The organism is Pseudomonas sp. 2024-210 (genome assembly GCF_045062345.1).
Lineage (GTDB): Bacteria > Pseudomonadota > Gammaproteobacteria > Pseudomonadales > Pseudomonadaceae > Aquipseudomonas.
The window spans coordinates 1-55741 of sequence record NZ_JBJGEJ010000010.1; the positions used below are offsets into that span (position 1 = coordinate 1).

Annotated in this window: 61 protein-coding genes and 4 tRNA genes (1 of these 65 cut by a window edge); 56 read left to right on the plus strand and 9 right to left on the minus strand. The window is 54.2% G+C overall.

Annotated features, from left to right (window positions below):
• Positions 1–298 precede the first annotated feature (298 nt).
• From birA to bfr, 49 genes are all read left to right on the plus strand, one after another.
• Positions 299–1246 carry a bifunctional biotin--[acetyl-CoA-carboxylase] ligase/biotin operon repressor BirA gene (gene birA / locus ACI7MX_RS14905; RefSeq protein ID WP_405589795.1) on the plus strand — a complete coding sequence of 316 codons (948 nt, stop codon included), beginning with the start codon at positions 299–301 and terminating at the stop codon, positions 1244–1246.
• The gene (locus ACI7MX_RS14910) at positions 1236–1979 is read left to right on the plus strand and encodes a pantothenate kinase (RefSeq protein ID WP_314493230.1); all 744 of its coding nucleotides are present in this window, start codon (positions 1236–1238) and stop codon (positions 1977–1979) included. Before birA ends, ACI7MX_RS14910 begins: the two co-directional genes overlap by 11 nt.
• A gap of 7 nt (positions 1980–1986) precedes the next feature.
• Entirely contained in the window at positions 1987–2412 is a 426-nt protein-coding gene (locus tag ACI7MX_RS14915; RefSeq protein ID WP_314493227.1) for a hypothetical protein, read from the plus strand.
• A gap of 161 nt (positions 2413–2573) precedes the next feature.
• Positions 2574–2658 (plus strand) — tRNA-Tyr (locus ACI7MX_RS14920).
• Positions 2659–2682: 24 nt separating this feature from the next.
• Positions 2683–2756, plus strand: a tRNA-Gly gene (locus ACI7MX_RS14925).
• A gap of 26 nt (positions 2757–2782) precedes the next feature.
• Positions 2783–2858 (plus strand) — tRNA-Thr (locus ACI7MX_RS14930).
• 246 nt (positions 2859–3104) lie between these two features.
• Positions 3105–3180 (plus strand) — tRNA-Trp (locus ACI7MX_RS14935).
• Between the two features lie 45 nt (positions 3181–3225).
• Positions 3226–3594 carry a preprotein translocase subunit SecE gene (secE, locus tag ACI7MX_RS14940; protein ID WP_405589798.1) on the plus strand — a complete coding sequence of 123 codons (369 nt, stop codon included), beginning with the start codon at positions 3226–3228 and terminating at the stop codon, positions 3592–3594.
• A 9-nt stretch (positions 3595–3603) separates the two neighbouring features.
• The gene (nusG, locus tag ACI7MX_RS14945; RefSeq protein WP_094992107.1) at positions 3604–4137 is read left to right on the plus strand and encodes a transcription termination/antitermination protein NusG; all 534 of its coding nucleotides are present in this window, start codon (positions 3604–3606) and stop codon (positions 4135–4137) included.
• Positions 4138–4257: 120 nt separating this feature from the next.
• Positions 4258–4689 carry a 50S ribosomal protein L11 gene (gene rplK / locus ACI7MX_RS14950; protein ID WP_003210097.1) on the plus strand — a complete coding sequence of 144 codons (432 nt, stop codon included), beginning with the start codon at positions 4258–4260 and terminating at the stop codon, positions 4687–4689.
• Positions 4689–5384 carry a 50S ribosomal protein L1 gene (gene rplA, locus ACI7MX_RS14955; protein WP_122785688.1) on the plus strand — a complete coding sequence of 232 codons (696 nt, stop codon included), beginning with the start codon at positions 4689–4691 and terminating at the stop codon, positions 5382–5384. Before rplK ends, rplA begins: the two co-directional genes overlap by 1 nt.
• Before the next feature lie 195 nt (positions 5385–5579).
• Entirely contained in the window at positions 5580–6080 is a 501-nt protein-coding gene (rplJ, locus tag ACI7MX_RS14960; protein ID WP_122785687.1) for a 50S ribosomal protein L10, read from the plus strand.
• An 80-nt stretch (positions 6081–6160) separates the two neighbouring features.
• The gene (gene rplL, locus ACI7MX_RS14965; protein ID WP_016779169.1) at positions 6161–6526 is read left to right on the plus strand and encodes a 50S ribosomal protein L7/L12; all 366 of its coding nucleotides are present in this window, start codon (positions 6161–6163) and stop codon (positions 6524–6526) included.
• Between the two features lie 219 nt (positions 6527–6745).
• Positions 6746–10819, plus strand: a complete 4074-nt coding sequence (gene rpoB / locus ACI7MX_RS14970) for a DNA-directed RNA polymerase subunit beta (protein WP_122785686.1) — start codon at positions 6746–6748, stop codon at positions 10817–10819.
• 64 nt (positions 10820–10883) lie between these two features.
• Complete coding sequence (gene rpoC, locus ACI7MX_RS14975; RefSeq protein WP_405589805.1) at positions 10884–15083, plus strand: DNA-directed RNA polymerase subunit beta'; 4200 nt, start codon at positions 10884–10886, stop codon at positions 15081–15083.
• Positions 15084–15299: 216 nt separating this feature from the next.
• A complete protein-coding gene (rpsL, locus tag ACI7MX_RS14980; RefSeq protein ID WP_002555494.1) occupies positions 15300–15671 on the plus strand; it encodes a 30S ribosomal protein S12 in 372 nt (123 codons plus the stop codon).
• Positions 15672–15794: 123 nt separating this feature from the next.
• Positions 15795–16265, plus strand: a complete 471-nt coding sequence (gene rpsG / locus ACI7MX_RS14985) for a 30S ribosomal protein S7 (RefSeq protein WP_019824369.1) — start codon at positions 15795–15797, stop codon at positions 16263–16265.
• Positions 16266–16295: 30 nt separating this feature from the next.
• Positions 16296–18401: an elongation factor G gene (gene fusA / locus ACI7MX_RS14990; protein WP_122785684.1), complete on the plus strand. Its 2106-nt coding sequence runs from the start codon at positions 16296–16298 to the stop codon at positions 18399–18401.
• 35 nt (positions 18402–18436) lie between these two features.
• Entirely contained in the window at positions 18437–19630 is a 1194-nt protein-coding gene (tuf, locus tag ACI7MX_RS14995; protein WP_042561351.1) for an elongation factor Tu, read from the plus strand.
• 141 nt (positions 19631–19771) lie between these two features.
• Positions 19772–20083 carry a 30S ribosomal protein S10 gene (rpsJ, locus tag ACI7MX_RS15000; protein WP_003186070.1) on the plus strand — a complete coding sequence of 104 codons (312 nt, stop codon included), beginning with the start codon at positions 19772–19774 and terminating at the stop codon, positions 20081–20083.
• An 81-nt stretch (positions 20084–20164) separates the two neighbouring features.
• Positions 20165–20800 carry a 50S ribosomal protein L3 gene (gene rplC / locus ACI7MX_RS15005; RefSeq protein WP_003444377.1) on the plus strand — a complete coding sequence of 212 codons (636 nt, stop codon included), beginning with the start codon at positions 20165–20167 and terminating at the stop codon, positions 20798–20800.
• Positions 20801–20812: 12 nt separating this feature from the next.
• Positions 20813–21415 carry a 50S ribosomal protein L4 gene (gene rplD / locus ACI7MX_RS15010; RefSeq protein WP_019409903.1) on the plus strand — a complete coding sequence of 201 codons (603 nt, stop codon included), beginning with the start codon at positions 20813–20815 and terminating at the stop codon, positions 21413–21415.
• Positions 21412–21711 (plus strand): 50S ribosomal protein L23, encoded by a 300-nt coding sequence (gene rplW, locus ACI7MX_RS15015; protein WP_003444375.1) that lies wholly within the window; start codon positions 21412–21414, stop codon positions 21709–21711. Before rplD ends, rplW begins: the two co-directional genes overlap by 4 nt.
• Before the next feature lie 14 nt (positions 21712–21725).
• A complete protein-coding gene (gene rplB / locus ACI7MX_RS15020; protein ID WP_048401541.1) occupies positions 21726–22550 on the plus strand; it encodes a 50S ribosomal protein L2 in 825 nt (274 codons plus the stop codon).
• Positions 22551–22566: 16 nt separating this feature from the next.
• On the plus strand, positions 22567–22842 hold the full coding sequence (gene rpsS / locus ACI7MX_RS15025) for a 30S ribosomal protein S19 (RefSeq protein ID WP_003232420.1): 276 nt from the start codon (positions 22567–22569) through the stop codon (positions 22840–22842).
• Positions 22843–22855: 13 nt separating this feature from the next.
• Complete coding sequence (rplV, locus tag ACI7MX_RS15030) at positions 22856–23188, plus strand: 50S ribosomal protein L22 (protein ID WP_003444373.1); 333 nt, start codon at positions 22856–22858, stop codon at positions 23186–23188.
• Positions 23189–23201: 13 nt separating this feature from the next.
• Entirely contained in the window at positions 23202–23888 is a 687-nt protein-coding gene (gene rpsC, locus ACI7MX_RS15035; RefSeq protein WP_003176422.1) for a 30S ribosomal protein S3, read from the plus strand.
• Positions 23889–23900: 12 nt separating this feature from the next.
• On the plus strand, positions 23901–24314 hold the full coding sequence (gene rplP / locus ACI7MX_RS15040) for a 50S ribosomal protein L16 (protein WP_003444372.1): 414 nt from the start codon (positions 23901–23903) through the stop codon (positions 24312–24314).
• Positions 24314–24505, plus strand: coding sequence for a 50S ribosomal protein L29 (gene rpmC / locus ACI7MX_RS15045; protein WP_003444371.1), 192 nt, complete (start codon positions 24314–24316; stop codon positions 24503–24505). The genes rplP and rpmC overlap by 1 nt, the downstream gene beginning before the upstream one ends.
• A 2-nt stretch (positions 24506–24507) precedes the next feature.
• Complete coding sequence (gene rpsQ / locus ACI7MX_RS15050; RefSeq protein WP_003176419.1) at positions 24508–24774, plus strand: 30S ribosomal protein S17; 267 nt, start codon at positions 24508–24510, stop codon at positions 24772–24774.
• A gap of 23 nt (positions 24775–24797) precedes the next feature.
• Positions 24798–25166: a 50S ribosomal protein L14 gene (gene rplN / locus ACI7MX_RS15055; protein WP_002555479.1), complete on the plus strand. Its 369-nt coding sequence runs from the start codon at positions 24798–24800 to the stop codon at positions 25164–25166.
• Between the two features lie 11 nt (positions 25167–25177).
• On the plus strand, positions 25178–25492 hold the full coding sequence (rplX, locus tag ACI7MX_RS15060; RefSeq protein ID WP_003444369.1) for a 50S ribosomal protein L24: 315 nt from the start codon (positions 25178–25180) through the stop codon (positions 25490–25492).
• A 22-nt stretch (positions 25493–25514) separates the two neighbouring features.
• On the plus strand, positions 25515–26054 hold the full coding sequence (gene rplE, locus ACI7MX_RS15065) for a 50S ribosomal protein L5 (RefSeq protein WP_003444368.1): 540 nt from the start codon (positions 25515–25517) through the stop codon (positions 26052–26054).
• A gap of 13 nt (positions 26055–26067) precedes the next feature.
• Positions 26068–26373, plus strand: coding sequence for a 30S ribosomal protein S14 (rpsN, locus tag ACI7MX_RS15070; RefSeq protein ID WP_019409906.1), 306 nt, complete (start codon positions 26068–26070; stop codon positions 26371–26373).
• 211 nt (positions 26374–26584) lie between these two features.
• A complete protein-coding gene (gene rpsH, locus ACI7MX_RS15075) occupies positions 26585–26977 on the plus strand; it encodes a 30S ribosomal protein S8 (RefSeq protein ID WP_122782089.1) in 393 nt (130 codons plus the stop codon).
• Between the two features lie 12 nt (positions 26978–26989).
• Positions 26990–27523 carry a 50S ribosomal protein L6 gene (rplF, locus tag ACI7MX_RS15080; protein ID WP_016779180.1) on the plus strand — a complete coding sequence of 178 codons (534 nt, stop codon included), beginning with the start codon at positions 26990–26992 and terminating at the stop codon, positions 27521–27523.
• Positions 27524–27533: 10 nt separating this feature from the next.
• Positions 27534–27884 (plus strand): 50S ribosomal protein L18, encoded by a 351-nt coding sequence (gene rplR / locus ACI7MX_RS15085; RefSeq protein WP_003444364.1) that lies wholly within the window; start codon positions 27534–27536, stop codon positions 27882–27884.
• A gap of 3 nt (positions 27885–27887) precedes the next feature.
• Positions 27888–28388: a 30S ribosomal protein S5 gene (gene rpsE, locus ACI7MX_RS15090; protein ID WP_003186035.1), complete on the plus strand. Its 501-nt coding sequence runs from the start codon at positions 27888–27890 to the stop codon at positions 28386–28388.
• A 2-nt stretch (positions 28389–28390) separates the two neighbouring features.
• The gene (rpmD, locus tag ACI7MX_RS15095) at positions 28391–28567 is read left to right on the plus strand and encodes a 50S ribosomal protein L30 (RefSeq protein WP_003444363.1); all 177 of its coding nucleotides are present in this window, start codon (positions 28391–28393) and stop codon (positions 28565–28567) included.
• Positions 28568–28570: 3 nt separating this feature from the next.
• Entirely contained in the window at positions 28571–29008 is a 438-nt protein-coding gene (gene rplO, locus ACI7MX_RS15100) for a 50S ribosomal protein L15 (protein ID WP_003444362.1), read from the plus strand.
• Positions 29009–30337, plus strand: a complete 1329-nt coding sequence (gene secY / locus ACI7MX_RS15105) for a preprotein translocase subunit SecY (RefSeq protein ID WP_003444361.1) — start codon at positions 29009–29011, stop codon at positions 30335–30337. It abuts the gene before it with no gap.
• Positions 30338–30365: 28 nt separating this feature from the next.
• Entirely contained in the window at positions 30366–30482 is a 117-nt protein-coding gene (rpmJ, locus tag ACI7MX_RS15110; protein ID WP_002555468.1) for a 50S ribosomal protein L36, read from the plus strand.
• A gap of 129 nt (positions 30483–30611) precedes the next feature.
• The gene (gene rpsM, locus ACI7MX_RS15115; RefSeq protein ID WP_016779184.1) at positions 30612–30968 is read left to right on the plus strand and encodes a 30S ribosomal protein S13; all 357 of its coding nucleotides are present in this window, start codon (positions 30612–30614) and stop codon (positions 30966–30968) included.
• A 30-nt stretch (positions 30969–30998) separates the two neighbouring features.
• A complete protein-coding gene (gene rpsK, locus ACI7MX_RS15120; protein WP_007924177.1) occupies positions 30999–31388 on the plus strand; it encodes a 30S ribosomal protein S11 in 390 nt (129 codons plus the stop codon).
• 18 nt (positions 31389–31406) lie between these two features.
• Positions 31407–32027, plus strand: coding sequence for a 30S ribosomal protein S4 (gene rpsD, locus ACI7MX_RS15125; protein ID WP_003444359.1), 621 nt, complete (start codon positions 31407–31409; stop codon positions 32025–32027).
• A gap of 22 nt (positions 32028–32049) precedes the next feature.
• On the plus strand, positions 32050–33051 hold the full coding sequence (locus ACI7MX_RS15130) for a DNA-directed RNA polymerase subunit alpha (protein ID WP_003176403.1): 1002 nt from the start codon (positions 32050–32052) through the stop codon (positions 33049–33051).
• A 42-nt stretch (positions 33052–33093) separates the two neighbouring features.
• On the plus strand, positions 33094–33480 hold the full coding sequence (gene rplQ, locus ACI7MX_RS15135) for a 50S ribosomal protein L17 (protein WP_016779185.1): 387 nt from the start codon (positions 33094–33096) through the stop codon (positions 33478–33480).
• A 175-nt stretch (positions 33481–33655) separates the two neighbouring features.
• Entirely contained in the window at positions 33656–35104 is a 1449-nt protein-coding gene (locus tag ACI7MX_RS15140; RefSeq protein ID WP_314490366.1) for a catalase, read from the plus strand.
• Between the two features lie 155 nt (positions 35105–35259).
• On the plus strand, positions 35260–35724 hold the full coding sequence (bfr, locus tag ACI7MX_RS15145; RefSeq protein WP_106116893.1) for a bacterioferritin: 465 nt from the start codon (positions 35260–35262) through the stop codon (positions 35722–35724).
• A gap of 65 nt (positions 35725–35789) precedes the next feature.
• Here the strand turns inward: bfr and uvrA are convergent, their stop codons facing one another.
• Positions 35790–38624, minus strand: a complete 2835-nt coding sequence (uvrA, locus tag ACI7MX_RS15150; protein WP_405589843.1) for an excinuclease ABC subunit UvrA — start codon at positions 38622–38624, stop codon at positions 35790–35792.
• Positions 38625–38821: 197 nt separating this feature from the next.
• Here uvrA and ACI7MX_RS15155 point away from each other — a divergent pair, with 197 nt between their 5' ends.
• On the plus strand, positions 38822–40213 hold the full coding sequence (locus ACI7MX_RS15155) for an MFS transporter (protein WP_405589846.1): 1392 nt from the start codon (positions 38822–38824) through the stop codon (positions 40211–40213).
• A gap of 9 nt (positions 40214–40222) precedes the next feature.
• Positions 40223–40753 carry a single-stranded DNA-binding protein gene (locus ACI7MX_RS15160; protein WP_122782083.1) on the plus strand — a complete coding sequence of 177 codons (531 nt, stop codon included), beginning with the start codon at positions 40223–40225 and terminating at the stop codon, positions 40751–40753.
• Between the two features lie 132 nt (positions 40754–40885).
• Here the strand turns inward: ACI7MX_RS15160 and ACI7MX_RS15165 are convergent, their stop codons facing one another.
• Positions 40886–43324, minus strand: a complete 2439-nt coding sequence (locus ACI7MX_RS15165; protein ID WP_405590041.1) for a membrane-bound PQQ-dependent dehydrogenase, glucose/quinate/shikimate family — start codon at positions 43322–43324, stop codon at positions 40886–40888.
• A gap of 687 nt (positions 43325–44011) precedes the next feature.
• Between ACI7MX_RS15165 and ACI7MX_RS15170 the strand changes: the two genes are divergently transcribed.
• The 4 genes from ACI7MX_RS15170 to ACI7MX_RS15185 all read left to right on the plus strand — a co-directional run bounded on the left by ACI7MX_RS15170 (position 44012) and on the right by ACI7MX_RS15185 (position 49630).
• Complete coding sequence (locus ACI7MX_RS15170) at positions 44012–45304, plus strand: carbohydrate porin (RefSeq protein ID WP_405589850.1); 1293 nt, start codon at positions 44012–44014, stop codon at positions 45302–45304.
• Between the two features lie 261 nt (positions 45305–45565).
• Positions 45566–47689 (plus strand): mechanosensitive ion channel family protein, encoded by a 2124-nt coding sequence (locus ACI7MX_RS15175; protein WP_405589853.1) that lies wholly within the window; start codon positions 45566–45568, stop codon positions 47687–47689.
• Between the two features lie 134 nt (positions 47690–47823).
• Positions 47824–48708, plus strand: a complete 885-nt coding sequence (locus tag ACI7MX_RS15180) for a sugar nucleotide-binding protein (protein WP_314490385.1) — start codon at positions 47824–47826, stop codon at positions 48706–48708.
• A complete protein-coding gene (locus tag ACI7MX_RS15185) occupies positions 48701–49630 on the plus strand; it encodes an NAD-dependent epimerase/dehydratase family protein (protein WP_314490389.1) in 930 nt (309 codons plus the stop codon). Before ACI7MX_RS15180 ends, ACI7MX_RS15185 begins: the two co-directional genes overlap by 8 nt.
• A gap of 58 nt (positions 49631–49688) precedes the next feature.
• On the opposite strand, the gene ACI7MX_RS15190 is transcribed toward ACI7MX_RS15185, so the two are convergent.
• The 5 genes from ACI7MX_RS15190 to ACI7MX_RS15210 all read right to left on the minus strand — a co-directional run bounded on the left by ACI7MX_RS15190 (position 49689) and on the right by ACI7MX_RS15210 (position 53973).
• Entirely contained in the window at positions 49689–50387 is a 699-nt protein-coding gene (locus ACI7MX_RS15190) for an OmpW family outer membrane protein (protein ID WP_314490392.1), read from the minus strand.
• Positions 50388–50818: 431 nt separating this feature from the next.
• Positions 50819–51328, minus strand: a complete 510-nt coding sequence (locus ACI7MX_RS15195; protein ID WP_314490422.1) for a DUF3299 domain-containing protein — start codon at positions 51326–51328, stop codon at positions 50819–50821.
• A gap of 25 nt (positions 51329–51353) precedes the next feature.
• Positions 51354–52619: an ABC transporter permease gene (locus ACI7MX_RS15200; protein ID WP_314490395.1), complete on the minus strand. Its 1266-nt coding sequence runs from the start codon at positions 52617–52619 to the stop codon at positions 51354–51356.
• A gap of 1 nt (position 52620) precedes the next feature.
• Positions 52621–53331, minus strand: coding sequence for an ABC transporter ATP-binding protein (locus ACI7MX_RS15205; RefSeq protein WP_314490399.1), 711 nt, complete (start codon positions 53329–53331; stop codon positions 52621–52623).
• Positions 53332–53409: 78 nt separating this feature from the next.
• On the minus strand, positions 53410–53973 hold the full coding sequence (locus ACI7MX_RS15210; RefSeq protein ID WP_405589860.1) for a DUF2796 domain-containing protein: 564 nt from the start codon (positions 53971–53973) through the stop codon (positions 53410–53412).
• Between the two features lie 133 nt (positions 53974–54106).
• Between ACI7MX_RS15210 and ACI7MX_RS15215 the strand changes: the two genes are divergently transcribed.
• Positions 54107–54466: a hypothetical protein gene (locus tag ACI7MX_RS15215; RefSeq protein ID WP_405589863.1), complete on the plus strand. Its 360-nt coding sequence runs from the start codon at positions 54107–54109 to the stop codon at positions 54464–54466.
• A gap of 156 nt (positions 54467–54622) precedes the next feature.
• On the opposite strand, the gene trxA is transcribed toward ACI7MX_RS15215, so the two are convergent.
• Together trxA and ACI7MX_RS15225 are read right to left on the minus strand one after the other, a co-directional pair.
• Positions 54623–55498 carry a thioredoxin gene (gene trxA, locus ACI7MX_RS15220; RefSeq protein ID WP_405589866.1) on the minus strand — a complete coding sequence of 292 codons (876 nt, stop codon included), beginning with the start codon at positions 55496–55498 and terminating at the stop codon, positions 54623–54625.
• Between the two features lie 60 nt (positions 55499–55558).
• Positions 55559–55741 carry the end of a hypothetical protein gene (locus ACI7MX_RS15225; RefSeq protein ID WP_405589869.1) on the minus strand. 267 nt of this gene lie beyond the right edge of the window, so 183 of the gene's 450 nt are visible here — the last part of the coding sequence; its start codon lies beyond the right edge, outside the window — the gene reads right to left on this strand; the stop codon is at positions 55559–55561.

The following is a 55741-nucleotide window of genomic DNA, read 5'->3' on the forward strand; positions in this document are numbered from 1 at the left end:
TAGTGAAACGATGCATCGCCGATGGTAGTGTGGGGTTTCCCCATGTGAGAGTAGGTCATCGTCAAGATTAAATTCCAAACCCCCTGTCTGCTCACGCAGACAGGGGGTTTGTTTTTGTGCGCGAAAACTTGCCGTGCACAGGAGTCTTCATTTTTTCGCAGAATTTGCGCTGTGTGCTTAATGATGTTTTTGGACTGGCCTGCCAGTATTTGCGATGGAGCAGTTATGCTTTGGAGCTGGGTATGCAATGGTCTAGCTCATGGCTATCATGCCTTCCTCATTGTGAGGTGATACGTGAATGCTGACGTTGTTGAAACTCCTTAAAGATGGTCGATTTCATTCGGGGCAGGCCTTGGGTCAAGCTCTCGGTATAAGCCGAAGTGCTGTATGGAAACAGCTGCAGCACCTGGAGTCAGAATTGAACTTGTCTATTCACAAAGTGCGCGGTCGTGGTTATCAACTGGCTTCCCCGCTAGAGCTGCTTGATTCCGAACAGATCCCCTCTACGCCATGGCCAGCATTCATTCATCAAGCGCTGGACTCAACGAACGCAGAAGCCTTGCGTAGTGTTGGGCGAGGTGAGACAGCGCCCTTTGTTGTGTTGGCAGAGCAGCAAAGTGCGGGTCGAGGTCGTCGAGGTCGTAAGTGGGTCAGTCCGTATGCAGAAAATATCTATTACAGTCTCGTTCTGCGCATTGAGGGGGGCATGCGCCAACTAGATGGTCTGAGTTTAGTCGTTGGTCTGGCAGTGTTAAACGCGTTGCGCGACATCGGTACTGCCAATGCCGGACTTAAGTGGCCAAATGATGTGCTTGTGGGTAGCAAAAAAATCGCTGGCATACTGCTTGAGCTGGTCGGTGATCCAGCGGACGTATGTCATGTGGTATTAGGCATTGGCATCAACGTTAATATGAAAACAGCTGAAGAGGTTGACCAGGCATGGACTTCTATTCGCTTGGAAACAGGTCGCTCTATCAATCGTAATGAGCTTATTGTCATTCTTAATAACAGGCTGCATCAGTATTTGCAGCAGCATGAGAAGCAGGGCTTTGCTGTTATGCAGTCTGAGTGGGAGGAGAATCATCTATGGCAAGGGAGGGAGGTGTCGTTAATCGCCGGTATTCATAAGGTTGATGGTACCGTTCTTGGCATAGATCGACAGGGGGCTTTGCGCATAGATGTGGCCGGCACTGAGAAAATATTTAGTGGTGGCGAATTGAGTTTGAGGTTGCGCCATGATTCTTGAGCTGGACTGCGGCAATAGTTTTATAAAGTGGCGTGTACTTAACGGCAATATCTCGGTCTGTGGAGGTGTTGCAGACACGAATGCCGCACTGGTTAGTGCTGTATTGGCGCACGCGGCATTGAGAGTGCGCCACTGTCGCCTGGTGAGCGTGCGAAGTGATGACGAAACCGCCGCCCTCATTGCCATACTAGAGACCAGCTTTGGTGTGGAAGTGCTCAGCGCCCAGCCCGCTCGAGCTGTGGCAGGGGTCAGAAATGGCTATGAGGACTTCGAGCGTCTGGGGTTGGACCGTTGGCTAGCACTGCTGGGTGGGTTTGAGCTGGCAAAAGGTGCATGTTTAATACTCGATTTCGGGACTGCGGTAACCTCTGATTTTGTTGCGGCTGATGGTGCTCATATAGGTGGGTTCATTTGTCCTGGATTACCCTTGATGCGCAGCCAGCTGCGCACCCATACGCGGCGCATCCGTTACGACAATGTTTTGGCAGAGCAAGCATTACACAGTTGTACGCCAGGTCGGTCTACTGCGGAAGCCGTTGAACGCGGGTGTTTATTGATGCTGCGAGGGTTCGTAATGACCCAGTTGCAATTAGCGCATGAATATTGGGGGGATGACTTAGTGGTGTTCCTTACTGGCGGGGATGCAGGCCTTGTGGCTGATGTGGTGCCAGAAGCCAAGCTTGTTCAGGATCTAGTATTTGTCGGTTTGGCGGTCGCTTGTCCCATTGCTTGAGGTTTCTATGCGTTGGCTGTTTCTGCTCCTTGTCGTGCTGAATTTTTTTTACTATGTATGGCATAAGCAAGAAGCGCCAGTGAAGGTCAAGGAGGTGCGCTCGTTATCAGTGTCTACAGATGGCAGGCGCACTGTTCAGTTGCTCAATGAGATGCGGCCAGTGCCCCCTTTACCTGACGTTCAGAAGTCGTCCAGCTCTAACGAATTCTGTACTTATCTGGCCGGTATTGATGATAGTGAGCAGCTACGGAGCCTTGAGCTGAAGCTTGCAAGCTTGAATATAAAGCTAGTACCAGTCACGTCTCTAACCGCTGAGATGGAAAAATTTCACTATCGTATTGTTCAGGAAGACCAGCTTCAGGCACCTGAAGAGGTATTGCAGAAGCTTGTTAATGAATTCAAAGGCTTAATATACAAAAAAAGCCGATGCTAGGGGTTGCGGCTGTCCCATTCTTTGCATAGAATGGCGCCCGCTCCACAGTGAACATCTTAAGATGTTTGCCAAGGGGAGTGAGTCAATTTCCTAACTTGATGATTTTATTAAGAAAAGTGATTGACAAAGAGTTGGGATGCTGTAGAATCCCGCTCAGCTCAGGAGGGGTTCCCGAGCGGCCAAAGGGATCAGACTGTAAATCTGACGTCTACGACTTCGAAGGTTCGAATCCTTCCCCCTCCACCATATTTTCGCAAATCAGCATGATTTGCGGGTGTAGTTTAGTGGTAGAACCTCAGCCTTCCAAGCTGATGATGCGGGTTCGATTCCCGCCACCCGCTCCATTTATGCTGGCTTGAAGGTAGTTTTTGCTCTTGTAGCTCAGTTGGTAGAGCACACCCTTGGTAAGGGTGAGGTCAGCGGTTCAAATCCGCTCAAGAGCTCCATATAACAAGGCAGATATGAAAATATCTGCCTTTGTTTTAACAGGCTGCAAAGCTTGTCCGGAGTGTTTGCTGGTTGTGCTGGATTTTGGTGCTGCTGCTCTGGTTCGTAATTGCTGTTGTAAGTGGCTTGCATACAGTTGCTTGCGGTATCTGATGGGTCTGTATAGGTCTTTTGGAAAAAGTAATTGCATTGGTTGTTGAAAAGTCTCTCTCGGGTCGGCATAATCGGCGGCTCGATAATGTTTTAGGTCAGTAGCTCAATTGGCAGAGCGACGGTCTCCAAAACCGTAGGTTGGGGGTTCGATTCCCTCCTGACCTGCCAGATTCTCTCATTGCATCTGGCTTTCTTTTCACAGGATCCTCTTTGATGACTCCCAAGGCTGAAGTTCAAGGCTCTCGCTTCGATCTACTCAAGTGGCTAGCAGTGGTTGCCCTTGTTGTGATTGGCGTTGTTGGGAATCAGTATTATTCTGGTTCGCCGATCCTGTATCGCGTCATCGCTCTCCTTGTTATTGCTGCTGTTGCTGCTTACATCGGGTTGCAGACTGCGAAAGGCAAGTCGTTCGCTGTCCTGGTAAAGGAAGCTCGTGCTGAGATTCGTAAAGTCGTATGGCCAACTCGCCAAGAAACTACGCAGACCACGTTGATCGTGGTGGCTGTTGTTCTTGTTATGGCGTTGCTGTTGTGGGGTTTAGATTCCCTGCTCGGTTGGCTCGTTTCCTTGATTGTTGGCTAAGGGTGTCCCGTGGCTAAGCGTTGGTACGTAGTGCATGCTTATTCGGGTTACGAAAAGCATGTTATGCGCTCTTTGATCGAGCGTATTAAGCTGGCAGGCATGGAAGATGGCTTCGGCGAGATTCTGGTTCCCACTGAAGAAGTGGTCGAAATGCGTAATGGCCAGAAGCGCAAAAGCGAGCGGAAATTCTTCCCTGGTTATGTGCTTGTCCAAATGGACATGAACGAAGGAACTTGGCACTTAGTCAAGGATACCCCTCGTGTCATGGGCTTTATTGGTGGCACCGCTGACAAGCCAGCGCCGATTACAGATAAAGAGGCAGAAGCAATTCTGCGTCGTGTTGCTGATGGTAGCGACAAGCCTAAGCCGAAGACGTTGTTCGAGCCGGGTGAAGTTGTTCGAGTCACTGACGGCCCGTTTGCCGATTTCAATGGCACGGTTGAAGAAGTAAACTATGAAAAGAGTCGCATCCAAGTGGCTGTGCTCATTTTCGGACGCTCTACTCCGGTAGAGCTAGAGTTCAGTCAGGTCGAAAAGGTCTAGCTGAGCACGCATCCCAACCCCATGGCTTCGGCTGTGGGGTTTTGTCGTCACTGGGATAAACACGCAAGTAACCGGGGAGCCTTTTAATTTAGGCGTCTGAACCCGTAATTGGAGTGCCTCATGGCCAAGAAGATTACCGCTTACATCAAGCTGCAAGTGAAGGCCGCTCAGGCCAATCCAAGCCCACCTGTTGGTCCAGCACTGGGTCAGCACGGTGTGAACATCATGGAATTCTGCAAAGCTTTCAACGCCCGTACTCAGGGTATTGAGCCAGGCCTGCCGACTCCTGTGATCATCACTGTATACAGCGACCGTAGCTTCACATTCGAAACCAAATCGACTCCGGCTTCGGTTCTGCTGAAGAAGGCTGCCGGTTTGACTAGCGGTTCCGCTCGTCCAAACACCGTTAAAGTTGGCACTGTTACTCGTGCACAGCTGGAAGAAATCGCGAAAACCAAAAACGCGGATCTGACTGCTGCTGACATGGATGCAGCCGTGCGTACCATCGCCGGTTCTGCTCGTAGCATGGGCCTTAACGTGGAGGGTGTGTAATGGCTAAGCTGACTAAGCGCCAAAAGGCTATCGCCGGTAAAATTGAAGCTGGCAAGTCTTACAACTTTGTAGACGCTGCTGCTCTGTTGGCCGAGCTGTCGACTGTCAAGTTCAGCGAGTCTTTTGACATCGCTATCAACTTGGGCGTAGACCCACGTAAATCTGACCAGGTTGTTCGTAGCGCTACCGTGCTGCCACACGGCACTGGCAAGACTGTACGTGTAGCTGTGTTCACTCAGGGTCCAGCTGCTGAAGCTGCTCTGGCAGCCGGCGCAGATCGCGTTGGTATGGACGACCTGGCCGCAGAAATGAAAGGCGGCGACCTGAACTATGACGTAGTTATTGCCTCCCCGGACGCGATGCGTGTTGTAGGTCAGTTGGGTCAGATCCTGGGTCCACGTGGCCTGATGCCTAACCCGAAGGTTGGTACCGTAACTCCAGACGTAGCTACTGCGGTTAAGAACGCAAAAGCTGGTCAGGTTCGTTATCGCACCGACAAAAACGGTATCATCCACACTTCCGTTGGCAAGGTCGGTTTCGACGCTGTCAAGCTGAAGGAAAACGTTGAAGCCTTGGTCGCTGATCTTAAGCGTATCAAGCCAGCTTCCTCGAAAGGTATTTACGTTAAGCGCGTTACCCTGAGCACCACTATGGGCCCAGGCTTGGTCATCGACCAAGGTTCTTTGGACGCGTAAAACAAATTGGCGCAGCATGCTGCGCCAATGAAAGATTGGGGTCCCTGCCTGGCGGGGGCTATCCAAGACCGTAGGCGGTGAAAGCCTTAAACCTCAAGCCTACGCAGATGGTGCTCCCGGTTCCTTACCGAATCAGACACCAAAACGACATCCGACTCAGGTTGGATGAAACGGTAACAAGCAGGAGTTAAACCCGTGGCAATTAAACTCGAAGACAAGAAGGCCATCGTCGCTGAAGTCAACGAGGCTGCCAAAGTTGCCCTGTCCGCTGTTGTGGCTGATGCCCGCGGTGTGACAGTGAGCGCTATGACCGGACTCCGTAAAGAGGCTCGTGAAGCTGGCGTTTACGTACGTGTTGTACGTAACACCCTGCTCAAGCGCGCTGTTGCTGACACTGAATACAGTGTTCTCAACGACGTGTTCACTGGCCCGACCTTGATTGCATTCTCTCAAGAACATCCGGGCGCTGCTGCTCGTATTTTCAAAGAATTCGCAAAAGGTCAGGATAAGTTCGAGATCAAGGCAGCTGCGTTCGAGGGCAAGTTCCTCGCAGCTAATCAGATCGACGTACTGGCAAGTCTGCCGACCCGTGACGAAGCAATTTCTCAGCTGATGAGCGTGATTCAAGGCGCTACCAGCAAATTGGCTCGTACTCTGGCGGCACTTCGCGACCAGAAAGAAGCTGCTGCAGCCTAAGGCTGAGCGACTCCTTTCGGCGTTTATTGTTTATTTCGATGGCCGCTTAGGCCGTCACCCCAATACAGGAATTAATAGTCATGTCTCTGACTAACGACCAAATCATCGAAGCAATCGGCGAAAAATCCGTTCTGGAAATCGTTGAACTGATCAAAGCAATGGAAGAGAAGTTCGGCGTTTCCGCTGCTGCTGCTTCTGCTGGTCCTGCTGCTGCCGCTGCTGTTGTTGAAGAGCAAACTGAATTCAACGTTATGCTGCTGGAAGCTGGCGAGAAGAAAGTTAACGTGATCAAGGCTGTTCGTGAGCTGACTGGTCTGGGCTTGAAAGAAGCCAAGGCAGTAGTTGACGGCGCTCCAGCTATGGTTCTGGAAGCTGTTGCTAAAGAAGCAGCTGACAAAGCCAAGGCTACCTTGGAAGAAGCAGGCGCTAAAGTCGAGCTGAAGTAAGCATCGACCTTGCGTCTCCAGCCCAGGCGTTAAGCTGAGGCTGATGGCTGGTGGCTCTTGCCACCGGCCTTTTTCCGTTATTGGCAACCGACTAGGTTGGTGCCTTTAACGTGCTGTAACCACCCTGTGCGGTGGAGCAAACCAAGGGGTTTGCACGATTTTCTGGCTGCTCCCGTCGGGAGAGGCCAAACAAGCAGGTGACCAAGCTGGGGAACGCTGATGGCTTACTCATATACTGAGAAAAAACGTATCCGCAAGGACTTTAGCAAGTTGCCGGACGTCATGGATGTGCCGTATCTCTTGGCAATCCAGCTGGATTCGTATCGTGAATTCTTGCAGGCGGGAGCGACTAAAGATAAGTTCCGCGACGTGGGCCTGCATGCGGCCTTCAAATCCGTTTTCCCGATCATCAGCTACTCCGGCAATGCTGCGCTGGAGTATGTCGGTTATCGCTTGGGCGAGCCGGCATTTGATGTCAAAGAATGCGTGTTGCGTGGCGTAACGTACGCCGTACCTTTGCGGGTAAAAGTTCGTTTGATCATTTTCGACAAAGAATCGTCGAACAAAGCGATCAAGGACATCAAAGAGCAAGAAGTCTACATGGGTGAAATCCCCCTGATGACTGAAAACGGTACCTTTGTAATCAATGGTACCGAGCGTGTAATTGTTTCCCAGCTGCACCGTTCCCCGGGCGTGTTCTTTGACCACGACCGCGGCAAGACGCACAGCTCCGGTAAGCTGCTTTATTCCGCGCGTATCATTCCTTACCGTGGTTCGTGGTTGGACTTTGAGTTCGACCCGAAAGACTGCGTGTTCGTGCGTATTGACCGTCGTCGCAAGCTGCCTGCATCGGTATTGCTGCGCGCGCTGGGCTATACAACCGAGCAAGTGCTGGACGCGTTCTACACCACCAACGTGTTCCACGTTCAAGGCGAAACTATCAGCCTGGAGCTGGTACCTCAGCGTCTGCGCGGTGAAATTGCGGCTATCGATATTACCGATGACAAAGGCAAGGTTATTGTCGAGCAAGGTCGTCGTATTACTGCTCGTCATATCAACCAGCTGGAAAAAGCCGGTATCAAGCAGCTCGTTATGCCTCTGGACTACGTCCTGGGTCGCACAACGGCCAAAGCTATCGTGCATCCGGCAACCGGCGAAATCATTGCAGAGTGCAACACCGAACTGACAACTGAAATTCTGGCAAAAATTGCCAAGAGCCAAGTTGTTCGTATCGAAACGTTGTACACCAACGATATCGACTGTGGTCCGTTCGTTTCCGACACGCTGAAGATCGACTCCACCAGCAACCAATTGGAAGCGCTGGTCGAAATCTATCGCATGATGCGTCCAGGCGAGCCGCCAACCAAAGACGCTGCCGAGACTCTGTTCAACAACCTGTTCTTCAGCCCTGAGCGCTATGACCTGTCTGCGGTCGGCCGGATGAAGTTCAACCGTCGTATCGGTCGTACCGAGATCGAAGGTTCGGGCGTGTTGTGCAAAGAAGACATCGTCGCGGTACTGAAGACTCTGGTCGACATCCGTAACGGTAAAGGCATCGTCGATGACATCGACCACCTGGGTAACCGTCGTGTTCGCTGTGTAGGCGAAATGGCTGAAAACCAGTTCCGCGTTGGCCTTGTGCGTGTTGAGCGTGCGGTCAAAGAGCGTCTGTCGATGGCTGAAAGCGAAGGCCTGATGCCGCAAGACCTGATCAACGCCAAGCCTGTGGCTGCTGCGGTGAAAGAGTTCTTCGGTTCCAGCCAGCTGTCCCAGTTCATGGACCAAAACAACCCGCTGTCCGAGATCACCCACAAGCGCCGTGTTTCTGCACTTGGCCCGGGCGGTCTGACGCGTGAGCGTGCAGGCTTTGAAGTTCGTGACGTACACCCGACTCACTACGGTCGTGTATGCCCGATTGAAACGCCGGAAGGTCCGAACATCGGTCTGATCAACTCCTTGGCTGCTTATGCTCGCACCAACCAGTACGGCTTCCTTGAGAGCCCGTACCGTGTTGTGAAAGATGCATTGGTGACCGACGAGATCGTTTTCCTGTCCGCTATCGAAGAAGCTGATCACGTGATCGCTCAGGCTTCGGCCACGATGAACGACAAGAAAGTGCTGATCGACGAGTTGGTAGCTGTTCGTCACTTGAACGAATTCACCGTTAAGGCGCCGGAAGACGTCACCTTGATGGACGTTTCTCCGAAGCAGGTAGTTTCGGTTGCAGCGTCGCTGATCCCGTTCCTGGAACACGATGACGCCAACCGTGCGTTGATGGGTTCCAACATGCAGCGTCAAGCTGTACCGACCCTGCGTGCTGACAAGCCGCTGGTAGGTACCGGCATGGAGCGTAACGTAGCTCGTGACTCCGGCGTTTGCGTCGTGGCTCGTCGTGGTGGCGTGATCGACTCTGTAGACGCTAGCCGCATCGTGGTTCGTGTTGCTGATGATGAAGTTGAAACTGGTGAAGCCGGTGTCGACATCTACAACCTGACCAAATACACCCGCTCCAACCAGAACACCTGCATTAACCAGCGCCCGCTGGTTCGCAAAGGTGATCGTGTACAGCGTAGCGACATCATGGCTGACGGCCCGTCCACCGATATGGGTGAACTGGCACTGGGTCAGAACATGCGCATCGCGTTCATGGCCTGGAACGGTTACAACTTCGAAGACTCCATCTGCCTGTCGGAACGAGTTGTTCAAGAAGATCGCTTTACCACGATCCACATTCAGGAATTGACCTGTGTGGCACGTGATACCAAGCTTGGGCCTGAAGAGATCACTGCAGACATCCCGAACGTGGGTGAAGCTGCACTGAACAAGCTGGACGAAGCCGGTATTGTTTACGTAGGTGCTGAAGTTGGCGCTGGCGACATTCTGGTTGGTAAGGTCACTCCGAAAGGTGAGACTCAGCTGACTCCAGAAGAGAAGCTGTTGCGCGCAATCTTTGGTGAAAAAGCCAGCGATGTTAAAGACACTTCCCTGCGTGTACCTACCGGTACCAAAGGTACTGTCATCGACGTGCAGGTCTTCACTCGCGACGGCGTTGAGCGTGATGCTCGTGCCCTGTCGATCGAGAAGACCCAGCTGGATGAGATCCGCAAGGACCTGAACGAAGAGTTCCGCATCGTTGAAGGCGCTACCTTCGAACGTCTGCGCTCTGCTCTGGTTGGCCGTATTGCCGAAGGCGGTGCCGGTCTGAAGAAAGGTCAGGAAATCACTAATGAAATCCTGGATGGTCTTGAGCATGGTCAGTGGTTCAAACTGCGCATGGCTGAAGATGCTCTGAACGAGCAGCTCGAAAAAGCTCAGGCCTACATCATCGATCGCCGTCGTCTGCTGGACGACAAGTTCGAAGACAAGAAGCGCAAACTGCAGCAAGGCGATGACCTGGCTCCGGGCGTGCTGAAAATCGTCAAGGTTTACCTGGCAATCCGTCGTCGCATCCAGCCGGGTGACAAGATGGCTGGTCGTCACGGTAACAAAGGTGTGGTCTCCGTGATCATGCCGGTTGAAGACATGCCGTACGATGCCAATGGCACCCCGGTAGATGTGGTCCTCAACCCGTTGGGCGTACCTTCGCGTATGAACGTTGGTCAGATTCTTGAAACTCACCTGGGCCTCGCAGCCAAAGGTTTGGGCGAGAAGATCAACCTCATGATTGAAGAGCAGCGTAAGGTCGCTGACCTGCGTAAGTTCCTGCATGAGATCTACAACGAAATTGGCGGTCGTCAAGAAAGCCTGGATGACTTCTCGGATCAAGAAATCCTTGATCTGGCGAAGAACCTTCGCGGCGGTGTGCCAATGGCTACCCCGGTGTTCGACGGTGCCAAAGAAAGCGAAATCAAGGCAATGCTTCGTTTGGCAGACCTGCCAGACAGCGGCCAGATGACGCTGACTGACGGTCGTACCGGCAACCAGTTCGAACGTCCGGTTACCGTTGGCTACATGTACATGCTGAAGCTGAACCACTTGGTAGACGACAAGATGCACGCTCGTTCTACTGGTTCTTACAGCCTGGTTACCCAGCAGCCGCTGGGTGGTAAGGCTCAGTTCGGTGGTCAGCGTTTCGGGGAGATGGAGGTCTGGGCGCTGGAAGCTTACGGCGCGGCATACACTCTGCAAGAAATGCTCACAGTGAAGTCGGACGATGTGAACGGCCGTACCAAGATGTACAAAAACATCGTGGATGGCGATCACCGTATGGAGCCGGGCATGCCCGAGTCCTTCAACGTGTTGATCAAAGAAATTCGTTCCCTCGGCATCGATATCGATCTGGAAACCGAATAACACGTGACGCGAATCGAGAGCGGGGCAGTTTTGCCCGCTCTCTGCTCCGCCAGGAGGAAAGGCCTTGAAAGACCTACTGAATTTGCTGAAAAACCAGGGTCAAGTCGAAGAGTTCGACGCCATCCGTATTGGATTGGCATCGCCTGAGATGATCCGTTCGTGGTCGTTCGGTGAAGTTAAAAAACCGGAAACCATCAACTACCGTACGTTCAAGCCTGAGCGTGACGGCCTGTTCTGCGCCAAGATCTTTGGCCCGGTAAAGGATTACGAGTGCCTGTGCGGTAAGTACAAGCGCTTGAAGCACCGCGGTGTGATCTGTGAGAAGTGTGGCGTTGAAGTCGCACTGGCCAAGGTCCGTCGCGAGCGCATGGCTCACATCGAACTGGCTTCGCCAGTGGCCCATATCTGGTTCCTGAAATCGCTGCCGTCCCGTATCGGCTTGCTGATGGACATGACCCTGCGTGATATCGAACGCGTTCTCTACTTCGAGAGCTATGTCGTTATCGATCCGGGCATGACCACTCTTGAAAAAGGTCAGCTGCTGAACGATGAGCAGTATTTCGAAGCGCTGGAAGAATTCGGCGACGACTTCGATGCCCGTATGGGTGCTGAGGCTGTTCGTGAGTTGCTGCACGCTATCGACCTGGAACACGAGATTGGCCGTCTGCGCGAAGAAATTCCGCAAACCAACTCCGAAACCAAAATCAAGAAACTGTCCAAGCGCTTGAAGTTGATGGAGGCCTTCCTGGGCTCTGGCAACCTTCCAGAGTGGATGGTTCTGACCGTTCTGCCGGTTCTGCCGCCAGATCTGCGTCCTTTGGTTCCGTTGGATGGTGGTCGTTTCGCGACTTCCGACCTCAACGATCTGTACCGTCGAGTGATCAACCGTAACAACCGCTTGAAGCGCCTGCTTGATCTGTCCGCTCCGGACATCATCGTGCGTAACGAAAAGCGTATGTTGCAAGAAGCCGTCGACGCACTGCTCGACAACGGCCGTCGCGGTCGCGCTATCACGGGTTCCAACAAGCGTCCTCTGAAATCCCTGGCTGACATGATCAAGGGTAAGCAGGGTCGTTTCCGTCAGAACTTGCTCGGTAAGCGTGTTGACTACTCGGGTCGTTCGGTAATTACCGTAGGTCCGACCCTGCGTCTGCACCAGTGCGGTCTGCCTAAAAAAATGGCGCTCGAGCTGTTCAAGCCTTTCATCTTCGGCAAGCTTGAAATGCGTGGTCTCGCTACCACCATTAAAGCCGCCAAGAAAATGGTTGAGCGCGAACTGCCGGAAGTTTGGGACGTTCTCGCTGAAGTTATCCGCGAACACCCAGTGCTTCTCAACCGTGCACCGACCCTTCACCGTCTGGGTATCCAAGCGTTTGAACCCGTACTGATCGAAGGTAAAGCTATTCAGCTGCACCCGCTGGTCTGTGCTGCGTACAACGCCGACTTCGACGGCGACCAAATGGCCGTGCACGTACCGCTGACACTGGAAGCTCAGTTGGAAGCGCGTGCGTTGATGATGTCGACCAACAACATCCTGTCTCCAGCCAACGGTGAGCCAATCATCGTTCCGTCGCAGGACGTTGTATTGGGTCTGTACTACATGACGCGTGAAGCGATCAACGCCAAAGGCGAAGGTCGTGTATTCGCTGACTTGCAAGAAGTTGACCGTGTGTTCCGTGCCGGCGAAGCCGCACTGCATGCCAAGGTCAAGGTTCGTATCAGCGAAACTGTCAATGACCGTGATGGCGGCAGCGTGAGCAACACCCGTATCGTCGACACCACTGTCGGTCGTGCGCTGTTGTTCCAGGTTGTGCCAAAAGGTCTGTCGTACGACGTCGTCAACTTGCCGATGAAGAAAAAAGCGATCTCCAAGCTGATCAACCAGTGCTACCGCGTGGTTGGTTTGAAAGAGACCGTGATCTTCGCTGACCAGTTGATGTACACCGGTTTTGCTTACTCGACCATCTCCGGCGTTTCCATCGGTGTTAACGACTTCGTTATCCCGGATGAGAAAGCCCGCATCATCGCGGCTGCAACCGATGAAGTGAAAGAGATCGAAAGCCAGTACGCCTCGGGCCTGGTAACACAGGGCGAGAAGTACAACAAAGTAATCGACCTTTGGTCGAAGGCTAACGACGAAGTTTCCAAGGCCATGATGTCGAACCTCTCGAAAGAGAAGGTTATTGATCGTCACGGTGTTGAAGTTGAGCAAGAGTCGTTCAACTCGATGTACATGATGGCTGACTCCGGTGCTCGGGGTTCTGCTGCGCAGATCCGTCAGCTGGCCGGTATGCGTGGTCTGATGGCCAAGCCAGACGGCTCCATCATCGAAACGCCGATTACTGCGAACTTCCGTGAAGGTTTGAGCGTACTTCAGTACTTCATCTCGACTCACGGTGCTCGTAAGGGTCTGGCGGATACCGCCTTGAAGACAGCTAACTCCGGTTACCTGACGCGTCGTCTGGTAGACGTTGCGCAAGACTTGGTGGTGACTGAGGTTGACTGCGGTACCGAACACGGTCTGGTGATGACTCCGCACATCGAAGGCGGTGACGTTGTTGAGCCGTTGGGTGAGCGCGTTCTGGGTCGAGTGATCGCCCGTGACGTATTCAAGCCGGGTACTGAGGAAATCATTGTTCCTGCAGGCACTCTGGTTGACGAGAAGTGGGTTGAATTCATCGAGCTGAACAGCATCGACGAAGTGATCGTTCGCTCGCCAATCAGCTGCGAAACCCGTTTCGGTATCTGCGCCAAGTGCTACGGCCGTGATCTGGCCCGTGGTCACCAGGTGAACATCGGTGAAGCTGTCGGCGTTATCGCTGCACAGTCGATCGGTGAGCCGGGTACACAGCTGACAATGCGTACGTTCCACATCGGTGGTGCGGCAAGCCGGACCTCTGCTGCTGATAGCGTTCAGGTGAAAAATGGCGGTACTGTCCGTCTGCACAACCTGAAGCATGTAGAGCGTGTAGACGGGTGTCTGGTAGCGGTATCGCGTTCCGGTGAGCTGGCGATCGCTGATGACTACGGTCGTGAGCGTGAGCGTTACAAGCTGCCGTACGGCGCCGTTATTTCGGTTAAAGAAGGTGACAAGGTTGACGCTGGCTCTATCGTAGCCAAGTGGGATCCGCACACTCACCCAATCGTTACTGAAATGAAAGGTACCGTGACCTACGTGGGCATGGAAGAAGGCATCACGATCAAGCGTCAGACTGACGAATTGACCGGTATGACCAACATTGAAGTGCTTGATGCCAAAGACCGTCCAGCTGCCGGCAAGGACATTCGTCCAGCCGTTAAGATGGTCGGTGTTGATGGCAAGGATCTGCTGTTGCCAGGTACCGACGTACCGGCTCAGTACTTCCTGCCAGCTAACGCCTTGGTCGGTGTAGCGGATGGTGCGGAAATCGCGATCGGTGACGTTATCGCTCGTATTCCGCAAGAAACTTCGAAGACTCGAGACATCACCGGTGGTCTGCCACGGGTTGCTGACTTGTTCGAAGCGCGTCGCCCGAAAGAAGCCTCGATTCTGGCTGAAGTCAGCGGCACCATCGCGTTCGGTAAAGAAACCAAAGGCAAGCGCCGTCTGGTTATTACCCCGAACGACGGTACTGATCCGTACGAAGAGCTGATTCCAAAGTGGCGTCACCTGAACGTCTTCGAAGGCGAGCAAGTGAACCGCGGTGAAGTTATCTCCGACGGTCCTAGCGATCCACATGACATCCTGCGTCTGCTGGGTGTAAGTGCGCTGGCCAAGTACATCGTTAACGAGATTCAAGACGTTTACCGTCTGCAGGGCGTAAAAATCAACGATAAGCACATCGAGACGATTCTGCGTCAGATGCTGCGTAAAGTTGAAATTGCTGAGTCTGGCGATTCCACCTTCATCAAGGGCGACCAGATGGAGTTGACCCAGGTGTTGACTGAGAACGAGCGTCTGAGCACTGAAGACAAATTTGTCTCCAAGTTCACTCGTGTTCTGCTGGGTATCACCAAGGCGTCGTTGTCGACTGAGTCGTTCATCTCCGCGGCCTCTTTCCAAGAGACTACGCGAGTACTGACCGAAGCAGCGGTAACCGGCAAGCGCGACTACCTGCGCGGCCTGAAAGAAAACGTTGTCGTGGGTCGTTTGATCCCGGCGGGTACCGGTCTGGCTTATCACAGCGAGCGCAAGCGCCGCCGTGATGCAGACAAACCGTTGCGCGTAAGCGCCAGTGAAGTGGAAGCTGCACTGACCGAAGCGCTGAACTCGAGCGGTAACTGAGTTCTGCGGTAAATGATGGGCGGGCCCCGGCAGTTCCGTTCATCGAATCCTGGCGATTTGTCTGGGTTTGATGGGTGGAAGTGTCGGGGCCTTGCCTTGACTGGGGGCAAGATCCTCTTTAGACTCTTGTACCCCTAAATTTGGCGGGAATTCGTTCCTGCCATTTTGCTTTTCTTGCAAGACAATAGCGTCGCAAGACAACAGTGGAGCTAGTAGATGGCAACTATCAACCAGCTGGTACGTCAGCCGCGTAAGCGTATCGTCGAGAAATCCGACGTACCTGCGCTGCAAAACTGCCCGCAACGTCGTGGCGTATGCACCCGTGTGTATACAACTACGCCGAAAAAACCTAACTCGGCACTGCGTAAAGTATGCCGTGTGCGCCTGACCAACGGTTTCGAGGTTTCCTCGTACATCGGTGGTGAAGGTCACAACCTGCAAGAGCACAGCGTGGTACTGATTCGTGGCGGTCGTGTAAAAGACTTGCCAGGTGTTCGTTATCACACCGTTCGCGGCTCTTTGGATACTTCCGGCGTTAAAGGTCGTAACCAAGGTCGTTCGAAGTACGGTACCAAGAAGCCGAAGTAGTTTTCGGTTACTGGTAAAAATTGCAGATTTCTTTTTTTCTGAGTCGATAAGAGTAAGGTCGGGCGTGCATCCTCTGGGTGTAATGGTTCCGAGCTAACCTGAAGACCGTTTGAGGGCTTATCCATGCCAAGAAGACGCGTAGCAGCCAAGCGCGATGTGCTTGACGATCCAAAATACGGAAGCCAAATTCTGGCCAAGTTCATGAACCACGTAATGGAAAGCGGTAAAAAAGCCGTTGCCGAGCGTATCGTTTATGGCGCGCTGGAAAAGGTTAAAGAACGCAAGAACAGCGATCCCCTGGAAATCTTCGAGAAAGCTCTCGACGCCATCGCTCCGCTGGTCGAAGTGAAGTCGCGCCGTGTAGGCGGTGCTACTTACCAGGTTCCGGTCGAAGTTCGCCCGTCCCGTCGTAACGCCCTGGCAATGCGCTGGTTGGTAGACTTCGCCCGCAAGCGCGGCGAGAAGTCTATGGCTCTGCGCTTGGCTGGCGAACTGTTGGACGCTGCTGAGGGCAAAGGCGCAGCAGTTAAGAAGCGTGAAGACGTGCACCGTATGGCTGAAGCCAACAAAGCTTTCTCGCACTACCGCTTCTAATTTCAGCGCAACTCATTTTGCGAGGGCTTTATGGCTCGTACTACTCCGATTAATCGCTACCGTAACATCGGTATCGTTGCTCACGTGGATGCTGGTAAAACCACCACCACCGAGCGCGTCCTTTTTTACACTGGCAAAAGTCACAAAATGGGCGAGGTGCATGACGGCGCCGCGACCACAGACTGGATGGTTCAGGAGCAGGAGCGTGGTATTACCATTACTTCTGCTGCTATTACCGCCTTCTGGCAGGGTTCCGTTAAGCAGCACAAAGACCAGTATCGTTTCAACGTAATCGATACACCGGGCCACGTTGACTTCACCATTGAAGTTGAACGTTCCCTGCGTGTACTCGACGGCGCGGTCGTTGTGTTCTGCGGTACTTCGGGCGTTGAGCCTCAGTCGGAAACCGTATGGCGTCAAGCCAACAAATACGGCGTTCCACGTCTTGTTTATGTAAACAAGATGGACCGTGCTGGTGCCAACTTCCTGCGCGTGATCGGTCAGATCAAGCAGCGTCTGGGTCATACTCCGGTGCCAATCCAATTGGCTATCGGTTCAGAAGACAACTTCCAGGGTCAGATCGATCTGATGTCCATGGAAGCTGTTTACTGGAATGACGCTGACAAGGGTATGACTCCACGTCGTGAGGCGATTCCTGCTGAATTGCTGGAATTGGCTGAAGAGTGGCGCGGTAACATGGTTGAGGCTGCGGCCGAAGCCAGCGAAGAGCTGATGAACAAGTACCTCGAGGGTGAAGAACTCACCAACGAGGAAATTAAGGCCGCTCTGCGTCAGCGTACTATTGCTGGTGAGATCGTTCTGGCTGTTTGCGGTTCTTCGTTCAAGAACAAGGGTGTTCCCCTGGTTCTCGACGCCGTTATCGACTACCTGCCTGCTCCTTCCGAGATTCCAGCCATCAAGGGTACTGACCCGGATGACGAGACTATCGAGCTGGAGCGTCATGCAGACGACAACGAGCCGTTCTCGGCTCTGGCGTTCAAGATCGCTACTGACCCATTCGTGGGTACTTTGACCTTTGTTCGAGTTTACTCGGGCGTGTTGAACTCCGGCGACGGCGTAATCAACTCGGTTAAAGGCAAGAAAGAGCGTGTGGGTCGTATGGTGCAAATGCACGCAAACGCCCGTGAAGAGATCAAGGAAGTACGCGCTGGTGACATCGCGGCCTTGATCGGCATGAAGGACGTCACCACTGGTGAAACCTTGTGCAGCGCTGACAAGCCAATCATTCTGGTTCGTATGGACTTCCCGGAGCCGGTTATTTCGGTTGCCGTTGAGCCTAAGACCAAGGATGACCAGGAAAAAATGGGTATCGCTCTGGGCAAACTTGCTCAGGAAGATCCATCTTTCCGCGTAAAAACTGATGAAGAGACCGGTCAAACGATCATCTCTGGCATGGGCGAGCTGCACTTGGACATCCTGGTTGACCGGATGCGCCGTGAGTTCAACGTCGAAGCCAACATCGGTAAGCCTCAGGTTTCGTATCGTGAGCGCATCACGAAGAGCTGTGAGATCGAAGGCAAGTTCGTTCGTCAGTCCGGCGGTCGTGGTCAGTTTGGCCATTGCTGGATCCGTTTTGCACCTGCTGACGAAGGTCAGGAAGGTCTGCAATTCGTGAACGAAGTGGTAGGTGGTGTGGTTCCTAAGGAATACATCCCGGCTATCCAGAAGGGTATCGAAGAGCAGATGAAGAACGGTGTTGTTGCCGGCTATCCGCTGATCGGCCTGAAGGCTACCGTGTTTGATGGTTCTTACCACGACGTCGACTCCAACGAGATGGCGTTTAAGGTGGCTGCTTCCATGGCTACCAAGCAACTGGCCTCCAAAGGTGGTGGTGAGTTGCTTGAGCCGATCATGGCGGTAGAGGTTGTTACACCTGAAGACTATATGGGTGACGTGATGGGCGACTTGAATCGTCGTCGCGGCATGATCCAAGGTATGGAAGATACGGTCTCCGGCAAAGTAATTCGTGCTGAAGTTCCGTTGGGTGAAATGTTCGGTTATGCGACCGACGTTCGTTCCATGTCTCAGGGTCGCGCAAGCTACTCTATGGAATTCAAAAAATACGATACAGCTCCGTCGCACATCGTCGAAGCTGTTACTAAAAAACAAGGCTGATTTAGTTCAGTCCTTTAGGCAAGGAGTTAATTGTCGTGGCTAAAGAAAAATTTGATCGTTCCCTACCGCACGTCAACGTTGGCACTATCGGTCACGTTGACCATGGTAAAACCACACTGACCGCAGCTCTGACTCGTGTTTGCTCCGAAGTTTTCGGTTCGGCAATCGTTGACTTCGATAAAATCGACAGCGCGCCAGAAGAAAAAGCTCGTGGTATCACGATCAACACTGCGCACGTTGAATACAACTCGCTGATCCGTCACTACGCTCACGTTGACTGCCCAGGTCACGCTGACTACGTGAAGAACATGATCACCGGTGCTGCTCAGATGGACGGCGCTATCCTGGTTTGTTCGGCCGCTGATGGTCCGATGCCACAAACCCGTGAGCACATCCTGCTGTCCCGTCAGGTTGGCGTTCCGTACATCGTGGTTTTCCTGAACAAGGCTGACCTGGTAGACGACGCTGAGCTGCTGGAACTGGTTGAGATGGAAGTTCGTGACCTGCTGTCGACTTACGACTTCCCAGGCGATGACACTCCGATCATCATCGGTTCGGCTCGTATGGCGCTGGAAGGCAAAGACGACAACGAAATGGGCACCACTGCCGTTCGTAAACTGGTTGAAACTCTGGATACCTACATTCCAGATCCAGTTCGTGTTGTCGACAAGCCGTTCCTGATGCCAATCGAAGACGTGTTCTCGATCTCCGGTCGCGGTACTGTTGTGACTGGTCGTATCGAGCGCGGTATCGTTCGCGTTCAGGATCCACTGGAAATCGTTGGTCTGCGTGACACAACTGTTACCACTTGCACCGGCGTTGAAATGTTCCGCAAGCTGCTTGACGAAGGTCGTGCAGGCGAGAACTGCGGCGTTCTGCTGCGTGGTACCAAGCGTGACGACGTTGAGCGTGGCCAGGTTCTGGTTAAGCCAGGTTCGGTTAAGCCGCACACCAAGTTCGAAGCTGAAGTTTATGTTTTGAGCAAGGAAGAAGGCGGTCGTCACACTCCGTTCTTCAAAGGCTACCGTCCTCAGTTCTACTTCCGTACAACTGACGTAACTGGTAACTGCGAACTGCCGGAAGGCGTTGAGATGGTAATGCCGGGCGACAACATCAAAATGGTTGTTACCCTGATCAAAACTATCGCAATGGAAGACGGCCTGCGTTTCGCAATCCGTGAAGGCGGTCGTACTGTAGGCGCTGGCGTTGTAGCCAAAATCATCGAGTAATCGTTGATCGCTTAAAAAGGCCCCCGCTCAGCGGGGGCTTTTTTATTGAGTTGACACCCGCTGGGGCCGTCTATAGAATTGCGCCTCCTTTTAACGGGCGTATTGCGCTCGGTGGGAACAGCAATCGGAGTCTGAAATCCAATGCAAAATCAGCAAATCCGTATCAGGTTGAAGGCTTTTGACCATCGCCTGATCGACCAATCAACCCAGGAAATCGTGGAAACCGCGAAACGTACTGGTGCTCAGGTTCGTGGTCCTATTCCACTGCCTACTCGTAAAGAGCGGTTCACTGTTCTGGTTTCCCCGCACGTCAACAAAGACGCGCGTGACCAGTACGAGATCCGTACTCATAAGCGCGTACTGGACATCGTTCAGCCAACGGATAAAACCGTTGATGCTCTTATGAAGCTAGATCTGGCGGCCGGTGTGGAAGTACAGATCAGCCTCGGCTAAGACTTGGGTCTTAGTCGTGTAACGCTCTGAAATGGGCGGCCATAGCGGGTGAAAGCCCCGTACACTCATGAGGTTTACAACATGACTATTGGTGTAGTCGGTCGTAAATGCGGTATGACCCGTATTTTCACCGAAGAAGGTGTCTCCATTCCGGTCACGGTCATTGAGATCGAGCCGAATCGCGTCACCCAGTTCAAAACTGAAGAAACCGATGGCTATCGTGCAGTGCAAGTCACTGTCGGCGAGCGTCGCGCTTCGCGCGTAACAGCTGCTCAGGCGGGTCACTTCGCTAAAGCAAACGTTGCAGCTGGTCGTACCGTAATGGAATTCCGCCTTGAAGAAGGCGAGTACCAGGCAGGCGATCTGATCAACGCTGAAATCTTCACCGCAGGTCAGATGGTCGATGTGACCGGTCAGTCCAAAGGTAAAGGCTTCCAGGGTACGATCAAGCGTTGGAATTTCCGTGGCCAAGATAACACTCACGGTAACTCCGTTTCCCACCGCGTCCCGGGCTCTATTGGCCAGTGCCAGACTCCTGGTCGTGTATTCAAGGGCAAAAAAATGTCCGGTCATATGGGCGCTGAGCGCGTGACCGTGCAGTCCCTCGAAGTAGTGCGCGTCGACGCTGAACGCAATCTGTTGTTGGTCAAGGGTGCTGTTCCTGGCGCTACTGGCGGCAACCTGGTTGTACGTCCGGCGGCCAAGGCTCGCGGTTAAGGGGAAGCTGACATGCAATTAAATGTAAATGACGCTCAAGCGATCGAAGTTTCCGAACTGACATTCGGCGGCGAGTTCAATGAGACGCTGGTTCACCAAGCAGTCGTGGCCTACATGGCCGGCGGCCGTCAAGGTAGCAAGCAGCAAAAAACCCGTTCCGACGTTCGTGGTGGCGGTAAGCGCCCTTGGCGTCAGAAAGGTACTGGCCGTGCTCGTGCCGGTACTATCCGTAGCCCAATCTGGCGCGGCGGTGGTACTACTTTCGCAGCTCGTCCACAAGATCACTCTCAGAAGCTGAACAAGAAGATGTATCGCGCAGCAATGCGTTCCATCCTTGCTGAGCTGGTGCGTACTGATCGTCTGGTCGTGGTTCAGGACTTCGCTGTTGAAGCGCCGAAAACCAAAGATCTGCTGAACAAACTGACTGGCATGGGTCTGACAGACGTCCTGATCGTGTCTGAAGTTGTTGATCAGAACCTGTACCTGGCTGCTCGTAACCTGCCACACGTTGACGTACGTGACGTGCAAGGTTCCGATCCAGTTAGTCTGATCGCATACGACAAGGTGTTGATCACCGTGTCGGCCGTGAAGAAATTCGAGGAGCTGCTGGGATGAACCAGGAACGCGTATTTAAAGTTCTGCTTGGCCCGCATGTTTCCGAGAAGGCTACGGTTCTGGCAGACAAGAAAGGCCAGTTCGTTTTCAAGGTTGCTACTGATGCAACCAAGCTGGAAATCAAGAAGGCCGTCGAAAGCCTGTTCAGCGTGAAAGTTGAGCGTGTTACTACCCTGAATGTTCTGGGTAAGAGCAAGCGCACCGCTCGCGGCGTGGGCAAGCGTAATGACTGGAAGAAGGCAGTAATCTCCCTTCAGCCAGGCCAAGATCTCGATTTCAGCAGCAGTGCTGAGTAAGGAAGGGGTGCATCATGGCAATCGTTAAATGCAAACCGACTTCCCCTGGCCGCCGTCATGTGGTCAAGGTGGTCAACCAGGAGCTGCATAAAGGCGCTCCTCACGCACCGCTGCTCGAGAAAAAATCGAAGTCTGGTGGTCGTAACAACAATGGCCGTATTACCACTCGTCACATTGGTGGTGGTCATAAACAGCATTACCGTATGGTCGACTTCCGTCGCAACGACAAAGATGGCATTCCAGCCACTGTTGAGCGTATCGAATACGATCCAAACCGTACTGCTCACATTGCTCTTATGTTGTACGCAGACGGCGAACGCCGTTACATCATCGCCCCTAAAGGCGTGAGCGCTGGTGACCAGCTGATTTCGGGTGCTTTGGCTCCGATCAAGCCAGGCAACCAGTTGCAACTGCGCAGCATTCCAGTTGGTAGCACCGTACACGGCATCGAATTGAAGCCGGGCAAAGGCGCACAGATCGCTCGTTCCGCTGGTGCTTCGGCTCAGCTGGTCGCTCGTGATGGTGTCTACGTGACCCTGCGTCTGCGTTCCGGTGAAATGCGTAAAGTATTGGCTGAATGCCGTGCAACGCTGGGCGAAGTCTCGAACTCCGAGCACAGCCTGCGTTCGCTGGGTAAAGCTGGTGCCAAACGCTGGCGTGGCGTTCGCCCAACCGTTCGTGGTGTTGCCATGAACCCGGTTGACCACCCACATGGTGGTGGTGAAGGTCGTACCTCTGGTGGTCGTCATCCGGTATCGCCATGGGGCTTCCCGACTAAGGGCGCGAAGACTCGTGGTAATAAGCGTACCGACAAAATGATCGTCCGTCGTCGCAAGTAAATAGAGGGATACGACAGTGCCACGTTCTCTGAAAAAAGGTCCTTTTATTGATCTTCACCTACTGAAGAAGATCGAAGTGGCGGCGGAAAAGAACGATCGCAAACCGGTGAAAACCTGGTCGCGTCGTTCGATGATCCTGCCACAAATGGTCGGTCTGACCATCGCTGTGCATAACGGTCGTCTTCATGTCCCAGTTCTCGTGAACGAAGACATGGTTGGCCATAAACTAGGCGAGTTTGCCGGTACCCGCACTTATCGTGGGCACGTGGCAGACAAGAAAGCCAAGCGTTAAGGGGTAAGGAACGATGGAAGTAGCCGCTAAGTTGTCGGGCGCTCGAATCTCCGCCCAGAAAGCCCGCTTGGTCGCCGACCAGATCCGCGGGAAGAAGGTGGGCGAAGCGCTCAACCTGTTGGCTTTCAGCAACAAGAAAGCCGCCGAGATCATCAAGAAAGTGCTGGAGTCGGCCGTAGCCAACGCCGAGCATAACGAAGGCGCAGACGTTGACGACCTTAAAGTCGCCACCGTTTTCGTCAACGAAGGGCGTTCGCTGAAGCGAATCATGCCGCGTGCCAAAGGCCGCGCTGATCGCATCGTCAAGCGGTCTTGCCATATCACTGTCAAGGTTGCTGACAAGTAACGGAGTCGAAGAGATGGGTCAGAAAGTACATCCCATTGGCATTCGCCTGGGAATCGTCAAGGAGCACACCTCCGTCTGGTACGCAGACGGTCGGACTTATGCGGACTACTTGTTCGCAGATCTGAAGGTGCGTGAATACCTCCAAGACAAACTAAAAAGCGCGTCCGTAAGCCGTATCGATATCCATCGTCCGGCCCAAACTGCACGCATCACCATCCACACCGCTCGTCCAGGTATCGTTATCGGGAAGAAAGGTGAAGATGTTGAGAAACTGCGTCAGGACCTGACCAAGCAAATGGGTGTGCCTGTGCACATCAATATCGAAGAGATCCGCAAGCCGGAGCTCGACGGTATGCTGGTTGCGCAGAGCGTAGCTCAGCAGCTGGAGCGTCGTGTAATGTTCCGTCGCGCGATGAAACGCGCTGTACAGAACGCTATGCGCATTGGTGCCAAAGGCATCAAAATCCAAGTGAGCGGTCGTCTCGGCGGTGCTGAAATCGCACGTACTGAATGGTATCGCGAAGGTCGTGTGCCATTGCACACCCTGCGTGCCGACATCGACTATGCCAACTACGAAGCTCACACCACTTACGGTGTGATCGGTGTAAAGGTTTGGATCTTCAAAGGCGAAGTAATTGGTGGTCGCCAAGAAGAACTGAAGCCACAAGCACCAGCGCCTCGTAAAAAAGCTGCTAAGTAAGGGGTACGCCAAATGTTACAACCTAAGCGTACGAAGTTCCGCAAGCAGATGACTGGCCACAACCGTGGCTTGGCATTGCGCGGTAGCAAAGTCAGCTTCGGCGAATACGCGCTGAAGTCTGTTGCTCGTGGTCGTCTCACCGCTCGTCAGATCGAGTCAGCGCGTCGTGCACTGACCCGTCACGTTAAACGTGGCGGCAAGATCTGGATCCGTGTATTCCCGGACAAGCCTGTAACCAAAAAGCCACTCGAAGTTCGGATGGGTAAAGGTAAGGGTAACGTGGAATATTGGGTTGCCCAGATTCAGCCAGGCAAAGTCCTGTATGAAATCGAGGGTGTTACTGAAGAGCTGGCGCGTGAGGCTTTCGCCCTGGCTGCTGCAAAGCTGCCGCTCGCCACCTCCTTTGTTAAACGGACGGTGATGTGATGAAAGCGAATGAACTTCGTGAAAAATCCGCACAGCAGCTGAACGAGCAACTGCTCGGCTTGCTGCGCGACCAGTTCAATCTGCGTATGCAGAAAGCAACTGGCCAGTTGGGGCAGTCGCATCTGCTCTCGCAAGTTAAGCGTGACATCGCTCGCGTGAAGACTGTGCTCAAACAGCAGGCAGGTAAGTAATCATGGCTGAAGCCGAAAAAACTGTCCGTACGCTGACTGGCCGTGTTGTCAGCGACAAGATGGACAAAACCATCACCGTTCTGATCGAGCGTCGCGTTAAGCACCCGATCTACGGTAAATACGTTAAGCGTTCGACTAAGCTGCACGCGCACGACGAAACCAATCAGTGCCACATCGGCGACAAAGTCACTATTCGTGAAACTCGTCCGTTGGCCAAGACTAAGTCTTGGGCATTGGTTGATGTTCTCGAACGCGCTGTGGAAGTCTAAGGACTAGGGGTCGGAGAAATTATATGATTCAGACTCAATCCATGCTCGATGTGGCCGATAACAGCGGCGCACGCCGCGTTATGTGCATCAAGGTGCTGGGTGGCTCCCATCGTCGTTACGCTGGTATCGGTGACATCATCAAAGTTACCGTGAAGGAAGCAATTCCTCGCGGTAAGGTGAAAAAAGGCCAAGTGATGACTGCTGTCGTAGTCCGCACTCGTCACGGCGTACGTCGTGCTGATGGCTCCATTATCCGCTTTGATGGCAACGCTGCTGTTCTTCTGAACAACAAGCAAGAGCCGATCGGCACCCGTATCTTTGGGCCAGTGACCCGTGAACTTCGTACTGAGAAGTTCATGAAGATCGTCTCGCTCGCCCCAGAAGTGCTGTAAGGAGATCCGACATGCAAAAGATTCGTCGTGACGACGAGATCATCGTGATCGCCGGCAAAGACAAAGGTAAGCGCGGTAAGGTGCTTAAGGTTCTCGCTAATAACCGTCTGGTTATCGGCGGTCTGAACCTGGTTAAGCGTCATACCAAGCCTAACCCGATGTCGGGCGTACAAGGCGGTATCGTCGAGAAAGAAGCTCCACTGGACGCTTCTAACGTAGCCATTTTCAACGGCGAAACCAACAAGGCTGACCGCGTTGGTTTCAAAGTAGAAGAAGGCAAAAAAATTCGTGTCTTCAAGTCGACCCAAAAAGCGGTTGATGCTTGAACACTGCTAGGTAGATAAGACCATGGCACGACTAAAAGAGATTTACCGGAAGGAAATCGCTCCGAAACTTAAGGAAGAACTTAAGCTTTCGAACGTGATGGAAGTTCCGCGCGTTACCAAAATCACCCTGAACATGGGTTTGGGCGAAGCGATCGGTGATAAGAAAATCATCGAGCACGCTGTAGCTGATTTGGAAAAGATCACGGGTCAAAAATGTGTAGTGACCTACGCTCGCAAGTCCATCGCAGGCTTTAAAGTTCGCGAAGGCTGGCCAATCGGCGTTAAGGTAACTCTGCGCCGTGAGCGTATGTACGAATTCCTGGATCGTCTGCTGTCGATCTCCCTGCCTCGGGTACGCGACTTCCGCGGCCTGAATGCCAAGTCCTTCGATGGTCGTGGTAACTACAGCATGGGTGTAAAAGAGCAGATCATCTTCCCGGAAATCGACTACGACAAAATCGATGCCCTTCGCGGTCTGGACATTACCCTGACCACCACTGCTCGGACAGATGATGAAGGTCGCGCCTTGCTGCGTGCTTTCAAATTCCCGTTCCGCAACTGATTGGAGTAGGACCATGGCTAAGATGAGCATGAAAAACCGCGAGCTGAAACGTCAGCTCACGGTTGCCAAGTTCGCCAAGAAGCGTGCTGAGCTGAAAGCTATCATCGTGGATCTGAACGCAAGTCCAGAAGCCCGTTGGGAAGCTCAAGTTGCTCTGCAGAAGCAGCCACGTGACGCAAGCGCTGCGCGCATGCGTAACCGCTGCCGCCTGACTGGCCGTCCGCATGGTGTTTACCGCAAGTTCGGCCTGGGCCGTAACAAATTGCGTGAAGCAGCAATGCGTGGCGACGTACCAGGTCTGGTTAAAGCCAGCTGGTAAGGCGCACAGGCAAAGTTATCGCTGTCAGGGTCTCAAGATCCTGACAGCCGGTGACCTTGAATATGAATCAAGCCCCTATTGGGGCTTGATTCATTTCTGACGTGTGTCTAGAATGACCGGCTCGCCTGAGCCCGTGCTTTTTGAGCATTGAGTACTCGGCGAACGTTGTAGCCGTAAGGCTAATTTTTTTTGTATCAGGAGCATCTAGCCCATGAGTATGCAGGACCCGTTAGCGGACATGCTAACTCGAATCCGTAATGCCCAGATGGCTGAAAAGTCCGTCGTAAGCATGCCGTCTTCCACGTTGAAGGTAGCTGTAGCCAAAGTTCTTAAAGACGAAGGTTACATCGCGGATTATCAGATCAGCAGCGAAACAAAACCTCTGCTGTCTATCGAGCTGAAGTACTTCGAAGGCCGTCCGGTTATCGAAGAAGTTAAGCGCGTTAGCCGTCCAGGCCTGCGTCAGTACAAGTCCTCCGATGATCTGCCGAAAGTTCGTGGCGGTCTTGGTGTGTCTATCGTCTCCACCAACAAAGGTGTGATGACGGATCGTGCTGCGCGCGCTGCCGGTGTCGGCGGCGAAGTTCTTTGCACTGTGTTCTAAGGGGGGATAAGCATGTCACGCGTCGCTAAGAACCCCGTTAAGCTGCCAGCTGGTGTCGAAGTAAAATTCGCCGGCCAACAGCTTTCGGTGAAGGGTGCCAAGGGCACTCTAGAACTGAACATCCATTCGTCCGTTGAAATTGTTGAAGAAGCTGGTGAGCTGCGTTTCGCTGCTCGCAATGGCGATCAACAAACACGTGCAATGGCTGGTACCACTCGTGCGTTGGTAAACAACATGGTCCAAGGCGTAAGCCAAGGCTTCGAGCGCAAGCTCCAGCTGGTCGGTGTTGGTTACAAAGCGCAAGCAAAAGGCACAGTGCTGAACCTGGCTCTTGGCTTCTCGCACCCAGTGGATTACGAATTGCCGGAAGGCATCACCGCTGAGACCCCAAGCCAAACCGACATCCTGATCAAGGGTATCGATAAGCAACTGGTAGGTCAGGTGGCCGCTGAGATCCGCGGTTTCCGTCCACCAGAGCCTTATAAAGGTAAGGGTGTACGTTACGCGGACGAAGTCGTCCGTCGTAAAGAAGCCAAGAAGAAGTAGGGCATAGCAAATGACCGACAAAAAAGTTACTCGACTGCGTCGCGCTCGCAAAGCACGTCTGAAAATGCACGAACTCGAAGTCGTGCGTCTCTGCGTGTTCCGCTCGTCTCAGCATATATACGCCCAGGTCATCTCGGCCGACGGCAGCAAAGTCCTGGCAAGCGCCTCGACTTTGGACAAAGAACTGCGTGATGCTGCCACTGGCAACATCGACGCGGCCACAAAGGTTGGCCAGCTGGTCGCTACGCGTGCAAAAGCCGCTGGCGTCTCGCAGGTGGCTTTCGACCGCTCTGGCTTCAAGTACCACGGCCGCGTGAAAGCGCTGGCTGAGGCTGCTCGTGAAGCTGGGCTGGAGTTCTAAGTTATGTCAAATAACGACCAAAAGCGCGACGAAGGCTACATTGAGAAGCTGGTTCAAGTTAACCGCGTAGCCAAAACCGTTAAAGGCGGCCGTATCTTCACTTTCACCGCGTTGACCGTGGTTGGTGATGGTAAAGGGCGCGTTGGCTTCGGCCGTGGCAAGTCACGTGAAGTGCCTGCTGCGATCCAGAAGGCAATGGAAGCTGCTCGCCGCAACATGATTCAAGTGGACCTGAACGGCACCACTCTGCAGTACGCCATGAAATCCGCCCACGGCGCTTCCAAGGTTTACATGCAGCCTGCTTCTGAAGGTACCGGTATCATCGCTGGCGGCGCTATGCGTGCTGTCCTCGAAGTTGCTGGTGTTCAGAACGTACTGGCCAAGTGCTACGGCTCGACTAACCCGGTAAACGTGGTTCACGCCACTTTTAAAGGTTTGAAAGCTATGCAGTCTCCTGAGTCTATTGCCGCTAAGCGTGGCAAAAGCGTTAAGGAGATCTTCTGATCATGGCTACCGTTAAAGTAACGCTGATCAAAAGCATGACCGGCCGCATCCCTAATCACAAATTGTGCATTAAGGGTCTGGGTCTGCGTCGCATCGGTCACACTGTAGAAGTACTTGATACTCCCGAGAATCGCGGGATGATCAACAAGGCTTACTACATGCTGCGTGTAGAGGGTTAATCGATGAAACTCAATGATCTGAGTCCAGCGCCGGGTTCCCGTCGCGAAAAGCATCGTCCGGGCCGTGGTATCGGTAGTGGTTTGGGTAAGACTGGTGGCCGTGGTCACAAAGGTCAGTCCTCCCGCTCCGGTGGCACTATTGCTCCAGGCTTTGAAGGCGGTCAACAGCCGCTGCATCGCCGTCTGCCTAAGTTCGGTTTCGTTTCCCTGAAAGCCATGGATCGCGCAGAAGTGCGTTTGTCCGAGCTGGCTAAAGTGGAAGGCGACATCGTTACTGTGCAGACCCTGAAAGATGCCAACGTGATCAACGTCAACGTACTGCGTGTGAAAATCATGCTGTCCGGTGAAGTTACTCGCGCTGTCACAATCGGCAAGGGAATCGGCGCCACCAAAGGTGCGCGTTCGGCTATCGAAGCAGCTGGCGGCAAGTTCGAGGAATAAATGGCTAAGCAAGGTGCTCTCTCAGCGCTCAGCAAAGGCGGGTTGTCCGAGCTCTGGGCTCGTCTGCGATTTCTATTCTTGGCGATTATCGTCTACCGAATAGGCGCACACATCCCAGTTCCAGGTATCAATCCGGACCGGCTGGCGGACCTGTTTCGACAGAATGAGGGGACCATACTTAGCTTGTTCAACATGTTTTCCGGCGGTGCGCTGGAGCGGATGAGTATTTTTGCGCTGGGGATCATGCCGTACATTTCGGCATCGATCATCATGCAGCTTATGTCCGCTGTCAGCCCACAGCTGGAGCAGTTGAAGAAGGAAGGTGAAGCTGGCCGTCGCAAGATAAGCCAGTACACCCGCTACCTCACTGTCGCTCTCGCTCTTGTCCAGGCCATTGGCATGTCCATTGGTTTGGCAGGGCAGGGCGTCGCGTTCACTGGTGATCTAGGCTTCCATTTCGTTGCAGTTACCACGTTTGTGGCAGGTGCAATGTTCATGATGTGGCTGGGTGAGCAGATTACTGAGCGCGGAGTTGGCAACGGTATCTCGATGTTGATTTTTTCGGGTATCGTCGCCGGTCTTCCGAGAGCAATAGGGCAGTCTTTCGAGTCTGCGCGTCAGGGTGATATCAATATCTTCGCTCTGGTTGCTATCGGTTTGCTGGCAGTAGCGATTATCGGTTTTGTGGTGTTCATTGAGCGTGGCCAGCGTCGTATTGCTGTTCACTACGCCAAGCGTCAGCAGGGCCGTAAGGTGTTTGCTGCACAGACGAGCCACCTACCGCTGAAAGTGAATATGGCCGGTGTTATTCCGGCTATTTTTGCGAGCAGCATTTTGCTGTTCCCGGCTTCGCTGGGTGCCTGGTTCGGTCAGTCTGAAGGTATGGGCTGGTTGCAGGACATCTCGCAGTCGATCGCTCCTGGTCAGCCGTTGAATATTCTGCTGTTTAGTGCAGGGATTATTTTCTTCTGCTTCTTCTATACGGCGTTGATGTTCAATCCGAAAGACGTAGCGGAAAACCTGAAGAAGTCCGGTGCCTTTATTCCGGGTATCCGTCCAGGTGAGCAGTCGGCACGCTATATTGATGGCGTTTTGACTCGTTTGACTCTGTTCGGTGCTCTTTATATGACGGCCGTGTGCTTGTTGCCCCAGTTCCTGGTGGTTGCAGCAAACGTTCCGTTCTACCTTGGCGGGACCTCGTTGCTGATCGTTGTCGTGGTTGTTATGGACTTCATGTCCCAAGTACAATCGCACCTCGTTTCACACCAGTACGAATCCCTGATGAAGAAAGCCAACCTGAAGGGCTACGGCAGCGGAATGCTTCGCTGAAGTGTCCATAAGGTGATAGGAGTTGGTGATGAAAGTTCGTGCATCGGTGAAAAAGCTGTGCCGTAACTGCAAGATTATTCGCCGCGAAGGTGTTGTTCGAGTAATTTGCAGCGCGGAACCACGTCACAAACAGCGCCAAGGCTGAGTGTGATCTGTTTGAAGCCCAGCAGCTAGTGCGCTGCTGGGTTGATTATTTGTTATTACAGCGATATTATCTCGCGCCCTATTTCTTGGCTTCCGGGGCGTAGGTAGCTGTCAATTGGAGTCCCACTGAATGGCCCGTATTGCAGGCGTTAACATTCCAGATAACAAGCACACTGTTATCTCGCTGACCTACATCTATGGTGTTGGTCGCACTACCTCACAGAAAATCTGTGCGGATGCTGGTGTAAACCCAGCCGCTAAGATCAAGGATCTGAGCGACGAGCAGATTGAGTTGCTGCGTGGCGAAGTGGCGAAGTTCACCACTGAAGGTGACCTGCGTCGTGAAGTCAACATGAAAATCAAACGCTTGATGGACTTGGGCTGCTACCGCGGTCTGCGCCATCGTCGTGGTCTTCCAGTACGCGGTCAGCGTACCAAGACCAACGCGCGTACTCGCAAAGGTCCGCGTAAGCCGATCCGCAAGTAATCGCACCAGCGAATCGACAGGAATTTAGTCATGGCAAAACCTGCTGCTCGTCCTCGTAAGAAAATTAAAAAGACAGTGGTTGATGGCATCGCCCACATCCACGCGTCTTTCAACAACACCATCGTGACCATCACCGACCGTCAGGGTAATGCGCTTTCTTGGGCAACCTCCGGTGGTTCGGGTTTCCGCGGTTCTCGCAAGTCCACCCCGTTCGCTGCTCAAGTAGCTGCTGAGCGTGCTGGTCAAGCTGCGCTGGAATATGGCCTGAAAAACCTTGACGTTAACGTTAAGGGCCCAGGTCCAGGTCGTGAGTCCGCTGTCCGTGCTTTGAACGGCTGTGGCTATAAGATCGCCAGCATCACCGACGTGACGCCTATCCCGCACAACGGGTGCCGTCCGCCGAAGAAGCGCCGCGTGTAATCCAGGAGACTGTAAAGAATGGCTCGTTACATTGGTCCAAAATGCAAACTGGCACGTCGTGAAGGCACCGATCTCTTCCTGAAGAGTGGTGTGCGCGCTATCGAATCGAAGTGCAATATTGAAGCTGCTCCAGGCATCCACGGCCAACGCCGCGGTCGCCAATCCGACTACGGTACCCAACTGCGTGAAAAGCAGAAGGTCCGTCGTATCTACGGCGTTCTCGAGCGTCAGTTCAGCGGCTACTACAAACAAGCTGCTGGCAAGAAAGGTGCAACCGGTGAAAACCTGCTGCAACTGCTCGAATGCCGCCTGGATAACGTCGTATACCGTATGGGTTTCGGTTCTACTCGTGCCGAATCTCGTCAGTTGGTATCGCACAAGTCGATCAGCGTTAACGGTCAAACCGTAAACGTTCCGTCCTACCAGGTTCGTGCTGGTGACGTGGTCGCTATCCGCGAGAAAGCAAAGAACCAGCTTCGCATTGTTCAAGCTCTCGATCTGTGTGCCCAACGTGGCCGCGTAGAATGGGTAGAAGTAGACACTGAGAAGAAGTCGGGCGTTTTCAAGAACGTTCCTGCTCGCAGTGATCTGTCCGCCGACATCAACGAAAGCCTGATTGTCGAGCTCTACTCCAAGTAAGGGCTAGAAAATAGGTGCATCCATGCAGATTTCGGTAAATGAGTTCCTGACACCTCGCCATATTGATGTGCAAGTTGTCAGTCCAACCCGCGCTAAAATCACTCTCGAGCCTCTCGAGCGTGGTTTTGGCCACACCCTGGGCAACGCGCTGCGACGCATCCTGTTGTCCTCAATGCCAGGCTGTGCAGTAGTCGAGGCCGAGATTGATGGTGTGCTCCACGAGTACAGCGCCATCGAAGGTGTACAGGAAGACGTAATTGAAATCCTGTTGAACCTTAAAGGTCTGGCTATCAAGCTGCACGGCCGTGACGAAGTTACGCTGACCTTGTCGAAGAAGGGTTCGGGGGTGGTTACCGCTGCCGATATTCAGCTGGATCATGATGTCGAGATCGTTAATCCCGATCACGTAATCGCCAACCTGGCGTCTAACGGCGCCTTGAACATGAAGCTCACCGTAGCTCGTGGTCGTGGTTATGAACCAGCAGACTCGCGTCAGAGCGATGAAGATGAAAGCCGCAGCATTGGTCGCTTGCAGCTTGACTCTTCGTTCAGCCCGGTTCGCCGTATCGCATACGTGGTGGAAAACGCCCGTGTAGAGCAGCGTACTAACCTGGACAAGCTGGTTATTGATCTGGAGACCAACGGTACCCTGGATCCTGAAGAGGCAATTCGTCGTGCTGCAACCATCCTGCAACAGCAGTTGGCTGCATTCGTCGACCTCAAAGGTGACAGCGAGCCAGTGGTTATCGAACAGGAAGACGAGATCGATCCGATCCTGCTTCGTCCGGTTGACGATCTGGAACTGACCGTGCGTTCGGCCAACTGCCTTAAGGCGGAGAACATTTACTACATCGGTGACCTGATTCAGCGCACCGAAGTAGAACTGTTGAAGACTCCGAACCTGGGCAAGAAATCCTTGACTGAAATCAAGGACGTTCTGGCCTCCCGTGGTCTGTCCCTCGGCATGCGCCTCGACAACTGGCCGCCTGCAAGTCTTAAGAAGGACGACAAGGCGACTGCCTGATCGTCGTAATCACCGAACGTTGTGTTTGGTAAGGAATGAACCATGCGTCATCGTAAAAGTGGTCGTCACCTGAGCCGCACTAGCTCGCACCGCAAGGCTATGTTTCAAAACATGGCAGTGTCGTTGTTCGAGCACGAGCTGATCAAAACGACTCTGCCGAAAGCCAAAGAATTGCGTCGCGTTGCTGAGCCGCTGATTACTCTGGCCAAGATTGATTCTGTTGCTAACCGCCGTCTGGCTTTCGACCGTACTCGTTCGAAAGCTATGGTTGGTAAGCTGTTCAACGATCTGGGCAAGCGTTATGCAACTCGTGAGGGTGGCTACCTGCGCATCCTCAAGTGCGGTTTCCGCGCTGGCGACAACGCGCCTATGGCGTACGTCGAGTTGGTTGATCGTCCAGTTGGCGGTGAAGCTGTATCCGCTGAGTAAGACGTCAGTCTCTACAGAGAACCGGGCCTAGTGCCCGGTTTTTTGTGCGCGTGATTTGACGATTGTTATTTCCTATTGGTTTGCTCGGATCAATGCATTGGCCCCTGTGGGGATCATGATCAATACTCGTCGTCAGCCGATTAGCCGGCAGCATCAAGACTGAGGAAGGATTAGCATGAGCCAGACCAAAACGCTTACGACCGCCAGTGGCGCCCCTGTTGCTGACAACCAGAATTCCCGTTCGGCTGGGCCTCGTGGCCCGCTTTTGCTCGATGACTTTCATCTAATTGAGAAACTCGCGCACTTTAACCGCGAAAATATTCCCGAGCGTCGCGTCCACGCAAAAGGTTCAGGGGCTCATGGCACCTTCACCCTTACTCGTGACATTGCGCAGTACAGCAGTGCCAAGCTGTTTGATACGGTTGGCAAGCAGACGCCTACCTTTATGCGATTTTCGACCGTAGGGGGTGAGCGCGGCTCCGCTGACACCGAGCGAGACCCGCGTGGTTTTGCGATCAAGTTTTACACCGAAGAAGGGAACTGGGACATTGTGGGTAACAACACCCCGGTGTTTTTCATCCGTGACCCGCTTAAATTTCCTGACTTTATCCACACCCAAAAACGACTGCCGCAAAGCAACCTGAAAAGTGCGCAAATGATGTGGGACTTTTGGTCGCACTCTCCGGAGTCGCTGCACCAAGTCACGATCCTGTTTTCTGATCGCGGGATTCCTGACGGTTACCGCCACATGCACGGTTTCGGTAGTCACACTTACAGCCTGATCAATGCGGCAGGTGAACGGCATTGGGTGAAATGGCACTACAAGACCAAACAAGGCATCAAAAACCTGCCGCCCGCTGAAGCTGCACGTCTGGCAGGTACCGATCCCGACTATGCCCAGCGCGACCTGTTTGAGGCGATTGAGCGCGGTGATTTCCCTAAATGGCGTGTGTGCATGCAAGTCATGACCGAAGCGCAAGCGGCGTCCCATCATGACAACCCGTTCGATGTCACTAAAACCTGGTCGCAAAAAGACTTTCCGCTGATCGAGATAGGCGAGTTGGAGCTGAACCGAAATCCGTTGAACTATTTTGCTGAAGTAGAGCAAGCGGCATTCGGCCCAAGCAATATGATTCCCGGCGTGGGGCTGTCACCTGACCGCATGCTCCAAGGGCGCGTGTTCGCTTATGCGGATGCGCATCGCTACCGTGTGGGCACTAACCATCAGCACCTGCCGGTCAACGCGCCACGGGTACCTGTGCACACTTATCAGCGCGATGGTTCGATGGCCTACGGTAACAACGGCGGCGCTGCACCGAACTATGAGCCTAACAGCTACGCCGATGCGCCCAAGCAGGCTCCTCAATTTGCAGAGCCGCCACTGGCGTTGAGCGGTGCAGCCGATCGTTACGACCACCGTGTCGACACGGACTACTACAGCTATGCCGGTGCACTGTTTCGTTTAATGAGTGAAGAACAGCAGACGCTGTTGATCAACAACATTGCAGGCACCATGGCCAATGTATCGAGCGACGTCGTAGAGCGTCAGTTGGAGCATTTTTACAAGGCTGACCAAGCCTATGGTGAAGGCATTGCAAAGGCGCTGGGCGTAACAGGGAACTAACTCTAAGTGAGAAGCAGAACCGCCCTCAATTGGGCGGTTTTTGCGTTATTTAGGCTCGTTTTCTCTGCAGATTCGATGTTTTATTGCGATTGATCCGTGACCTCTTGGTCGGCTTGGTTCAAACTACAGACTTTCAAGCAGGGAGATGTGCGGCGATGCAAGGGCACCCGGACGTAATCGATTACCTCAACACGTTGCTCACCGGTGAGCTGGCTGCACGTGACCAATACTTTGTCCATTCCCGTATGTACGAGGATTGGGGCTTCACCAAGCTTTACGAGCGTATCAACCACGAAATGGAAGAGGAGGCACAACACGCTGATGCGTTGATGCGCCGGATTCTGATGCTCGAAGGTACGCCGCGCATGCGCCCCGATGACTTGGACGTGGGCACTACCGTGCCAGAGATGTTCGCCGCTGACTTGCGCCTTGAGTACAAGGTGCGCGCTGCACTCTGTAAAGGCATTGCGTTATGTGAGCTGCACAAAGACTACGTCAGCCGAGACATGCTGCGTATTCAGCTGGCAGATACGGAAGAAGACCATACCTACTGGCTCGAAAAGCAGCTGGGCCTGATCAAATCGATTGGTTTGCAGAACTACCTCCAGTCGCAGTTCTGATCGGTTAAGTCTCAAAAAAAAGCCCCTGCCATCTTTCGGTGACAGGGGCTTTTTCGTGGGTCAATTTAAGGCTTGTCGCGAATCAGCAATGGCTTCAGGTAGAAACCCGTATGCGACTGCTTCATCTCGGCAACCTCTTCAGGCGTACCCGTCGCAATGATCTGACCACCCTTGGAGCCGCCTTCCGGCCCAAGATCCACCAACCAGTCAGCCGTTTTGATCACGTCCAGATTGTGCTCGATCACGACTACTGTATTGCCGTGATCTCGCAAACGATGCAGCACATCCAGCAACTGTTGAATGTCGGCAAAGTGCAGACCGGTTGTAGGCTCATCGAGGATGTACAACGTCTTGCCGGTATCACGCTTGGACAGTTCTCGAGACAGCTTGACCCGCTGCGCCTCACCGCCTGACAACGTCGTGGCGGATTGCCCCAGCTTGATATACGACAAGCCTACGTCCATCAGCGTTTGAAGCTTGCGAGCGAGCGCAGGTACAGCGTCGAAGAACACGCGGGCTTCTTCGATCGTCATCTCGAGCACTTCGTGGATGCTCTTGCCCTTGTATTTTATTTCCAGGGTTTCGCGGTTGTAGCGTTTGCTCTTGCACACATCACAAGGCACATAGATGTCCGGCAGAAAGTGCATTTCGACCTTGATCAAGCCATCACCCTGACATGCTTCGCAACGCCCGCCCTTCACATTGAAGGAGAAACGCCCTGGGCCGTAGCCCCGCGACCGAGACTCAGGCACGCCTGAAAACAATTCACGAATCGGGGTAAACAGGCCGGTATACGTCGCCGGGTTGGAGCGGGGTGTACGACCAATAGGGCTTTGATCAATGTCGACAACCTTGTCCAGATGCTCCAGACCTTTAATGCTGTCGTGTGCAGCCGCTTCTAGCGTAGTTGCGCCGTTTAGGGCGGTGGCGCTTAGCGGGTAAAGCGTGTTGTTGATCAGCGTAGATTTGCCCGACCCCGACACGCCGGTGACACAGGTCAGCAAGCCAATCGGAATTTCAAGATCCACATTGCGCAAGTTGTTGCCGCGCGCGCCTTTGAGTGACAACGTCAGCTTTTTGTTGCGCGGTGTGCGTTTGGCTGGCACGGCGATTTTCACACGGCCAGACAAATACTTGCCTGTCAGCGAGTCAGGGTGCGCCATCACTTCTGCTGGCGTGCCTTGGGCAACGATATGGCCGCCATGTACGCCGGCGCCTGGGCCAATGTCGACCACGTAGTCCGCCAGGCGGATAGCGTCTTCATCGTGCTCAACCACAATCACGGTATTACCGATGTCGCGCAGATGTTTGAGCGTGCCCAGCAAGCGATCATTGTCGCGCTGATGCAGGCCAATCGAGGGCTCGTCGAGAATGTACAACACGCCGACCAGGCCCGCGCCGATCTGACTGGCCAGGCGAATACGCTGCGCTTCGCCGCCGGACAACGTATCGGCGCTGCGATCCAGCGACAGGTAATCGAGGCCCACATTCACAAGGAACTGGAGACGTTCACGGATCTCCTTAAGGATTTTGTCCGCGATTTCACCGCGTCGTCCGGTCAGGCTCAGCGTGCTGAAGTACTCGGTTGCATCGCCAATTGGCATGCTGGTCACGGCAGGCAGTGTTTTCTCGCCTACCCATACGTGCCGGGACTCACGGCGTAAACGGGTACCACGGCAATCAGGGCATGACTGAGTACTTAAAAACTTCGCCAGCTCTTCGCGCACAGTGGCCGACTCGGTCTCACGATAACGGCGCTCAAGGTTCGGCACGATGCCTTCAAAAGGGTGTGCACGTTTCACGATATCGCCGCGATCGTTCAGATAGCGGAAATCCACATTCTGAGTGCCACTGCCATACAAAATGACTTTTTGCTTGTCGGCAGGCAACTCACCAAATGGCACTTCCAGGCTGAAGTTGTAATGCTTGGCCAGCGCACCGAGCATCTGGAAGTAATAAACGTTTCTTCGATCCCAGCCGCGTATCGCGCCCTCTGCAAGCGTCAACTCGCCATTGACCAGTCGCTTGATATCGAAAAACTGCTTCACCCCCAAGCCGTCACAGGTTGGGCAGGCACCCGCAGGGTTGTTGAACGAAAACAGCTTAGGCTCCAGCTCACTGATCGCGTGGCCACAGATAGGGCAGGCGAAGCGCGCAGAGAAGATCATCTCTTCGCCCGGCTCATCATCCATAGGTGCCACCAGAGCAATGCCGTCGGCCAGCTTCAGGGCGGTCTCGAACGACTCGGCCAAGCGCTGTTGCAGGTCGGCACGCACTTTAAAGCGGTCAACCACCACATCAATGGTGTGCTTCTTCTGTTTGTCGAGTTTTGGCAGCTCATCCAGCTCGCAGAGCTTGCCATTCACTCGTGCCCGCACAAAACCCTGCGCGCGCAGTTCTTCAAATACCGAAAGGTGCTCGCCCTTGCGCTCGCGAATGACAGGCGCCAGCAGCATCAGTTTGCTGCCTTCAGGCTGTGCCAGGACCAGGTCAACCATTTGGCTGACAGTCTGGGCTTCCAATGGAATATCGTGGTCCGGGCAGCGCGGGATACCGACGCGGGCATAGAGCAGGCGCAGGTAATCGTAAATTTCGGTGATGGTGCCGACCGTGGACCGCGGGTTATGCGATGTCGATTTCTGTTCGATGGAAATCGCCGGTGACAGACCTTCTATCGTATCGACGTCAGGCTTTTCCATCATCGACAGGAACTGCCGCGCATAGGCCGACAGTGACTCGACATAACGGCGCTGGCCTTCGGCGTACAACGTATCAAACGCCAGGGATGATTTGCCGGAGCCAGACAGTCCGGTGATGACGATCAGTTTGTCCCTTGGCAGGGTCAGGTCGATGTTCTTCAGGTTGTGGGTTCGTGCCCCACGTATCAGGATCTTGTCCACTGCGGCCTCGCTTGGCGAGCATTACGTAAACGAATGAGTATACGGTTCTGTGCGAAAAGTGTGCAGGCCCTTAATGGCACGATGTCATTAAAGGCCATTTATAACTTTTACGTGACAAAGCGTCGCGCCTCTTTCGTGTGTGTGCTGTTACACGATGGGACTGGTAGAATCGCCGCCGGTTCACATGAGGTTTTTCCATGCACGATCCCCACAGCGAACGCATGAGCAGCGGCGAGACCCGGGCAGCAAGCGGTCTGGCCCTTGTGTTCGCCTTCCGTATGCTTGGCATGTTTATGGTATTGCCGGTGTTGGCGACCTACGGGATGGAGCTCGCCGGTGCGACGCCTGCCCTGATTGGCTTGGCCATTGGCGCTTATGGCCTGACTCAGGCACTTTTTCAGATTCCTTTCGGTGTCATTTCCGACCGTATCGGTCGACGGCCCGTGATCTATCTGGGTCTGATCGTCTTCGCTCTCGGCAGTGTGCTGGCAGCTAACTCTGACTCGATCTGGGGTGTGATCGCTGGTCGAGTCCTGCAGGGAGCGGGTGCGATCTCTGCGGCAGTGATGGCCCTGCTATCTGACCTGACCCGCGAACAGCATCGCACTAAAGCCATGGCCATGATTGGTATGACCATTGGTTTATCGTTTGCTGTTGCAATGGTCGTAGGGCCTTTGTTGACCAGCGCTTTTGGTTTGTCCGGCCTGTTTCTGGCTACCGCTGCGATGGCGCTGGTGGGTATCGTGATCGTCATGTTCATGGTGCCGCGCTCAACCGGTACCTTGCAGCATCGCGAATCCGGCGTGGCCAAGCATGCGTTGCTGCCAACGCTGCGCCACCCCGACCTGCTGCGACTGGACCTGGGCATCTTTGTGTTACATGCCATGTTGATGTCCAGCTTTATTGCTTTACCGCTGGCGCTGGTTGAAAAGGCCGGCCTGCCTAAAGAACAACACTGGTGGGTGTACCTGACCGCGTTGCTGATTTCTTTCTTCGCCATGATCCCGTTCATCATCTACGGCGAAAAGAAACGCAAAATGAAACGAGTTTTGCTCGGCGCCGTGGGTACGTTGATGCTCACTGAGCTATTCTTTTGGCAGTTCGGTGACAGCTTGCGAACGTTGGTGATTGGCACCGTGGTGTTTTTTACCGCGTTCAATCTGTTGGAGGCTTCATTGCCTTCGCTGATCAGCAAAGTGTCACCGGCGGGCGGCAAGGGCACGGCGATGGGGGTTTACTCCACCAGCCAATTCCTCGGTTCGGCATTAGGCGGCATACTCGGCGGCTGGCTGTTCCAGCATGGCGGTCTGTCGGTTGTGTTCCTGGGAGGGGCAGGTCTGGCTGCACTCTGGCTGGCCTTTGCTGTTACCATGCGCGAACCACCTTATGTAACAAGCCTGCGCTTGCCGTTGTCACCTGAAGCGTTGCGCGAAGCAGGTCTGGCTGAGCGTTTAATGGCTGTTACGGGCGTTACTGATGCAGTGGTCGTGGCCGAAGAGGCTGCGATTTATATCAAATTGGACACCGAACTATTGGATCGCGCGACACTCGAGCAGTTGGTTAACCCAGCGCCGACGTGCGAAGCCTAGGAGAACGTTATGGCCCGTGGGGTTAACAAAGTTATATTGGTCGGCACATGCGGCCAGGATCCCGAAGTTCGCTACTTGCCTAACGGTAATGCCGTGACCAACCTGAGTCTGGCAACCAGCGAACAGTGGACTGACAAGCAAACCGGCCAAAAAGTCGAAAAGACTGAGTGGCACCGGGTATCGATGTTCGGCAAAGTTGCTGAAATCGCTGGCGAATACCTGCGTAAGGGTTCGCAGGTGTACATCGAAGGCAAGCTGCAAACCCGTGAGTGGGAAAAAGACGGTATTAAGCGTTACACCACCGAAATCGTGGTCGACATGCAAGGCACCATGCAACTGCTGGGTGGCCGTCCGCAAGGCGACCAACAAAACCAGGGCGGCGGTAACAACTACCAGCAGCCACAGCAGTCCGCTCCGCGTCAGCAGGCTCAACGCCCTGCACCGCAGCAGCAACCGCAGCAACAACGTCAAGCGCCGCAACAACAGGCTCCACAGCCTGCTCCGGATTTCGACAGCTTTGATGACGATATTCCGTTCTAGGTCTTGCCTTAGGCTTAACAGCTTCAGCGTTACCTAAAAAGCCCCAAGAGTTCTGCTCTTGGGGCTTTTTGTTTGCCTCAAAAATAATCCCCGTAAACGGGGATTATTTTTTACCTAACCTCAACCAACCGTTTATTTTTCCGCGCTGTCCGGTAATGCATACGCAATGATGTAATCACCTACGTCAGGGGAGTGGCTCATGCCCCCTGCAGAGATCACCACGTATTGTTTTCCGGTAACCGGTGATTTGTAGATCAGCGGCGCGGCGACTGCGCCGACAGGCAAGCGTGCTTTCCACACTTCTTTACCGGTTGCCGAGTCGAGCGCACGCAGGTAGTAGTCTTGAGTCCCTGCAAAGAACACCAGGCCCGAGGCTGTTGAGGTTGGGCCACCCAGTGTTGGCATGCCCAGCGGTATCGGCATGTGGGTTTTAATTCCCATAGGGCCGGTATCTTGCACGGTGCCCATAGGCACTTGCCACACCAGTTTCTGAGTATTGAGATCAATCGCACTCATGCTGCCGAACGGGGGGGTATTGCACGGCACGCCGAGTGGAGATTGCAGAATGTCGATTCTCACGCCGCCATAGATACCGGCGACTTGTGGGCGAATGGTTCCCATGAAACCGGGCACTTCGTCTGACGATACTTTGAACTTGCTGGTGTCTTCCTTCGTCACCAGCGACATCCGCAGGGGCACACGCATGTCGTTAACAAACATCATGCCGGTGTTTTCGTCGATGGAGATGCCCCCCCAGTTCATGCCGCCCAACAAGCCTGGCCATTCGATGTACGGTTTCTCGGATGGAGGTGTAAAGGGGCCCACGTAAACGGAGTCCTTGAACATGATCCGGCAGTACAGTTGATCGAAAGTCGTCACGCCCCACATGGACTTCTCAGTCAATGGCTCAACACCAATAGTTGGCATTCCGACCGAGAACGGTTGAGTCGGTGACAGGTGCTCGCCTTCAGCAGCAGGTGAGGTTGGAACCTGACGTTCTTCAACTTCGGTAACAGGTTTGCCTGTACGACGGTCCAGAACAAAAATATTGCCAGTCTTGCTGGTCTGGATCAAAACCGGCGTTTTCACGCCGTCAGCGTTCTTCCAGTCATACATGACGGGCTGCGAAGGCAGGTCGTAATCCCACACATCGTGGTGAACGATCTGATAAACCCACTTGGCTTTACCGGTAGATGCATCCACGGCTACAACCGCCGAGCCATATTTTTCCTTGGCTGCGTTGCGATCACCGCCCCAGTAGTCTGGTGGGCCATTGCCTGTTGGCAGGTAGACCAGGTTCAACTCTTTATCGTAAGTAGGAATGGTCCATACGTTAGGCGTTTCCAGGGCGAACTGGTGATCGTCGGCGGTCGCGTCCTTACCCTCTGGTGCGCCTACGTCCCATGCCCAAACCAAATCACCGGTCAGCACGTCAAATGCACGTACGGCCCCTGAAGGCTCGCCCGCTACAATGTCACGCACCCAGCCGCCAACCACGGTCAGATGACCCATCACAACCGGCAGAGAGGTTGGGTGATAGCGTTTGCTCTTCTCGGTCGGGCCCATGCCTTTCTTGAGATCGACGTAACCGTTCTCACCAAAGCTCGAACACAGGGCGCCGGTGTGCGCGTCAAGCGCAAACAGACGGGCATCTACCGACGACACCAGAATGCGCTGACGGCATTGTTGGTCGTTGTCGTGCGAAGCCTTAACCTCAGCACTCAGGCTGTCGTCTTTATCGATGTCGTAATAACCCACGCCGCGGCAGGTGACGTGTTCTTCGGTTTTGGCTTTAGGGTCGAACTTCCAGATAGGAGCCCCCGTATCACCATCCAGTGCGGTGATCAGATTCTCCGGTGTGCATGAATACAGCACGTTGCCAATCTGCAACGGCGTGTTTTCGTCTACACCTGCGCCCGCTCCGGTCGTTCTGCGGCCTGTTCTGTAAGTCCAGGCGACCTGAAGGTCCTTGACGTTTTCTGGTGTGATCTGCGTGTAGGGCGCAAACCGGGTACCCGATGCGCTGCGACCATAGTATTCCCAGTTTTCAGGCGCCTCGGCAGAGGGTTCCTTCGGCTCGGATGCCTTCGACGCGACCACAGGATTTGAAATTGCACCGTGAGGGTAAAACGCAGCAATAAAGGTGGCGATCAATGCGGCAAACACCGCAAAGCCAAACCGGTTAGCCACGCGCTGAGTGGTCAGGGATGTACCCGGGAACGTCGCGCCCACCCACAAACTAAGTGTCAGAATAATGGCTGGAACGACAAGGCGTGGAAGCAGTTCCCAATAACTGAATTGGCCTACCTCATAAAATGCCCAGACGCATGTAGCAAGGAATATAAGTGCCGAAAATATAATGCTGAAACGTTTACGCCATAACAAAAGCGGGGTTAACACCAAATAAGCCAAGCCGGCGATTAAGTAATAACTTGATCCGTCTAGAGCCAATAACATGACCCCGCCGTATATCAATGCCAGTGCAACAACAAAAACGAAGAGGGAAAGTATTATTCTCGCTAGCGAGCTAATTGACCGTCTTTTAGTGGGTGATTGTTTGTCATCCGTCATTTTCATGAGCGCTCTATGGGTGAATACAAAACTGTTCGTCGTCGGTGCGAACAGCCCGACCGAATCATTGATTCGGTCGTAATTGGATGGGTGTAAATCCTGTGGCACCTTGTCATTCAGGCGTTAAAGCGCTGAAAAGTCAGGCTGTTACCCGGTGAGTCGGTTGCGGAACGCGCAGTTGCACGCAAAGGACTGAAGGTTCTACGAAACCTGGGGCGGAGCATCAATGCTCTGCAGGGTTGGGGTTTTGTGACTTTGTTTGCGTAAGCAGGCTTATTTTAATCGGATGATGTTTCGGATAAATCCAGCGCATTGGAAAACAATATTGGTGAAACAGTAACAATCCCTTAAGCGCGCACGACTCAATACCTGAAGATCGACATCGGTGATGGGTGGCCTACTAAAGAAATGAGCAATAGACAAGGTGAGCAGATCTGTTGAATGAGCGGTTCAGGCTTGTGCCTGTAAGTTCAAAAGCCAGCCATTGGGCGAATTGTTACGAACGCACCAACAATGTTTCTTGCAGAGTTGGATTTATACCAAAAAAGCTAATGCTTACACTTAAGCGTTGCTACTAACGTCAAGCGGCGCTAACCCATCCAGTCCTTACACCCTGACGCAAGCAATATAAGGCGACTTGATAAACAGCCTTAATCATCTGCGTTTTTTCAACGGAGCACCCTTCGAATGTTTTTTTCTGTCCGCGCGCTGCTGACGACCAGCCTGTGCAGCGGTTTGTCGTTCTGTATGTTGGCCCCTGCTTCAGCGATGGCGGATTCTACGGACTTGATGACTCGCTCAACACTCACCGGCGATTGGGGAGGGGAACGACAGAAGCTGGTCGACAAGGGGATTAAGCTGACGGGTGAATACAGCTCTGAGACCATTTCAAACCTGCACGGCGGGATAAAACGCGGCACTCGCTATGCGCAACAAATACGCATAGGCGCGCAGTTTGATCTGAGCAAGTTACTCGACACCCCCGATGCTGGCGTGGTGCAAGTCATTATCAATGACCGTCGCGGCCACAGCGCCACGGAAGATTTGCTCGGCAATCGCTTGTCAGCTCAGGAAAACTATGGGGGTGAATACACCCGCCTGACCGAGTTCAGCTATCAACGCAATCTGTTTTCCAAAGACCTGTCTGCCAAGGTCGGTTATATGGTCATGGGCACCGATTTTGGGGGGATGCCCATCTTGACCAACTTTGTGAGCGCCGGTTTTTGTGCTCACCCGTTAACCATGTCCAGCGGCAGTGGGTGGGGTAACTATCCGACGGCACACTGGGGGGGAGAACTGCGTTACGACGTTAACCCGTCGCTCACGCTGCAAACCGCTGTGTTCCAAGTCAACCCGGAGCACAACGCACGCCCTTCTGAAGCGTTTTCCATGCCCAGCAACGACACCACCGGGGCCATCATGCCACTGGAGGCGATTTTTAATAATCATGCCTTTCTGGATGGGCAGTACAAAATTGGTTGGTACTACGACACCTCCAATTACCAGAAAATTGGCAGCACAGAAAAGAGCAGCAACCGTACCGGGGCTTACGTGTTGTTTGATCAGGCCATCTGGAAGGACGAGCAAGACCCTGAAAGCGTATTGCGCCTTTTCGGCCAAGCGGCCACCAGTAACGCTGCGACTTCACCGATGCGTCGTTGGTATTCGGTGGGTCTGGTCAAGCAGAAGCCCTTTGCAAACCGCCCCAAAGACACCATCGCCTTTGGTTATGGCCGTGCTGTGATCAATCCGCGCACGCGCGATGAGCAAGAGGCGGCTGCAATCAATTTCGGGGAGTCAGACATGATCGCCAGCCTCGACAACGGCGAGCAGATGCTTGAACTCAACTATGGCGCGCAAGTCACGCCCTGGCTGCTGGTGCGGCCGGACATGCAGTACTACATCGAACCGGGCGCGTTCTTCGGCAAAAAAAGAGGCAACGCATTGGCGGTAGGACTACAGATCAAAGCGACTTTTTAAAAGACGGGTTGACGCGTTGTGCGTGGCGGACCTGAAAGGGCAGGCCATGAATCGATCTCCGCGACTCAGTCACGCTCATACCGGGCCCCTCACCAGGCCATAGAAATATTAACTTTCAGAAGGTTTTTTCCCCCTAGTTACGAACTCTCGTGGTTGATTGACTACGCTGTAGGCAGAAAAAACTGCTCACTCATTACGATCGAACTTCGATCGGATGGTTTGATCAGTTGATTTACAGCCGTTCAGGAGGTCGCCCAGGTTTTGTCTCATTTCAAACGTGCAGTCTTACTTTTCATCCTGTTAATAACAGGCAACGGCGTGTTGCAAGCCGCCCCCACGCTGGCCTCTGTGATGAAAGCGGAGGAGCGAGATGGTAAACCTCCCGTGCTGGTCGACGGTGGCTTGCTCGGCGCGCTGGGCGCGGGGATGGACGAAGTTCAAGAAAAGCTTGGACTGAGCGTGAGTTTGCTGGACGTGTGGCGTTTACGTATCGAGCGTGGCGCCAACGAAGCCGGGGCGCTGGTAGAGCAAGCCTCGGCGCGCCCGGACTGGAGCACAGCAGGGGACTTTTTCCTGTTGTCGGCCATTTGGTTTGGCGTTTTTGTTGCCTTGATGCTGGGCGGTCGGTTGATTGCGCATCATGTGTGCAAACGCAGCGATATTGCGACGAGGCCGAGGGTGCAAAAGCTTCTCGGTTATCTGCTGCCTTACCTGCTGCCGTCGTTTATCACCCTGAGCATCACGCTGTATGCCAGTCGTCTTATACAAGACTCCATCAGTCGCTCGCTGGCGCTGAGTTTCGCCTACAGCACCAGCGGCGGCGTGTTTTGTGCCGCGCTGGTCCTGTCGTTGAGTGCAATGTTTTACATAGGCCACAAGCGTCGAGCGGTGGCGATCATTGAGCGGTATGCCGTGCGTCCGTTGTTTCTTATCGGGTTCTTTGCCGCGTTCAGCGATGCCATGAGCAGCCCTCAAATGGCCGATCAAATTGGCGCAAACCTCGCGAGCTGTGTATCGGTGCTCACGGGATTGCTGGCCTGCACGGTCTTTGCATTTCTGGTAATCAGGTTGCGTCGCCCGGTGGCCCACCTCATACGTAACCGTGCGCTGGCGCAACGTGTAGGGCAGCCGGCGCTACAGGAATCCCTGCGCATATTCTCGGTGCTGTGGTACTGGCCTATTTTGCTGATGCTGTTGGTGTCCGCCTTCAACTTGCTGGGCGTGGGTGAGGGCAGCGAGCGCGCTTTGCGAAATGCCTTGCTGACCTCGGCATTGTTGATTGGGACTGTTTTTCTGAGCACGATCTTTCATCACTCGTTTACGTCCAATACCGAACATGCCGGCGCTTATAAAGCGCGGTTGATGACCGTCGTATACGCGGTGCTGCGCATCGCCTTGGGCGTGACGTTTATAGAACTGCTGGCGCAGATCTGGGGATTCTCACTGTGGGCTTTTGCCTCGGACAGCCGCACAGGGAAGGTCATCAGTGATTCGTTAGGGCATATTCTGTTGATTTTGCTGGTCACGTGGCTGGCTTGGGTGGTGCTCGATACCGCCATTCAACAAGCGTTGCAACCGCCCGCCAATCGACGCGGAACCCGTGAGCCCAGCACGCGCATCAAAACCATCCTGCCGTTGATGCGCAACGCGATCAAAGTGATTTTGGTGGTGGTCTGCACCATCACCACCATGGCCAATCTGGGTGTGAATGTTGCTCCTTTTCTGGCCGGTGCCGGTGTCATTGGTTTGGCCATTGGCTTCGGTTCCCAGCAGCTGGTACAGGACGTGATTACGGGGCTGTTCATCATTATTGAAGACACCATCTCCGTCGGTGACTGGGTGGTGGTCGATTCAAGCCATGCTGGCACGGTGGAGGGGCTGACCATCCGGACCTTGCGTCTGCGCGACTCCAGGGGCTTTGTTCATTCCGTACCCTTTGGGCAGATCAAAGCGGTCATCAACCATTCCAGACAATTCGCCTACGCCTATTTCTCCGTGCAGTTCACCTATGATTCCGACATGGATAAAGCAACGGATCTGATCCGTGAAGCGGGTCAGCAGATCAGCAATGACCCTTTATTGAGTCTCAGTTTGCAGGGCACGCTAACCATCTTCGGGGTCGACAGCATGAACCTCGACGGGGTGACCATGACGGCGCAATTCAGAACCGTGTCCGGCGCGCAAAATTCGGTGAGCCGTGCGTTCAATGCCCGGCTTAAAAAGCTTGTGGATAAATCGGAAGATGTGCACTTTGCGCAACATTATCCACAGGGGTTTTTGCTGCCTGTTCGGGAGTCGGCAGAGGGCACGGCACCCGTGGCTGAGCAAGCGCGGTCTTCGGTACTCTTGGCTGACATACCCGGGAGCGTCAAAGAGGGTCACTGAGCCGCGGCGCAGTTTGTCAGTGACGACAGGCGCATAAACCCGCAAAATGCGTAATTATTGATCGTGGCCAACGGTTTTCGGGGTTGGCTTCTGGTATATATCACCCTTTTGAATAGACTGAGCCTGCACACTCTATGCGAATGCGCCTTATGTTACTGGGCGGCGGAAATGCTCTCGGGCAGGCGCTGATCCGTCAGGGTGCCGAGGAAGACATCAATTTCCTCGCCCCGCGTCCGCCGCAAGACGGTTGGGACGCTGCAAGCCTCACACAACTGCTTGATGACACCCGTCCAGATGCGGTGATCAACCTTGCGTACTACTTTGACTGGTTCCAGGCGCAGGCAGTGGACGAGACTCGGCTTGCGGCTCAAGAGCGCTCTGTCGAACGTTTGGCTGAGCTGTGCCAGCATCACAACATCATTTTGTTGCAACCCTCCAGCTATCGCGTGTTCGATGGATCGCGGGCAACTGCCTATAGCGAAAAGGACGAGCCTGTCCCGTTGGGGATGCGCGGTCAGGCCTTGTGGCGTACAGAGCAAAGTGTAAGGGCCATTTGCCCACAACACGTTTTGCTGCGTTTTGGCTGGCTGCTGGATGAAAGTCCCGATGGCACGCTGGGGCGCTTTCTGGCTCTGGCTGAAAAGCCGGGCGAAGTGTTTCTGGCCGATGATCGGCGTGGTAATCCTACGCCGGTCGATGATGCTGCACGGGTGATTATTGCCGTGCTTAAACAGCTCGATTGTGCGGCTCCCCTTTGGGGCACCTATCACTACGCGGGGCACGAGGCAACAACCCCGCTCGCGCTGGGGCAAGCCATCTTGACGGAAGCGCGCAACTTGCACCCGCTGGCCATCGAAAGCCCTACGCCGCAGGCTCACGCAGCGTGCCCGGACGCGGCTCAAGAGCCGCAACATGCCGTTCTGGCCTGTAAAAAAATTCTACACACCTTCGGAATTAAGCCCCGCGCCTGGCGCGCGGCGCTTCCTACTTTATTGGACAGGTTTTATCGTCATGGTTGATGCACGCGTTTTAGTCACTGGCGGCGCCGGATTCATTGGTTCCAATCTGGTCGATGCATTGTTGGCTAAAGGCTACGCCGTTCGAATTCTCGATGATTTATCCACCGGCAAGCGCACCAACCTGCCGTTGGACAATCCCAAGGTCGAGCTGATCGAAGGAGACGTAGCGAACGCCGCATTGGTTCATGAGGTCATGATTGGCTGCAGCGCCGTCGTTCATCTGGCAGCGGTTGCATCAGTACAAGCCTCGGTAGACGACCCCGTCCGTACTCATCAAAGCAATTTCATCGGCACTTTGAATGTGTGCGAAGCCATGCGCCAGACCGGGGTTAAACGGGTTGTCTTTGCGTCCAGTGCGGCCGTCTACGGCAATAACGGCGAGGGCGAGTCGATCTCCGAAGACACACCCAAAGCGCCGCTGACACCTTATGCATCTGACAAGCTGGCCAGTGAGTACTACTTGGACTTCTACCGTCGTCAGCATGGTTTGGAACCCGTGATTTTCCGCTTCTTCAATATATTCGGGCCTCGCCAGGATCCGTCTTCGCCTTACTCGGGCGTGATCAGCATTTTCAGTGAGCGCGCGGTAAAGGGCTTGCCCATCACCATTTTTGGCGACGGAGAGCAAACGCGCGACTTTTTGTACGTGGGCGACCTGGTGAACATTCTGATGCAAGCCATCGAGGCCACAGACATTGAGGAAGGTGCGGTCAACGTGGGTTTGAACAAAGCCACAACGCTCAACCAAATGCTGCAAGCGTTGGGCGACGTGGTGGGAGAGTTGCCACCGATTAGCTATGGCCCGGCCCGCTCCGGCGACATCCGACATTCGCGTGCTGACAACAGCCGTCTGTTGCAGCGTTTTACACTGGGTAACATCACGCCCATGAAAGAAGGGCTGGCACTGTTGCTCGGTCGTTAAGCGCCACACAGCCATAAAAAAAGGCGCCTTTCAAGGCGCCTTTTTTCGTGCAGCTTACTTAAAACTTGTAGCCAATACCGACCATGTAAACGAACGGGTCCACGTCGACGTTGACCTTGGCGCGCGTGCCGGGCGCCACGGCGTTGTTTTCTACCGTCGCGCGGGTATCGATATCGATATAACGCGCCTGGGCGTTGATCATGATGTTATCGGTCAGCATATAGTCCGCACCGATCTGCCAGGCCAGGCCCCACGAGTTTTTCGCCTTGAAGTTGTCAAAGCCTGCTGCGCTGGCGCTGCTGCCGACGTGTTCGTCGTAGATCCAGGTGTAGTTGATGCCGGCACCGACGTAAGGCTGGAATACGGATTTAGGGTCTAGCGGGTAGTACACAACGCTCAGGGTCGGAGGCAAGTGCTTGAGGCTGCCCAATTTACCGTTGGCCGCCGCCAGGCCGGTGCCCTTCAACTTGACGTCGTGCTCAAACGGCGTGGCGGCTAACAACTCGATACCCACATGATCGGTGATCATGTAAGCAAAGTTGAGGCCCAATTGGGTGTCACTGCTCATGGTCGCCTTGCCACCCAGATCAGCCCCTGCCAAAGGGCCCTGATCAACCTTGACGCTGGAGCTGTCGGCTTTTGGGTTAACCGTGATGGCACCGGCACGCAGGATGATGTCGCCTTCCGTGTGTGCTTGAGCCAGAGGCGCGACAACAGCGAGCGCTAGGGTAGCGACGCTGAGCAAGGACTTGTGCATTGGAGCTCCATTGGGATAGTTAAAATTTATATAACCAATGGTAATGAGCGAAAGATGCGCTTCTGTTGACCCAGCTCAATGAATGGGTAAAGTTGTGAAAAATTCGTTAAAAGTTAATCGCATACCCTCACCCTAGCCCTCTCCCAAAGGGAGAGGGGACTAAAGTCAAAAGCGGTTGGCGCAACACCACTGACCAAACCCTTTGCTCTAGGGAGAAGGGACTAAAGTCACATACGGCTGGACGCAACACCACCGATCTAGCTCCCTCTCCCTATGGGAGAGGGGACTAAAGTCAAAAGCGGGTGGCGCAACACCACCGGCCTAACCCTTTGCTCTAGGGAGAAGGGACTAAAGTCATAAGCGGCTGGACGCAACACCACCGATCTAGCTCCCTCTCCCTATGGGAGAGGGCTGGGGTGAGGGTATTTGAGTTATTCAGGTAATTCATACACAACGATCTTTTGCGCATCCATCTGATAACCCGCGTCTGCCAATTCGCTCGTGCTGGCTTTGACCTGCAAAGCCCCGACGATCCAGTAGGGCTGATACAGCTCATCGACCTGAACCCCTTCCTTGCTGGTCACATGCACGATCTGGTTCGACGGTGGAGGTGGCACATGTATACACGCGCCGAAATAAGGCACCAGCAAGAACTCGGTCGTACGGCCGGCTTCATTGACCTCAAGCGGAACGATGTAGCCCGGCAAGCGAATCAATTGACCGTTCAGTGATGTCACCACCGGGGCATTGGGCAAGTCCTGTTTGGCCGCCGGAGCGGACTCCATATCACCCATCTGGGACAGGTCATGCATCGGCGCCATATCAGGCACCTCGGGCGGAGCGTCCGGCGGGATCATTTCCGACCAGGTCAGCTCTTTGGGCTCTGCCGCCCACACGGGTGTAGCCACCAGCAGCAGTAGGGCAAGCAAGGCACGTGACAGGGCAGAGGTCATCATAAAACCGGACTCATAAACGAATGGACAGACCATCGGCCAGCGATTGTCGGTAAGCGCGCCACGCGGGCACGCAGCCCATCAACAGGGCGGCCGCCAGAATACCGCCGAGCAGCGTCCATTCATATTCAGTTGGCCAGGACAGCGGCAAATATAACCCGTAGTTTGATTGCACATAGCCTTGAGCCACCGCAATGCACACGTACAACAAACCTACGCCTGCCACCACACCAGCCAACGCCAAGGCCAGGGCCTCGAACACCAATAAAGTGGCGATATGCCAAGGTCGCGCGCCCACGGAGCGCAAAATGGCCATCTCGCGACGGCGCTCGTTGAGGCTGGTCAAAATCGCGGTCAGCATGCCAATCAAGCCGGTCAACACCACAAACAAAGACACCACAAACAGCGCTTTTTCTGCGGTGCTCATCAGGCTCCACAGTTCTTGCAGGGCCACGCCGGGCAAGATCGCCATCATCGGTTCACCGCGGAAATCATTGATTTCACGCTGCAAGGCAAAGGTCGAAATCTTGCTGTTCAAACCCAGCATAAACGCAGTGATGGCTTGCGGCGTCAGGTCCATATTGCGCGCCTGATCTGCAGTGACACGCCCGGCACCGCGGGCTGGCACACCGTTATGCCAGTCGATATGAATCGCTTCCATGCCGCCCAGACTGATATGCAGCGTGCGGTCGACTGGCGTGCCGGTACGTTTGAGAATCCCGACCACGGTAAACGGCTTGTCATCATGTTTGACCAGGCTGATTGCCGCTACGCCGTGGGCCAGCACCAGCTTATCGCCCAGTGTGTAATGCAGGGCCTCAGCCACTTCGGCACCCAGCACCACCTCAAAAGGGTCGGTGGCAAAGGGCCGTCCAGCGGCCAGTTCGAGGTGTTGTCGATGACCGTATTGATAGTGCTCGAAATACGCCTCGCTGGTGCCCATCACCCGATAGCCACGGTGCGAATCGCCCAGTGACATGGGGATTGCCCATTTCACCTTGGGGTTATGGGCGAAGTGTTCGAAGCTGTCCCAACGAATGTTGTTGGTGGCATTGCCAATGCGAAAAACCGAATACAGCAGCAAATTAACGGAGCCAGAACGGGCGCCGACGATCAGGTCGGTGCCGCTGATGGTGCTGGCAAAGCTGGCGCGGGCTTCGGTGCGCACACGCTCTACGGCCAGCAGCAGGCAGACCGACAGGGCAATGGCAAAGGCGGTCAGTAGCGCGGTGAAGCGGCGGTTAGCCAGGCTGGCCATGGCAAGACGAAACAAATACATCTCAGACCTCTGCCTGTGTAGCGGCGCGATTGAGTTCAGACAACGACAGGTTGCGGTCAAACAACGGCGCCAAGCTTTGATCGTGACTGACGAACAGCAAGCTGGCGCCCGCATCCCGGCACTCGGCAAACAGCAACTGGATAAACGCTTCCCGGGCATCGGCATCGAGGGCTGAAGTGGGTTCATCCGCGATCACCAGCTCGGGCTGGCCAATCAGTGCGCGGGCGGCCGCAACTCGCTGCTGCTGGCCGATCGACAGCGAGTCGGCTCGCCGCTCCAGCAGGGCCGGATCTTTAAGGCCCAAATGTGCCAACAGGGTGTGCGCGGCGTTGTCCACGCTGCCGTGCCGTTGCACGGCGCGGCTGGCGCGCAGTTTGGAAAAGTGGCAAGGCAGTTCGACGTTCTCACGCACCGACAAAAAGGGCAGCAAATTGAATTGCTGGAAGATGTAGCCCGTGTGGTCGACCCGGAAACGATCACGAGCGCCTGAGCCGAGCTCACTCAACTCCTGGCCCAGTAAACGAATGGTTCCTTTGTTGGCTTTTTGCACGCCACCCAGCAAACCCAGCAAGGTGGTTTTGCCGCTGCCGCTCGGGCCTTTGAGAAACAGGGTTTCACCCGGTTCCAGGCGAAAGGTCGGAATATCCAGCAACACGGGTTGTCCCGGCCAGCTGAAGCTTAAGTTGGCGAGTTCGATAAGCGCTTGGGTCATGGGTAAAGACTGTCGCCTGCAATGGGGTAAACATTATGTCGTCGCAGCCTGTGGCCGCGACGGCACCTTCGCTTTTGCTTAAAACTTCACCGTTGGCGCGTTAGGTGTTGCTTCTATCGATTGCTGCCCTGTGCGGCCAATCAGTTGTACCTTGATTGTATGAGTGCCGGGGAAAGTCTTGAAGAATTGAGCCAGATCCAGCGTCTTCAATGCGTGCGGCTGGCTGCACGTGAAAGCGTAATGCGCTTCGATATCGCTGTGTTGATGCTCACCTTTGGCTGCGCCTTCTTCAGGTGCCGGATCAAAGAGCGGGCTCTTCAATTCTGGAGCATCGGCTGTGCAGTCAGCGGCCTTTGGAAGGCTGAACAGCACGAGCGGATTTTCCAGTTGCTGGCGAACTGAAGCGACTTTGGCCTTATCAGCATCAGTGGTCGCGACGTGCTCGAATCCCACCAGATTCATCGACGGCCCGTCGAGGTCAATCTCCAGCGTTTTGTCGTCCAGCGCCACATTCAAACTGCCTACGCCATGTTCATGGGGTGGCAAGCTGCCGTGCTCATGGTCGTGATCATGCGCGTCGGCGGCGTGCACCATGGCCAGTGGTAACAAAGCAAACGGCAAGGCAAGAAGCAAACGGCGCATGGCGAACTCCAGCAAGATGATGAGTAAATTGTTATGTGATCTTATAACAATGTCGGCGGGAGTTTGCCTGTCTGCTTGGCGTTAAGCAAGTCGCATGGGAGCATGCCTTCATGAAACTTTTGGAGCGGCAACGATGATGCGCATTCGCGGAACGATTGGCGACTGGCCAGTGGATTTGACGGTTGAACTGGATGACAGCGATTGGGCGAGGCTAGGGGCGCAGTTGCAGGTTCACGAAGCGCCACCCAGCTCACCGGCTGCCAAACCTGTGACTCAAGACGATGCAGTGTGGGAAACCACCAAAGACGTGTTGCGCAAAGCTGGGTCAATAACCGGGCCTGAATTATTAGGCCAGCTTGAAGCGCTCACTGGGAGCACGGGGGCTGGCAAGCGCCTGTTGGTGCGCTTGCGTCATTGCGCCGAGGTGAAGGTGGTCAGCGGCGCTGACTCACCGGTTTACAGCTGGGTCGACCAGGGGCCCTCAGTTTCGTAGCAGCTGAGGAGCGTAGCGAGGCTGCGTTCGAGCGCGAAGCGGTCGTAAACCCGGAATGCTTGATTTACCTGACACGCAGCAGGTGTCTGCTTTTGCGACGGCTTCGCCGCCGGACGCAGCCTCGCTTCGCTCCTCAGCTGCTACGCGGCGGTGGGTTTAGTACAACGCTGCAAACAACTTGCGGCGATAAGTGGTCACGAGCGGATGGTCATTGCCCAACAGGTCGAACACTTGCAGCAAGGTCTTGTGAGGGAGGCCTTCGTGATAGCTGCGGTTGCGGGTAAACAGTTTCAACAAGCCGTCCAGTGCGGCTTCATATTGCTGGCGGGCCAACTGCTGGATTGCCAATTGATAAGCGGCTTCGTCATCGTGCGGGTTTTGCGCAATGCGGGCCTTCAAATCAGCCACATCCGGCAAGTCTGCTGCTTGGCGCAGGAAGGTGACTTGAGCTTTTGCTCCGGCCAGTTCAGCTTTGTGCTCGTCACTTTTGACAGCGTCCAGCACGGCTTGCGCTTCAGTCAGTTCACCACGCTCGGCCAGGCAGCGACCATAAAAAATAAGGGCTTTGGCGTTGGTGTTGTCTTCAGTCAGGATGCTCTTGAGCACCACCTCGGCGTCAGCAAAGCGGCTCTCGGCAAACAACGCTTCAGCTTGCACCATCGGGTCTTCTGCGGCGGGTTCGGGCATCACGACATGGGGGGCGAGCATGGCGCGAATCGCGGATTCGGGCTGCGCTTCCTGAAACCCGTCGACCACTTTGCCGTCTTTAAACAGCACCACGGTCGGCAGGGTTTGAATGCCAATACGGCCAACAATGTCTTGCTCAACGTCGCAGTTGACCTTGGCCAGCAGTAACTCGCCCTGATAGTCCTCGGCAATCTGTTCCAGAATGGGCAGCATCACTTTGCACGGTGCGCACCATTCAGCCCAGAAATCCACCAGAACCGGTTGGTCGAATGACGCCTGGACAACCTGTTTGTCAAAGTCTGCAGACGTCACGTCGAAGCTATAAGAAGGCGTAGGCTGATTCATGTTGTGTCTCAAAGCAGGTAAAAATTAAGGCAACTATAAGCGCAAGGCTGGACGGAATGCTCAGGGAGCTTTGACGAATGCCAAGGTGCCCATGGCTTGCGTCGACGGCTGGCTGATAATTCGCGAGGGCAGGTGCAGGATCAACTGCCCTGACTGACTGGCACGCCCGCGCAGTTCCACCCGTGCTCCGGCAGGGAAGGCTTGGGGGTTGAAACGCAATTTGAACGGCAGCGCCTGGTTGTT

What these genes read in the sequence shown, in the direction of transcription:
- birA (WP_405589795.1), top strand. Translation starts at nt 299, where the DNA reads ATGCTGACGTTGTTGAAACTCCTTAAAGATGGTCGATTTCATTCGGGG.
- ACI7MX_RS14910 (WP_314493230.1), top strand. Translation starts at nt 1,236, where the DNA reads ATGATTCTTGAGCTGGACTGCGGCAATAGTTTTATAAAGTGGCGTGTA.
- ACI7MX_RS14915 (WP_314493227.1), top strand. Translation starts at nt 1,987, where the DNA reads ATGCGTTGGCTGTTTCTGCTCCTTGTCGTGCTGAATTTTTTTTACTAT.
- secE (WP_405589798.1), top strand. Translation starts at nt 3,226, where the DNA reads ATGACTCCCAAGGCTGAAGTTCAAGGCTCTCGCTTCGATCTACTCAAG.
- rplK (WP_003210097.1), top strand. Translation starts at nt 4,258, where the DNA reads ATGGCCAAGAAGATTACCGCTTACATCAAGCTGCAAGTGAAGGCCGCT.
- rplA (WP_122785688.1), top strand. Translation starts at nt 4,689, where the DNA reads ATGGCTAAGCTGACTAAGCGCCAAAAGGCTATCGCCGGTAAAATTGAA.
- rplL (WP_016779169.1), top strand. Translation starts at nt 6,161, where the DNA reads ATGTCTCTGACTAACGACCAAATCATCGAAGCAATCGGCGAAAAATCC.
- rpoB (WP_122785686.1), top strand. Translation starts at nt 6,746, where the DNA reads ATGGCTTACTCATATACTGAGAAAAAACGTATCCGCAAGGACTTTAGC.
- rpsL (WP_002555494.1), top strand. Translation starts at nt 15,300, where the DNA reads ATGGCAACTATCAACCAGCTGGTACGTCAGCCGCGTAAGCGTATCGTC.
- rpsG (WP_019824369.1), top strand. Translation starts at nt 15,795, where the DNA reads ATGCCAAGAAGACGCGTAGCAGCCAAGCGCGATGTGCTTGACGATCCA.
- fusA (WP_122785684.1), top strand. Translation starts at nt 16,296, where the DNA reads ATGGCTCGTACTACTCCGATTAATCGCTACCGTAACATCGGTATCGTT.
- rpsJ (WP_003186070.1), top strand. Translation starts at nt 19,772, where the DNA reads ATGCAAAATCAGCAAATCCGTATCAGGTTGAAGGCTTTTGACCATCGC.
- rplC (WP_003444377.1), top strand. Translation starts at nt 20,165, where the DNA reads ATGACTATTGGTGTAGTCGGTCGTAAATGCGGTATGACCCGTATTTTC.
- rplD (WP_019409903.1), top strand. Translation starts at nt 20,813, where the DNA reads ATGCAATTAAATGTAAATGACGCTCAAGCGATCGAAGTTTCCGAACTG.
- rplW (WP_003444375.1), top strand. Translation starts at nt 21,412, where the DNA reads ATGAACCAGGAACGCGTATTTAAAGTTCTGCTTGGCCCGCATGTTTCC.
- rplB (WP_048401541.1), top strand. Translation starts at nt 21,726, where the DNA reads ATGGCAATCGTTAAATGCAAACCGACTTCCCCTGGCCGCCGTCATGTG.
- rplV (WP_003444373.1), top strand. Translation starts at nt 22,856, where the DNA reads ATGGAAGTAGCCGCTAAGTTGTCGGGCGCTCGAATCTCCGCCCAGAAA.
- rpsC (WP_003176422.1), top strand. Translation starts at nt 23,202, where the DNA reads ATGGGTCAGAAAGTACATCCCATTGGCATTCGCCTGGGAATCGTCAAG.
- rplP (WP_003444372.1), top strand. Translation starts at nt 23,901, where the DNA reads ATGTTACAACCTAAGCGTACGAAGTTCCGCAAGCAGATGACTGGCCAC.
- rpmC (WP_003444371.1), top strand. Translation starts at nt 24,314, where the DNA reads ATGAAAGCGAATGAACTTCGTGAAAAATCCGCACAGCAGCTGAACGAG.
- rpsQ (WP_003176419.1), top strand. Translation starts at nt 24,508, where the DNA reads ATGGCTGAAGCCGAAAAAACTGTCCGTACGCTGACTGGCCGTGTTGTC.
- rplN (WP_002555479.1), top strand. Translation starts at nt 24,798, where the DNA reads ATGATTCAGACTCAATCCATGCTCGATGTGGCCGATAACAGCGGCGCA.
- rplX (WP_003444369.1), top strand. Translation starts at nt 25,178, where the DNA reads ATGCAAAAGATTCGTCGTGACGACGAGATCATCGTGATCGCCGGCAAA.
- rplE (WP_003444368.1), top strand. Translation starts at nt 25,515, where the DNA reads ATGGCACGACTAAAAGAGATTTACCGGAAGGAAATCGCTCCGAAACTT.
- rpsN (WP_019409906.1), top strand. Translation starts at nt 26,068, where the DNA reads ATGGCTAAGATGAGCATGAAAAACCGCGAGCTGAAACGTCAGCTCACG.
- rpsH (WP_122782089.1), top strand. Translation starts at nt 26,585, where the DNA reads ATGAGTATGCAGGACCCGTTAGCGGACATGCTAACTCGAATCCGTAAT.
- rplF (WP_016779180.1), top strand. Translation starts at nt 26,990, where the DNA reads ATGTCACGCGTCGCTAAGAACCCCGTTAAGCTGCCAGCTGGTGTCGAA.
- rplR (WP_003444364.1), top strand. Translation starts at nt 27,534, where the DNA reads ATGACCGACAAAAAAGTTACTCGACTGCGTCGCGCTCGCAAAGCACGT.
- rpsE (WP_003186035.1), top strand. Translation starts at nt 27,888, where the DNA reads ATGTCAAATAACGACCAAAAGCGCGACGAAGGCTACATTGAGAAGCTG.
- rpmD (WP_003444363.1), top strand. Translation starts at nt 28,391, where the DNA reads ATGGCTACCGTTAAAGTAACGCTGATCAAAAGCATGACCGGCCGCATC.
- rplO (WP_003444362.1), top strand. Translation starts at nt 28,571, where the DNA reads ATGAAACTCAATGATCTGAGTCCAGCGCCGGGTTCCCGTCGCGAAAAG.
- secY (WP_003444361.1), top strand. Translation starts at nt 29,009, where the DNA reads ATGGCTAAGCAAGGTGCTCTCTCAGCGCTCAGCAAAGGCGGGTTGTCC.
- rpmJ (WP_002555468.1), top strand. Translation starts at nt 30,366, where the DNA reads ATGAAAGTTCGTGCATCGGTGAAAAAGCTGTGCCGTAACTGCAAGATT.
- rpsM (WP_016779184.1), top strand. Translation starts at nt 30,612, where the DNA reads ATGGCCCGTATTGCAGGCGTTAACATTCCAGATAACAAGCACACTGTT.
- rpsK (WP_007924177.1), top strand. Translation starts at nt 30,999, where the DNA reads ATGGCAAAACCTGCTGCTCGTCCTCGTAAGAAAATTAAAAAGACAGTG.
- rpsD (WP_003444359.1), top strand. Translation starts at nt 31,407, where the DNA reads ATGGCTCGTTACATTGGTCCAAAATGCAAACTGGCACGTCGTGAAGGC.
- ACI7MX_RS15130 (WP_003176403.1), top strand. Translation starts at nt 32,050, where the DNA reads ATGCAGATTTCGGTAAATGAGTTCCTGACACCTCGCCATATTGATGTG.
- rplQ (WP_016779185.1), top strand. Translation starts at nt 33,094, where the DNA reads ATGCGTCATCGTAAAAGTGGTCGTCACCTGAGCCGCACTAGCTCGCAC.
- ACI7MX_RS15140 (WP_314490366.1), top strand. Translation starts at nt 33,656, where the DNA reads ATGAGCCAGACCAAAACGCTTACGACCGCCAGTGGCGCCCCTGTTGCT.
- bfr (WP_106116893.1), top strand. Translation starts at nt 35,260, where the DNA reads ATGCAAGGGCACCCGGACGTAATCGATTACCTCAACACGTTGCTCACC.
- ACI7MX_RS15155 (WP_405589846.1), top strand. Translation starts at nt 38,822, where the DNA reads ATGCACGATCCCCACAGCGAACGCATGAGCAGCGGCGAGACCCGGGCA.
- ACI7MX_RS15160 (WP_122782083.1), top strand. Translation starts at nt 40,223, where the DNA reads ATGGCCCGTGGGGTTAACAAAGTTATATTGGTCGGCACATGCGGCCAG.
- ACI7MX_RS15165 (WP_405590041.1), bottom strand. Translation starts at nt 43,324, where the DNA reads ATGACGGATGACAAACAATCACCCACTAAAAGACGGTCAATTAGCTCG.
- ACI7MX_RS15170 (WP_405589850.1), top strand. Translation starts at nt 44,012, where the DNA reads ATGTTTTTTTCTGTCCGCGCGCTGCTGACGACCAGCCTGTGCAGCGGT.
- ACI7MX_RS15180 (WP_314490385.1), top strand. Translation starts at nt 47,824, where the DNA reads ATGCGAATGCGCCTTATGTTACTGGGCGGCGGAAATGCTCTCGGGCAG.
- ACI7MX_RS15185 (WP_314490389.1), top strand. Translation starts at nt 48,701, where the DNA reads ATGGTTGATGCACGCGTTTTAGTCACTGGCGGCGCCGGATTCATTGGT.
- ACI7MX_RS15190 (WP_314490392.1), bottom strand. Translation starts at nt 50,387, where the DNA reads ATGCACAAGTCCTTGCTCAGCGTCGCTACCCTAGCGCTCGCTGTTGTC.
- ACI7MX_RS15200 (WP_314490395.1), bottom strand. Translation starts at nt 52,619, where the DNA reads ATGTATTTGTTTCGTCTTGCCATGGCCAGCCTGGCTAACCGCCGCTTC.
- ACI7MX_RS15205 (WP_314490399.1), bottom strand. Translation starts at nt 53,331, where the DNA reads ATGACCCAAGCGCTTATCGAACTCGCCAACTTAAGCTTCAGCTGGCCG.
- ACI7MX_RS15210 (WP_405589860.1), bottom strand. Translation starts at nt 53,973, where the DNA reads ATGCGCCGTTTGCTTCTTGCCTTGCCGTTTGCTTTGTTACCACTGGCC.
- ACI7MX_RS15215 (WP_405589863.1), top strand. Translation starts at nt 54,107, where the DNA reads ATGATGCGCATTCGCGGAACGATTGGCGACTGGCCAGTGGATTTGACG.
- trxA (WP_405589866.1), bottom strand. Translation starts at nt 55,498, where the DNA reads ATGAATCAGCCTACGCCTTCTTATAGCTTCGACGTGACGTCTGCAGAC.